Below are 55,578 nucleotides of genomic sequence, written 5' to 3' on the forward strand. Positions count from 1 at the left end.
TCTTAACATTGAAAGCCCCGCGAACGGAGCTTTCAATGATCTCTTAAAATCTTATTTCGGTTAAAGATTTAGATGAATTAATTTTTTAGTGGTGCAGATACCTCAACCACATCACCTACTTGATAGTGGTTTAATAAGATATTTGCCACAGAATATTCAGTTGCTTCATCTACCGCTTTTACTGTGATTTGATACTGGTCAGCTTGTGCAGCATCAAAGCTAAATTGTTGTGGTTGGCGAATCTCTTGCCCCGGTACTTGGACTCGCACCGAAATATATTCACCTGCTTCAGCCGTCGCAATGGTGTGACCGTCTTTGGCAGCTAAAGTTAAGGTTTTGGTATTAGCTTCAGCTTCAATCGCTGTAATTTTAAATTCACGCCAGCCAGCCCAACCGCCATTTTGTGCAGTCAAAGCTTCATATTTTGATTTTTCGACACCGATTAAAATGTCTGCCAATTGCATATACGCGTCTTTCCAAGCAGCAATCAGATCAGAGTCCATTGGCACATCTAATACTTCGCTGATTGAATGCAGAAGGTTTTCACCCACAATCGAGTATTGATCTGCTTGAATGTCTAAACTTACGTGTTTAGTGGTAATTCGCTCAATCGCTTTCGCCAAAACTGTAGGATTTTCAATATTTTCAGCATATGCCAAAACAGCAGCAGCTAAAGCACGTGGCTGACGACCAATACTTTGATGATCCATGTTAAATGTATTTTTTAACTCGGGGTTGTTGTTCAGCATGCGATTATAGAAATAGGTTGTAAGGGCAACACCATTCTCACGCAGGACGGGAACAGTCGCTTTTACAAGTTCAATATGTTGTGGCGTCATGAGCTTCAACTTTAGTTTTATTAAAAGATATATTTAAAATACATCTTTTAGGGTCGAGCTGCAATATGACTTGCATAGAAAACCTTAAAATAATTATGGGATATTAAAATATCCCATAATGAAGTTAAAAATGATGGGTAAAGGGAGGGCTATTTTTTTCCAAATAATGAGCCCAGTAGACCGCGTACGATTTTTTGCCCAGTGCTTCCGCCGAGGCTTCGTGCAGCACTTTTAGCAAACGTACCGACAATATCTTGGGTGAGTTTTTCGCGTTGTTTGGCTGCACGTTCTGCTTCTTTTTGTTGTTCACGGGCAAGGCGTTCTTGTTCTTTGGCTTGCTGTTTTGCGAACGCTTCTTGCTCTTTAGCAATTTGCTTCGCGTAGGCCTCTTGTTCCTTAGCTTGTTGTTTTGCTAATGCTTCTTGTTCGGCTTGTTGTTGACGCTGAACTACTTTGTTTTGCAGCATTTCAAAAGCACTTTCTCGATCAAGTACTTGCTCATAAACACCTGCAACCACACTGTTTGTCATGAGCGTCTTACGCTCTTCAAGTGTGATAGGTGTAAAAGATGAATATGGGGGCATAACCCAACCGCGTTCAACCATTTGTGGCGTGCCTTTCTCATCTAGACAGCTAATTAGGGCTTCACCAACTGCCAACTCCGTAATGGTGCCCTGTACTTTGAATGCAGGATTGGGTCTAAAAGCATCAGCTGCAGTTTTTACTGCTTTTTGATCTTTTGGTGTGAAGGCACGAAGTGCATGCTGAACACGGTTACCTAGTTGTCCTAAAACACTTTCAGGTAAATCCAGCGGATTTTGGGTGACGAAATAAATACCTACTCCCTTAGAGCGGATTAAGCGTACCACTTGTTCGATTTTTTCTTGTAAAGCAGGGCTGGCATTGTCAAACAGTAAATGTGCTTCATCGAAGAAAAATACCAATTTCGGTTTATTCATATCACCGACTTCAGGTAATTGTTCAAACAGTTCGGAAAGCATCCATAGTAAGAAAGTCGCATACAACTTTGGGGTATTCATTAATTTATCGGCAGCGAGCAAATTAATATTACCGTGACCTCGTGCATCGGTTTGGATAAAATCCATGAGGTCTAATGCAGGCTCACCAAAAAATTGATCACCGCCTTGATCGGACAGTGCTAGCAAATTACGTTGGATTGCACCCAAGCTGGCAGGAGAAAGATTGCCGTATTCTGCTTTAAAGTCAGCTGCATGCTCAGTCACATAAGTGATCATCGCCTTGAGGTCTTTAAAGTCGAGCAGTAAAAAACCTTGATCATCCGCGATGCGGAAAATCGCAGAAAGCACACCTTCTTGGGTGTCATTCAAATTCAGCATTCGGGCTAAAAGCAATGGACCAATTTCTGATACTGTAGTCCGAATCGGATGACCTTGTTCGCCAAATAAATCCCAAAAAACCACAGGTGATGCGCTAAATGGGATTGATTCAATATTGAGGCTTTTGATGCGTTCATCAAACTTTGAATTGCTTTCACCTGCTTTGGCAAGGCTAGAGACATCACCTTTTGCATCGGCTAAAAATACCGGCACACCAATACGAGAAAAGCTCTCTGCCAAGACCTTTAAAGTGACTGTTTTTCCTGTTCCTGTTGCGCCGGCAATCAAGCCGTGTCGATTTGCCAGTTGCGAATGTAAAACAATCTCTTGGGATGTATCTGAGGTTTTTTTTGCGATGACAATTGGTGTGCCCATAATTATTCCTTTTTATTCGATCTTTTGTTGTTGCATTATTTTGAGTGCTTGTTGAATATCTTTCATCAAATCTTGCGGATATTCCAGTCCTATACAAAAACGAACCAATATTCCTTCTTGTAAATGTGGATGTGCAAGCTCACGCATTTGATCAAGTTGATAGAGCATTACTAAACTCACTGGACCACCCCAGCTAAAACCTAATTTAAACAGGTTAAGCGCATCACAAAAATTGCGTATATCTTGAAGATTATATTTTTTATCAAAAATTACACTGATCAAACCTGCGCTTAATTCTGATCGGCAAACTTCCTTCCAAAAAGTATGACCTGCAGATTTTGGATTGGCAGGGTGCAATACTTGTGCAAACTCATTTTGCTGTAGAAGCCAGCTTAATAAAGTTAGCGCTGATTTAGATTGGTGCGTATAACGGAGTTCCATTGAAGATAGGCTGCGCTGAATCTGTGCGGTGTCATCGCCTGATATAGAAATCCCTTGAATTGCATGCATGCGAAATAGCTTGTGGTATAAATCCTTGTTTTTTGTTACGACACTCCCCATGAGAATGTCACCACCACCGCTTGGATATTTGGTGAGTGCATGGACGGTAATATCGACTGCTAAGTGTTCTGTACCAAAATCAAAAGCATTAAAAGCTAGACCTGCTCCCCAAGTATTATCAAGTGCGGTAAGGATCTTATGCGTTTGAGCTTTTTTCACCAGATTCGTTAAATCTGGAAATTCGAGTGTTACAGATCCTGCAGCCTCTAACCAAATTAACTTAGCTTTATCACTGGGTTTAAAGCTCTCAACATCAATTGGGTTATAGACCTTAACGGCAATACCATAACGTGATTCTAGGTTTCGCAAATGCTCCATATTTGGACCGTAAATATTGTCCGCGACCCAAACTTCATCACCATGTGCTAAAAAACAAGAATTCACCAAGTTGATTGCAGAGAGTCCGCTTGGTGCAAGTAGACAGTATTCTCCGCCTTCTAATTGTGCAATATTGTCGCCTAGCGTAAACGTAGTGGGGGTGCCATGCGTTCCGTAACTATAGTCATAAGCATCGGTCCAATGGCGATTGAAAAGAGCATCGGTATTTTCAAAAATGATCGTTGATGCACGATAAATAGGGGGTTGAATACTATTTAAAAGTTGAGGTGCTTTTCTAGGGCTATGTATGAGTTGAGTTTGCGTATTTATTTTCACAATTTACCTGTATAAACCGTCATTTTATAACTAACAAAACATACTACTAAAAAACTGCATAGCTGTGCTTTGTTTAAAATTATTTAACAACCTATAGGTTGGCTTCATTTTTGCAACTGCTAGTGCAATATAAGAAAAGTTCGGGTTGGAAAATGAAGCCATTAAAAGTGCATTACTTTCAGCATATTGCTGGTGAAGGGTTCGGAAGTTGTTATGAATATTTAAAATCAATTGGAGCACAAATTAGTGCTACGGAGTTTTTTGCATTACCTGTTGAGATGGCATTAGAAATCGAGGCGTTACCAGCAATTGAAGATATTGATTTACTAATCATCATGGGCGGAGCAATGAGTGTAAATGATGAGGCAAATTATCCATGGCTAAAAATAGAAAAAAGATGGATCCGTCGATATTTATCACTAGGCAAGCCTGCAATTGGTTTGTGTCTCGGAGGTCAGCTTATAGCCAATGCTTTGGGAGCAAGTGTACGTTTAAATGAACAACAAGAGTTAGGTTGGACTAAAGTCTTCAGAACTCAACATGGTTTATCAGATTACTTTGAAATACCTAAAGAATTGGAAATAATGCAATGGCACAGTGAGACTTTTGAGATTCCTAAAGGAGGCGTCAGACTGGCTGAAAATAATGTGTGTGCAAACCAAATGTACCAAATTGGAAAGAATGTGCTGGGTTTTCAGTTTCATCCAGAAATAACGCCGAAAGTTTTACAAATGTATATTGAGAATGAAGAGCATGAGAAGGTATTTTCTGGCGCTTATGTACAATCTTTAGATACCTTAAAACAAACAAAAAAAACGAGGTTCCAAAAAGGGAATGAATTGCTGATCGATGCAATTAATTACGTATTGGGGTTCGGGCAGGGTGTGCAAAAGAAAGCCGCCAACGCTTAACCGTAAATTGAGAAAAAATGATAAATAGGTTTGCTTAACAGTTAAACAATCGTTATAATGGGCGACCCTTTGATATTAAGGGCTAAACAACGTTGATTGTTGTTTAGATCGTTACAGTCGTGGCATCGATCACGACCTTAGTGATTTTCACTGCCTCTGACACTTGCCTTGTTTTCGGACAGGGGGAGATGCGTCATGGGTGATTCTTTATATATTTGGCTTGGAGTTTACTGGTATGTCTAACCAGAGAATCCGTATCCGTTTGAAGTCTTTTGATCACCGTTTAATTGATCAATCTTCTCAAGAGATCGTAGAAACAGCAAAACGTACTGGCGCACAAGTTTGTGGTCCAATCCCGATGCCAACTCGCATCGAGCGTTTTAACGTTCTAACTTCACCGCACGTTAACAAAGACGCGCGTGATCAGTATGAAATCCGCACTTACAAGCGTTTGATCGACATCGTTCAACCTACAGACAAAACTGTAGATGCATTGATGAAATTAGATCTTGCAGCTGGTGTAGACGTTCAGATCGCATTGGGTTAAGGCTTTCGGTTAATTAACACTCTAAGTTAATTAAGCCGCTTTTTTAGAGGTTTATGCACATGGCTATTGGTTTAGTCGGTCGCAAGTGCGGTATGACACGTATCTTTACAGATGCTGGTGTTTCTGTACCTGTTACAGTGATTGAGGTTGATCCTAACCGCATCACTCAAATCAAAACGCTTGAAACTGATGGTTATCAAGCGATTCAAATCACTACTGGTGAACGTCGCGAATCTCGCGTTACTAATGCTCAGAAAGGTCACTTCGCTAAAGCGGGTGTTGCTGCTGGTCGTTTAGTTCAAGAGTTCCGTGTTACAGAAGCTGATCTTGAAGGTCGTGAAGTTGGCGGAACTATCGGTGTAGATTTGTTCACAGTGGGTCAAATCGTTGACGTAACTGGTCAGTCTAAAGGTAAAGGTTTCCAAGGTGGTGTTAAGCGTTGGAACTTCCGTACTCAAGACGCTACTCACGGTAACTCTGTTTCTCACCGTGTTCTAGGTTCTACAGGTCAAAACCAGACTCCTGGTCGCGTATTCAAAGGCAAAAAAATGGCTGGCCATTTAGGTGCTGAACGCGTAACTACACAGGGTCTTGAAATCGTTGCTATCGATACAGAGCGTTCAGTTCTTGTAGTTAAAGGCGCGGTTCCTGGTGCTACCGGTGGTGACGTAACTGTTCGTCCTACTATCAAGGCTTGAGGGGAAATAACGTGAATTTAAATACTGTTTCCGGCTCTGCTGTTGAATTATCAGAAGTTGCGTTCGGTCGTGAATTCAATGAAGCTCTTGTACACCAAGTTGTTACAGCTTATTTAGCTGGTGGTCGTCAAGGTTCAAAAGCTCAGAAATCACGTGCAGACGTTTCTGGCGGTGGTAAAAAACCATTCCGTCAAAAAGGTACTGGTCGCGCTCGTGCTGGTTCTATTCGTAGCCCAATCTGGGTTGGCGGTGGTAAAACTTTTGCTGCTCGTCCACAAGACTGGTCTCAAAAAGTAAACCGTAAAATGTATCGCGGTGCTATGCAATGCATCCTGGCTGAACTTGTTCGTCAAGATCGCTTAGTTTTAGTTGAAGAGTTTGCTGTAGCTGCTCCAAAAACTAAAGAATTGCTTGCAAAACTTAACGACTTGAATGCTACTCGTGCATTAATCGTTACTGATGCTGTTGATGAGAACTTGTATCTAGCTGCTCGTAACCTTCCACACGTTGATGTGGTTGATGCTGCTGCTATCGATCCTGTTAGCTTGATCGCGTTCGATAAAGTTGTTATGTCTGTAGCTGCTGCTAAGAAAATTGAGGTAGAACTCGGATGAACAACGAACGTATCTATCAAGTCCTAAAAGGACCTGTATTCTCAGAAAAAGCACAAGTTTTAGGTGAAACTGCTGGTGTTCAAGTGTTTAAAGTTGCTATCGATGCAAACAAACTTGAAATCAAAAAAGCAGTTGAACAATTATTTGGTGTAGAAGTTGTTAAAGTTAACACGACTATCACTAAAGGTAAGACTAAACGCTTTGGTAAAACTATCGGACGTCGTTCTGATGTTAAAAAAGCATACGTCACCCTGAAAGCTGGCCAAGATGTAGAAATGGCTGACTTGGGCGATACCGCTGAAAGCACAGCGGAATAAGGACGAGAATTATGCCTATTCAAAAATGTAAGCCAACGTCTCCAGGACGTCGCTTTGTAGAGAAAGTCGTTCACGACCATCTTCACAAAGGTGCGCCTTATGCTCCGTTGGTAGAAGCTAAAAAACGTACTGGTGGTCGTAATAACAACGGTCACATTACTACACGTCACGTTGGTGGTGGTCACAAGCAACATTACCGTATTGTTGACTTTAAACGTAACAAAGATGGCATTCCTGCGACTGTAGAGCGTATCGAATACGATCCTAACCGTACTGCACACATTGCATTAGTTTTGTATGCTGACGGTGAGCGTCGTTATATCATTGCGCCTAAAGGTCTACGTGCTGGTGATAAAGTTCAATCTGGTAACGATGCTCCAATTCGTCCAGGTAACTGCTTACCACTTCGTAACATGCCTATCGGTTCTACTCTTCACAATATCGAGCTTAAAATTGGTAAAGGCGCTCAATTAGTGCGTTCTGCTGGTGCTTCTGCTCAGTTATTGGGTCGTGACGGTTCTTACGCAATTATTCGTCTACGTTCTGGCGAAATGCGTAAAGTACACGTTGAATGTCGCGCAGTTCTTGGTGAAGTTTCTAACCAAGAAAGCAACTTACGTTCACTAGGTAAAGCTGGTGCTTCACGCTGGCGTGGTGTTCGTCCTACCGTTCGTGGTATGGCGATGAACCCGGTAGATCACCCGCATGGTGGTGGTGAAGGGCGTAACAAAGGTATTCAACCTGTAAGCCCATGGGGTCAAAAAGCTAAAGGGTACAAGACACGTACCAATAAGCGTACGACTAAGATGATCATTCGCGACCGTCGCGTTAAGTAACAAGTAAAGGAATCTGACAATGCCTCGTTCTCTGAAAAAAGGCCCATTCGTCGATGCGCACTTGTTCGCTAAGGTTGAAGCGGCTATCGCGGCTAATAACCGTAAGCCGATCAAAACTTGGTCGCGTCGTTCGATGATCCTCCCGGATTTTGTTGGTTTAACAATTTCTGTACACAATGGTCGTAACCATGTTCCGGTAATCGTATCTGAGCATATGGTTGGTCACAAGCTTGGTGAATTTGCACCGACTCGTACTTACCGTGGTCACGGTGTTGACAAGAAATCTAAACGTTAATAGGTGCTATGATGGAAGTAACTGCTAAATTACGCGGTGCCGCTATCTCGGCACAAAAAGCTCGTTTGGTTGCAGACTTGATTCGCGGCAAATCTGTTGCGCACGCTCTTAACATCCTAAACTTCAGCAACAAAAAAGCTGCAGTTTTAGTTAAGAAAGCGTTGGAATCTGCGATTGCAAACGCTGAACATAATAACAGTTTAGATGTAGACGATCTTAAAGTTTCTACGATCTACGTTGATGAAGGCATGAGCCTTAAACGTATTTTGCCACGTGCTAAAGGCCGTGCAGATCGTATTACTAAGCGTACTTGTCACATCACCGTTAAGGTAGGGGTTTGATATGGGTCAGAAGGTTCATCCAATCGGTATCCGCCTAGGTGTTGTGAAACGTCATAACGCTAACTGGTATGCGAATCCGAAACAATACGCTGAATACTTGCTTAAAGATCTTCAAGTTCGTGAGTTTTTGAATAAAAAACTCAAGAATGCGATGGTAAGCAATATTCTTATCGAACGTCCAACAGGTGCTGCTAAAGTAACAATTAGCACTGCTCGTCCTGGTATCGTAATCGGTAAGAAAGGCGAAGACATTGAAAAATTACAGCGCGAACTTACCAATATTATGGGTGTTCCAGCGCAAGTAAGCATCAACGAAATTGATCGTCCAGATTTAGACGCTCGTCTAGTTGGTGAAGCAATTGCTTCTCAATTAGAAAAACGTGTAATGTTCCGTCGTGCTATGAAGCGTGCGGTTCAAAACACTATGCGTGCTGGTGCGAAAGGTATCAAAGTTGAAGTTTCTGGTCGTTTAGGCGGTGCAGAGATTGCACGTACTGAATGGTATCGTGAAGGTCGTGTACCTCTACATACTCTTCGTGCTGACATCGACTATTCAGCGGTTCGCGCAGAAACTACTTACGGTACGATCGGCGTTAAAGTTTGGATCTTCCGTGGTGAGATCTTGGGCGGCATGAAACAAGTCATGAACCCAGCTCCAGCTGAAGAACGTCCAGCTAAACGTGGTCGCGGTCGTGGTGAAGGTCAAGAGCGTCGTGGTCGTCGCAATGATCGTTCTGCTGAAAAAGGAGAATAATCCATGTTGCAACCTAAACGTACTAAATTCCGTAAAGTGCAAAAAGGCCGTAACACTGGTCTAGCACATCGCGGTAGCACAGTATCTTTTGGTACTATCGCACTTAAATCAGTTGAACGTGGTCGCATGACTGCGCGTCAAATTGAAGCAGCGCGTCGTACAATCAGCCGTCGTGTAAAACGTGGTGGTAAGATCTTTATCCGTGTATTCCCGGACAAACCAATTACTGAAAAACCATTAGAAGTTCGTATGGGTAAAGGTAAAGGTTCTGTGGAATATTGGGTTTGTGAAATCAAACCAGGTAAGATCCTGTACGAAATGGAAGGTGTGAACGAAGAATTAGCGCGTGAAGCATTTACGCTTGCTGCTGCTAAACTTCCGTTTAAAACCACTATCGTGACTCGGACGGTAATGTAATGAAAACTAAAGATCTACGTGAAAAGTCGGTAGAAGAATTGACAGCTTTGCTTGATGAGCAACAGTTGAACCAATTCCGTCTTCGCATGGCTAAAGCAACTGGTCAATTGGGTAAATCGCACGAAGTGCAATTAACTCGTAAAACTATTGCTCGCATCAAGACCCTCCTTACCGAAAAACAGGGGAACGCACAATGAGTGAGCAAACAGTTCGCACGTTAACAGGCAAAGTCGTAAGCGACAAGATGGACAAGTCTATCGTTGTTCTTATCGAACGCCGCGTTCAACACCCGTTGTATGGCAAATCAATCCGCCGTTCAACAAAATTACACGCTCATGATGAGAACAACACTGCTAAAACTGGCGATGTTGTAACTATCAAAGAAAGCCGCCCAATTTCTAAAACTAAGTCTTGGACTTTAGTTGAAGTTGTTGAAGCAGCTGCTGAGTAAATAACGTTCTTGTTGCATCATCGGTCAATTTCGAGTACTCTTTGAGCCTTTCGAAATTGTGACCGGTGATGCTCGGTTTTGGAGTAGGGCAATGATTCAGACCGAAACTATGCTCGACGTAGCAGACAACAGTGGTGCTCGCCGCGTACAATGTATTAAAGTACTTGGTGGTTCACATCGTCGTTATGCTTCAGTTGGCGACATTATTAAAGTTACTGTAAAAGAAGCAATTCCACGTGGCCGTGTTAAAAAAGGCGACGTAATGAATGCAGTAGTTGTACGTACAAAATTCGGTATCCGTCGTCCAGATGGTTCTGTTATTCGTTTCGATGATAACGCTGCTGTTATTTTGAACAACAACAAAGCTCCGATTGCTACTCGTATTTTCGGACCAGTGACTCGTGAACTTCGTACTGAACAGTTCATGAAAATCATTTCATTGGCTCCTGAAGTTCTATAATAGAGGCAATCATGGCTAAGATTAAAAAAGGCGATCAAGTAATCGTGATCGCAGGTAAAGAAAAAGGCAAACAAGGTACTGTTTTGTCTGTTTCTAATGACCGAGTTAAGGTTGAAGGTCTTAACTTAGTTAAGAAGCATCAAAAGCCTAACCGTGCAACAGGTGCTGAAGGCGCTATCGTTACACAAGAAGCTTTGCTTCATATCTCTAACGTGGCAATTTTTAATGCTACAACCCAAAAGGCTGACCGTGTTGGTTACCAAGTGATTGATGGCGTGAAAACTCGCGTTTACAAATCAAATGGTGAATCAGTGGCGGTAGCGAAGTAATAGGTTGAAATAGGCAATGGCCAGACTTAAAGCGCGTTACAACGACGAACTTAAAGCTCAATTACAAGAACAATTGGGCGTTAAGAATGTGATGGAGATCCCTCGCATCACTAAAATCACGATCAATATGGGTGTTGGTGCAGCTGCTGCTGACAAAAAACTCCTTGATGGTGCTCTTTCTGATATGCAAGCTATCGCTGGTCAAAAACCAGTTCTTACGTTAGCTCGTAAATCTATCGCTGGTTTCAAAATCCGTGATGGTTGGCCGATTGGTTGTAAAGTTACTTTACGCGGCGAACGCATGTACGAATTCTTAGACCGTTTGATCTCTATCGCGATCCCTCGTATCCGTGACTTCCGTGGTTTCTCTGCGAAATCATTTGACGGTCGTGGTAACTACTCTATGGGTCTTAAAGAACAGATCATGTTCCCTGAGATCGATTTTGATAAGATTGACCGTATTCGTGGTATGGATATTACCATCACTACGACTGCTCGCACCGATGACGAAGGCCGTGCGCTTATGCGTGCATTCGGCTTCCCGTTCAAATAAGAGGTCGATATGGCTAAGAAAGGTATGATTAATCGCGAATTGAAACGCGAAGCTACTGTTGCTAAATACGCTGCAAAACGTGCTGAATTAAAAGCTGTTATTGCAAACGTAAATGCAAGCGACGAAGAGCGTTTCGAAGCGATGATGAAGTTACAAGCATTACCACGTAATGCATCTCCAGTACGTCTTCGTAACCGTTGTGGTTTAACTGGTCGTCCTCATGGTTACTTCCGTAAGTTCGGTTTAAGCCGTAACAAATTACGTGACACAGTAATGCAAGGTGATGTACCGGGCGTTGTTAAGGCAAGCTGGTAAGGAGCACTATAAATGAGTATGCAAGATACCGTTGCCGACATGTTAACACGTGTTCGTAACGCACAAATGGCGAAGAAACAAACTGTTTCTATGCCAAACTCAAAGTTAAAAGTTGCGATTGCTAACGTTCTTCAACAAGAAGGTTATATCGCTGACGTAGCTGTTGCGGATGCTGAAGGCAAACCAACACTTACTTTGACTTTAAAATATTTCGAAGGCAAACCAGTTATTGAAACTGTGAAGCGCGTTAGCCGTCCAGGTTTACGTCAATATCGCGGTAAAGATAACCTTCCAAGCGTTAAGCAAGGTTTAGGTATTGCAATTGTTTCTACAAGCAAAGGCATCATGACTGATCGCGCTGCACGTGCTGCAGGTATCGGTGGTGAAGTTATTGCTTTTGTTTCTTAATAGGTGATTCCTCATGTCTCGTGTGGCTAAAGCCCCAGTAACTGTACCTAACGGTGTAACAGTTACTCAGAACGGCCGGCAGGTCGAAGTGAAAGGCAGCAAAGGTACTTTGTCTTTCAACCTGCATGCGCTGGTCGAGCTAAAACAGGAAGACGGTATTCTAGCTGTTGCTCCTAAAGCTGAATCTAAAGATGCTTGGATGCAAGCTGGTACTGCTCGCGCTGTGCTTAACAACCTTGTTAAAGGTGTTAGCGAAGGTTTCGAACGTAAGTTACAACTTATCGGTGTTGGTTATAAAGCTGCGGTTAAAGGGAACACAGTTCACCTTAACCTAGGTTTCTCTCACCCGATCGATTACAACCTTCCTGAAGGTGTAACTGCTGAAACTCCTACAGCTACTGAAATCGTGCTTAAATCTGCTGATAAAGCAGCTTTAGGTCAAGTTGCTGCAGATATCCGTGGTTACCGTCCGCCAGAGCCATATAAAGGTAAAGGTGTTCGTTATTCTGATGAAGTTGTACTTCGTAAAGAAGCTAAGAAGAAATAAGGCGCGAGGTTCTTATGAACGAAAAGAAACAAACCCGTTTGCGTCGTGCGAAAAGCACACGCTTGCACATCCGTGCATTGGGTGCGACTCGTTTGTGTGTAAACCGCACTCCGCGTCACATCTATGCTCAAGTAATCTCAGCAGATGGTGGCAAAGTATTAGCGCAAGCTTCTACTTTAGATGCTACGTTACGTAGTGGTACTACAGGTAACGTTGAAGCAGCTACTAAAGTTGGTGCTTTAATCGCTGAACGTGCTAAAGCAGCTGGCGTAACTAAAGTTGCATTTGACCGTTCTGGTTTCAAATATCATGGTCGTATCAAAGCCTTGGCTGATGCTGCTCGTGAAAACGGCTTGGAGTTCTAATCATGGCTAAAGTTGAACAAAACGAAGGTCTTGTTGAAAAGCTGGTTGCCGTTGATCGTGTAGCCAAAGTTGTTAAGGGTGGTCGTATCTTCTCTTTCACAGCATTAACTGTTGTGGGTGATGGTAATGGTCGCGTAGGTTTTGGTCGTGGTAAAGCTCGTGAAGTTCCAGCTGCTATTTCTAAAGCACTTGAAGCTGCTCGTCGCAACATGATTACTGTTGAACTTGTTGATGGTACTGTTCAGCACCCTATCAACGCTCGTCACGGTGCTAGCCGTGTTTACATGCAACCTGCTTCTGAAGGTACTGGTGTAATTGCTGGTGGCGCTATGCGTGCTGTTTTAGAAGCTGTTGGTGTACGTAACGTATTAACTAAATGTTATGGTTCTACTAACGCTGCGAACGTAGTAAACGCGACTTTCAATGGTCTGCGTGATATGACTTCTCCTGAGAAAGTTGCTGCGAAACGTGGTCTTTCAGTAGCACAAATTCAAGGGTAATCAATCATGAAAACGATTAAAGTTACCCAGACTAAATCTGCATCGCATCGCTTGAAAAATCACAAGCTTAGCCTTAAAGGTTTAGGTCTGCGTCGTATTGGTCACACTGTAGAAGTTCAAGATACTCCTTCTAACCGTGGTATGATCAATCAAGTTTACTATATGGTTAGTGTAGAGGAATAAGCCATGACTCTGCGTTTAAATACAATTGCACCTGCAGAAGGTGCTAAACGTGATAACCTTCGTTTAGGCCGTGGTATTGGTTCTGGCGTTGGTAAGACTGGTGGCCGTGGTGTCAAAGGTCAAAACTCACGTAAGAGCGGTGGTACTCGTCCAGGTTTTGAGGGTGGTCAAACTGCATTATATCGTCGTCTACCTAAGTTCGGTTTCACTAGCCAATTGGCTTTGAAAACTGCTGAAGTACGTTTGTCAGAACTTAACAAAGTTGAAGGCGATATCGTGTCTCTTGAAACTTTAAAAGCAGCGAACGTTGTACGTAAAGATATGATTCGTGCTCGTATCGTTCTTTCTGGTGAAATCACTCGTGCATTCACTGTTCAAGGTGTTGCATTGACTAAAGGCGCTAAAGCTGCTGTTGAAGCTGCTGGCGGTAAAGTCGAGGAGTAATCGCGAGTGTCTATGTCTCCTAGTTCTACAGGTCATGTTCACATGATGAAAGGTCAACCATTTCACGTTAAATATCGTGAAATTATACGCCGATTAATGTTTTTAATTGGTGCTTTGGTGGTCTTTCGACTAGGAGCGCATATTCCGCTGCCAGGTATTGATAATGTCGCTTTAGAACGTTTCTTTAATGCAAACCAGGGTACTTTCCTTGGTTTGTTTAATATGTTCTCAGGCGGGGCATTGGAACGAATGTCCATTCTTGCGTTGGGGATCATGCCGTATATTTCTGCATCGATTATCGTGCAGTTAATGTCAACGGTTGTTCCTTCGCTGGAAGCATTGAAAAAAGAAGGCGAGCAGGGCAAGCGTAAGATTAACCAATATACGCGTTACGGCACATTATTTCTTGCAATTGTACAAGGTATTGGTATGTGTGCGGGTCTGATCAGTCAAGGGATTACCTTTACTTCAGGTTTAGCATTCTATATTCCTGCATTAACGTCTTTAGTTGCAGGTACCATGTTCTTAATGTGGTTGGGAGAGCAAATTACCGAACGTGGTGTTGGTAATGGGATCTCTATGATCATCTTTGCAGGTATTGTTGCTGGTTTACCAAGTATGGTTGTGCAATCATTTACCCTTGTGGAAAATGGTCAATCAAGTTTAATTGGTATTGCTATATTTGGCTTATTGTCTTTAGCTGTTTTAGCTGCGATTGTGTTTATTGAGAAAGCACAACGTCGTATACCTGTTAACTATGCTCAAAAGCAGCAAGGTCGCCGAGTATTTACTGCACAGCAGACTCACTTACCATTAAAAATAAATATGGCGGGTGTAATTCCAGCAATTTTCGCAAGTTCGTTATTGCTGTTTCCTGCAAGTTTAGGTCAATGGTTAGGTAGTTCTGATCCTAATGCAGGGATCGTTAAGCGTACACTACAAGATTTGGCATTAGTTTTATCGCCTGGACAACCATTATATTTGGTGCTATTCGGTGCGCTTATTATTTTCTTCTGTTATTTCTATACGGCACTAGTTTTTAGTCCTAAAGAAGTTTCTGAAAACTTAAAGCGTAGTGGAGCTTATGTACCTGGTATTCGCCCAGGTGAGCAAACTGCTCGTTATTTAGATCATATTCTTAGTCGTTTAACATTTATCGGTTCGATTTATATCACTGTTGTATGTTTAATGCCGATGGTGCTTCAAAGTTCTTTTGGTATTCCATTCCATTTGGGTGGTACATCGCTGTTGATCGTGGTTGTTGTAGTTATGGACTTTATGGCTCAGCTACAGGCACACCTCACATCGCGCCAATATGATAATCAAACACTAATGAGTAAAACGACTGCTCATCCTAAGGGATAAGCGCACTTAGAGGTTTCATCATGAAAGTTCAAGCTTCTGTAAAGAAAATTTGTGGTAGCTGTAAAGTTATCCGTCGTAATGGGGTAATCCGCGTGATTTGTAGCGCTGAACCTCGTCATAAGCAGCGTCAAGGTTAATCTGATCAAGACCTGTTGATTTCAGTAGGCTAATTAGGTTATTATCCGCCCCTCAAAGATTTTGTGGGGCGGTTGATTATCTCTACTGCCTTTTTGGAGAAAGTGAATGGCTCGTATTGCCGGTGTAAACATTCCGGATAACAAGCATGCTGTTATCTCTCTTACGTATATCTTTGGTATTGGTCGCCATACTGCTAAGCAAATCTTAGCTGCAACTGGTATTGCACCAACTACTAAGATCCGTGAATTAGATGACGCTCAGCTTGATGCGATTCGTGCAGAAGTTGCTAAGGTTCCGACCGAAGGTGACTTACGTCGCGAAATTTCCATGAACATTAAACGTTTAATGGATTTAGGCTGCTACCGCGGTCTTCGTCATCGTCGCAGCTTGCCTGTCCGCGGACAACGCACCAAAACTAACGCACGTACCCGTAAAGGTCCGCGCAAACCTATTAAGAAATAAGATTTCTGGAAGCTAAAAGATGGCTAAAGATACTCGCACACGCAAGAAGGTCACTCGTACCGTCTCTGAAGGTGTTGCACACATTCACGCTTCTTTTAATAACACCATTGTGACTATTACCGATCGTCAAGGTAATGCACTGGCTTGGGCCACTTCAGGTGGACAAGGCTTCCGTGGATCACGTAAATCAACTCCGTTTGCTGCTCAGGTAGCTGCTGAAGTTGCTGGTAAAGCTGCTTTGGATTACGGTTTGAAAAACTTGGACGTCCTTGTTAAAGGTCCTGGTCCAGGTCGTGAATCTGCGGTTCGTGCTTTAGGTGCAGTGGGTTATAAAATTAATAGCATTACCGATGTGACTCCAATTCCTCACAACGGTTGCCGTCCACCTAAAAAACGTCGCGTGTAAGGAGAAACATTCATGGCTCGTTATATTGGTCCAAAATGCAAACTCTCTCGCCGCGAAGGGACAGACCTGCAACTTAAATCAGGCGTTAAACCGTTTGATGTTAAGACAAAAAAACATGCTAAAGCTCCTGGCCAACATGGTGGAGCTCGTGGTGGTAAACAATCAGAGTACTCACTACAATTACGTGAAAAACAAAAAGTACGTCGTATGTACGGTGTTTTAGAACGTCAATTTAGTAACTACTATAAAGAAGCTGCTCGTGTTAAAGGCGCAACAGGTGAAAACTTGTTGAAATTGCTTGAAAGCCGTTTAGATAACGTTGTTTATCGTATGGGCTTTGGTTCTACACGTGCAGAAGCTCGTCAGCTTGTATCTCACCGTTCAATCACTTTAAATGGTCGTCGTGTTAACATCGCGTCAATCCAAGTTAAAGCTGGTGACGTGATTGCAGTACACGAAGGCGCTAAACAACAATTACGTATTAAAAACGCAATTGAATTGGCTGCTCAACGTGGAACTCCTTCTTGGATGGAAGTTGACCATTCTAAATTAGAAGGTACATTCAAATCTGCACCTGATCGTTCTGATTTACCTGCTGAAATCAACGAAAGCTTGATTGTTGAATTGTATTCTAAATAATCCTTGAGGTAGCAATAATGACGCGTACTGCAAACGAGTTTCTAACTCCGCAAGCGATCAAGGTCGAAGCGGCAAGCGGGACCTCGGCAAAAGTGATTCTAGAACCTTTAGAGCGTGGCTTTGGTCATACTCTAGGTAATGCTTTACGTCGCATTCTTTTATCATCTTTACCTGGCGCTGCTGTGGTTGAAGTTGAGATTGAAGGCGTCGAGCACGAGTACAGTACTTTAGAAGGCTTGCAGCAGGACATCGTCGAGCTCTTGCTGAACCTTAAAGGATTGTCTATTAAGCTGTTCGATCAAAATGAAGCATATTTGACATTAGAGAAACAAGGACCTGGCGATGTAACTGCCGCTGATCTTCGTTTACCTCACAATGTTGAAGTGGTTAACCCTGAACATTTGATCGGCACGTTAAGTGCTTCAGGCTCATTGAAAATGCGCTTGAAAGTTGTTCAAGGTCGTGGTTATGAGACTTCTGATTCTCGCTTCCCAGAAGGTGAAACTCGCCCAGTGGGACGTTTACAATTAGATGCGTCTTATAGCCCGATTAAACGTGTTTCTTACACAGTTGAAAATGCTCGTGTAGAACAACGTACAGACCTTGACAAGTTGGTCATTGATCTTGAAACAAACGGTACTGTTGATCCTGAAGAAGCGATCCGTAAAGCGGCAACAATCTTGCAACAACAAATTGCAATCTTTGTTGATCTTCAGAAAGATCAAGCTCCAGTTGCTCAAGAACCTCGTGAAGAAGTTGACCCAATCTTGCTTCGTCCAGTAGATGATCTAGAGCTTACTGTTCGTTCTGCTAACTGTTTGAAAGCAGAAAATATTTACTACATTGGTGATCTTGTTCAACGTACTGAAGTTGAGTTGTTAAAAACTCCTAACTTAGGTAAAAAATCGTTGACTGAGATCAAAGATGTTCTGGCTTCAAAAGGCTTACAACTCGGCATGCGTTTAGAAAACTGGCCACCAGCTAGTTTACGTATGGACGATCGTTTTGCCTATCGTAGTCGTTAATTAAGTAGGACTATCACCATGCGTCATCGTAATAGTGGTGTGAAATTAGGCCGTACAAGCAGTCATCGTAAAGCGATGTTCCAAAACATGGCTAATTCTTTGTTTGAACACGAGTTGATCAAAACAACTGTGCCTAAAGCAAAAGAGTTACGTCGTGTAGCTGAGCCTTTAATCACTTTAGCTAAAGTCGATACAGTAGCAAACCGTCGTTTAGCGTTTGCTCGTACTCGTTCAGCAGCAACTGTTGGTAAATTATTTACCGTTCTTGGCCCTCGTTACAAAGAACGTAACGGCGGTTATCTACGTGTTCTTAAAGCGGGCTTCCGTGCAGGTGATGCTGCACCGATGGCTTACGTTGAGCTAGTAGATCGCGAAGTTAAATAATTTCGTGTAGAACATAGCAAGTTGTTCAAAAAGGTCGGTTGAATAAACCGGCCTTTTTTTGTCTAACAATTGGCATTACTTGACCTGAATTGATATGTTTTTTGCAACTTTTAGTCAAACTTGACATTGTGTATTGTCAAAAATATGTTTTAATAAAAATGTTCTTATAAAAAGGTTAATAAAAGAAATGGATAAGCAAGTCGATATTCTTATTGTTGGTGCTGGTATCTCTGGAATTGGAATTGCCGCACATTTAATTAAAAATAATCCGAACCGTAAATTTGAAATACTCGAACGTCGTAAAAGTTTCGGTGGAACGTGGGATTTGTTTAAATACCCAGGTATTCGCTCCGACTCAGATATGTCTACTTTTGGCTACAATTTTAAGCCATGGCGCAAAGCGAATGTGCTTGCAGATGGCGCTTCGATTAAAGGTTACTTGGGTGAAGTTGTTAGTGAGTACAATATTAAAGAAAAAATTCATTTTGAACATCGTGTACTTTCAGCGAATTACGATACTTCAATCAAAAAATGGATTGTAGAAATCGAAGATCAAAATGAAAAGAAACAAACTTGGCAAGCTAATTTTGTTTTAGGCTGCACAGGCTATTATAACTATGATCAAGGTTTCCAACCTGATTTTCCAAATCAAGATAAATTTAAAGGTCGATTGATTCATCCACAATTTTGGCCTGAAAATTTAGATTATACCGGCAAGAAAGTAGTTATCATTGGTAGTGGAGCAACTGCAATCACTTTAGTACCAGCAATGGCAAAAGGTGGGGCTGGGCATGTAACAATGTTACAACGTTCACCAACGTATATTGCTTCAATTCCTTCGATTGATTTTGTTTACGACAAAACACGTAAATTTATGACAGAGGACATGGCATATAAGTTCACGCGTGCTCGTAATATCGGAATGCAACGTGCGATTTTTGCATTGTCAAAAAAACAACCTCAACTGGTACGTAAGTTACTTCTTAAATCTATTGAAATGCAGTTGAAAGGTAAAGTGGATATGAAGCACTTTACCCCAAGTTACAATCCTTGGGATCAACGTTTATGTGTAGTACCAGACGGTGATTTATTCAAAATTTTACGTAGTGGTAAAGCAAGTGTTGAAACAGATCATATTGAATCATTCACTGAAAATGGTATTCAATTGAAATCTGGTAAACACTTAGATGCAGATATCATTGTTTCTGCAACTGGTCTAGAAATTCAAATTATGGGCGGTATCAAAGCGACTGTTGATGGTCAGCCGATCAAGACTAGCGAGCATATGCTTTATAATGGTGTGATGGTAAGTGATGTACCAAATATGGCGATGGTCATTGGTTATGTGAACGCGTCATGGACTTTAAAAGTAGATGTAGTCGCTGATTATATTTGCCGTCTATTCAAATTTATGGATCAGAACGGTTATGATGAAGTTGTCGCACCAACTGACCATTCTGCAATGCTCGATGAAACAGTTATGGGTGAAATGTCATCAGGTTATATCGCGCGAGCGGCTGATCAACTCCCGAAACAAGGTACCAAGGCACCTTGGATGGCAACGCATAACTATTTAGCTGATCGTAAAGATCTGAAAAATGCGACTTTTAACGATGGTATTTTAAAATTTGCGAAGGCTCCTGCACAGTCTGTAAAAAAGCCTAAATTAGTGTCTTAATGAATAGCTATTAAAATAAAAAAGGAAGCGAAAGCTTCCTTTTTTTATTTACAAAGAACGTGATATGAGTTCTTTCATGATTTCATTGGTGCCGGCATATATACGATTTGCACGGTTGTCGATATATGCGCGTGCAATAGGGTATTCGAGCATGAAGCCATAACCACCGTGTAACTGTAAGCATTCATCGACGACTTTAGAGAACATATCAGAAATTTTATATTTTGCAGCTGCGGCCGCATCTACACCTAAAGTACCCTCAAGTTGTAATTCCATACAACGATCTAAATAAGAACGACAGAAGTCTATTTCAGTTCGAAGTTCTGCTAGCTTAAAACGTGTATTTTGAAATGCGCCAATAGGCTTGCCAAATGCTTTACGATCTTTTGTATATTGTACTGTGTGTGCAAAGGCAGCTTCTGCACCTGCTTGGCAGATAATCGCAACAAGCATACGTTCCCAAGCGAGTTCTTTCATAAGCATAATGAAGCCCATGCCTTCCATACCAATCAAATTTTCCTTTGGTACACGAACATTATCAAAGAACAATTCACAAGTATCTTGTCCTTTCATACCAATTTTATTGAGTGGTTTACCTTTAGTGAATCCAGCTCGATCAGCTTCGACAATAATGAGAGATAAGTTGGCTGAACCTTTATCACTATTACCTGTTTTGCACACAACAATTGCCATGTCACATAGATAACCATTGGTAATAAAAATTTTAGAACCATTGATGACATATTCATCGCCATCTAAAACTGCAGAAGTTCGTACAGCTTGTAAGTCCGAACCTGTACCAGGCTCCGTCATCGCAATGGCAGTGACAACTTCGCCAGAAGCCATTTTAGGGAGCCATTTTTTCTTCTGCTCTTCGTTGGCAAAATTATTCAGGTAGTTCGCAACAATATCCGAATGCAATGAAAAACCAGTTGATGAATCCATTGCATAAGCTTGTTCTTCAATGAGGATCATACTGTAGAGTCGATCTACACCATATCCACCATATTCTTCAGGCATTGTGGTGCACAATAGACCCATTTCACCCGCTTTATTCCATAAGTCACGATCTACATGTTGTTGTTCTTCATATTTAGCAATATTTGGAACGACTTCTTTTTCATAGAATTTTCGGACAGTATCACGAAAGGCTTCATGTTCTGCATTGAATAATTTTCGAGGCAACATATTAGGAATTGGTCGAATTGCGCCTGATTGCATATTTATATTTCCATAAGTGTTATTAGAATAGCCACAACATAAGAGAGCCTGAACATTGGTGCAATGTGTTGAATGCTCAAAACACAAGAATTGCTGATGAATTTGGTCAATTGATATTTTTAAAACACAAAGCCCATGGCTTCAGTTAAAATGGAATGAACACAGATTAGGGGATAAAAATGTACGATGAATTAACGCTTGAAGAGCGTAAAGTTATCTATCGCGCACGTCGTGGTTTAAAAGAAATTGACGTGTATTTTGATCCTTATGTAAAGCAATACTATTTGCAAGCTGAACCTGAAGAGAAAGCAATGTTTGCTGAATTGGTTGAGCAAGAAGATCCTGATTTATTGGATTGGTTTATGGAGGTTTCTGAACCACCTCGACCTGAATTGCGCCATTTTATTCAAAAATTAAAAGATTATGTCCATAATCCATGAGCGCTATTCACTGAAACACAGCTTTTATTCGGCTGTGTTTCATGTTTTCTTTATGCTCATCATAAGTATTACTTTATTAATCTGTATTGAGCTCATTTATACTTTGGGTAGTATTATATTTATACTGATTATCTGGTGGAATTTTAGAAAAAAACCACAATTAAAAGAATTACAAAAAATAGATAAAGATTTATGGTCGATTCAAATGACTTCAAATCCAAAAATATACCAAGCAAAACTGAATCGAGTGTTTCATTTTCATTACTTCGTAGTACTCAGTTTTAACGAAAATAAATTCGACTCTTTGGTGATTTGGAGAGATCAAATAGATGAAAAACAATGGAAAAGCTTGATTACTCATGCAAATTTTGGCTAATTGTTAGACAATAAGTCTTTTATTTTTAAATTTAAAACATGATAAAAAACAATTATTTAAAAAAATATAATATGAATAAAAAATGAATTGTTTGACGAAAATGAAAGAAAATCAAATTGTTAGACAAAAACACATTGAAATCTTAATTTCTAAAGTACATTAAATATACCAACAGCTAATGAGGAATTTCAAAATGAGCGAAATTCATATGTGGTTGTTTCTAGTGGTTGCTGCTGTTATGGCAATTATAATTGGAAGACTAGGAACTGTGCTGAAGGAACGAATTGAACACCACAACAACGAACAAAATAAACTCTCTTGAGTTTACCGTTTAATAAGTAGCATGTGCCGAACCGTCGCAATGCTACTTTTTTTTGCCCAAAATTTTAACAATTCAAAAAATAAGTCAATTATTTCAATTCAGATCAATGACAGACTAATTGTTAATGAAGTGCATTGCTGCACTTTTATTCAGCGATTGCATCTGATATTTTAAATCGCAAGGATGACAAAATTATAAAATTGAGGACAGGAAGTATGTCTAAATTAAAGACTCAAGGTCTTTTCACGGCAATTGCGGTTGTAGCAGCTACAACTTTATCTGGATGTTCATACGTAATCAAAACCGGTGCGAATGCATCACTTGCGTTTAGTGAAAAACACATCTTACCGCCAGTACTCTCAATGGGTGATGTGGATATGGTGTGTAATCAGGGCACAGCTTTGACTCCTGTGATTATGGCGACTAAAGATATGGGTGCTGATCCGACCCGTATGGCAGTTCTTTTATATTCAGCTTCAGGGATGTGTGCAGAAAATCGCGCGCTAGATGCAGAATTGAGATACCTAAGAGCATCAAAAGCAGGTCAAGTGACAGAAGCGCAAGATGCACGTATCGAACAAAAGCGCTGGGCTGCTGTTGCTGCCGAACGTCAATATACGGGTTATCAATTGTTTGCGGAGCGTTGGCAGTCTAAATATAAATATAATTTAGGTGACTCATGTCCAACTATGCGTCGTAATCTTGACCAAACAGTATATCTGTTAGGGATGTTAAGTGGCTTACAAGCGATGACCAATGATATTGCTTCTGGTGGTCAAGTGCATGTTCCTAAAGATATCGCAGCAATTGTTGAACGTGGCATGGTCTGCCTTGATAACAACAAGTTTTGGGGTGTACCGAATGCTACTCGAGCAGTGATTTGGACATTATTACCTGGAGCTGATGCAGGCAAACCAGATCCATACCAAACGCTTAAACAATCTATGCAAATTGGTGAGCAAAAAGGAGTACGCTTATCGCATGCCTTGTATGCTGTTGCAGCACAAGCCAGTGGTGACGATGCAAAAATACGTGATGCATTACGTTCTTATGCTGCTTCACGTGCAGAAGAAGTTCCTGTAAATCCAGAGTTTAAGTTATTGGATAATATGGCAGGACAAATGATTCAAGCGATCTCAGACCGTTATTGGACGGAGAATACAGGTGTTCGAACTGAAGCAGATGGAATGTCGAGCTTCTGGGATGATCAAGCGACCAATGAAGCTGATGATCTTTTCGAGAACACATTAGGTGAATAAGATTTTTTAATTTTGTTCAAAATTAAAAATGGAGTTATTCAAGAAAAAGAGCTTAAAGCTCTTTTTCTTTTAGGAATACGAAAGATGAAAGATACTATCCTGATTCGAAAAATACTGTTTATTGCATGCTGTATCAGTATTGCTGCTAGTTTGCAGATTTTTCAGGAGTATTTTTTCTATTGGCGTCCTGTATTGGATGAGGAAATTTGGCGAGTATGGACAGCCCACTATGTACATGTGGGCTGGATACACTATGCATTGAATATGGTGGGTTTAGCCTGTCTGCCATTCATCTTCCCATATGTCAAAATTAGGTACATGTTGTACTTGTTGATCGCACTCCCGCCATTAATTAGTTTAAGTTTTTTTTATGTTTATCCTCACGTTGAAGCTTATGCAGGTCTATCAGGGGTACTACATGGTATGTATATGGCTTTGGCAGTTTATTTTTTTAAATTTGAAAAAGAACGTAAATTCTCGCTGCTTGTATTAGCTTTAATCACGGGCAAAATTTTGTGGGAAAATATCTTTGGTTCTCTCGATACTGCGCAAATGATTGGCAGCCCCGTATTGGTTGAAGCACATTTAACTGGTGCAATATGGGGGGCATTACTCAGCATGCTCTTTTTAATCTATCAGCACATTTCCATGAAGGACACACACACCTCTTAACTACTTTGATGTTTAATCATTACTTATTTTAATGTGTGATCAGATCCAAATCTTTTGCATTTATTTTTTTAAGGTCATATTTGTTTAAAAAAAAAATACAGTATGGTATAGCCTACTGATTTAGTTGGTTTTTATCTCGCTCTTAAGAGGTGAATTGATGAAAATTGGCATAAATTTAAAAAAAATGGAAAAGTCAGTCATTCTTTTTAAAAAAAAAATCAGTCAGATTCATGTGATAAAAGTGGTAAGGAAATTAGGTAAAGGATTTTGCCTAAGCCCGAATTAGAAAAGATGAGCTGTACAGGCAATGTATAGCAGTATTAAATAATGGAATAACAATGCAAGAGCCTTCTAAAAAGAGATCTGGGTTAGGTCTACTTAGTTATATATGGACTGAGTGGATATCTGCGTTTACGATTTTGCTTCTACTGTTACTGACGCTCATCATCGGGACAGGAGAAATGATTCACGGGCAGATGTTACGTATAGGTGAAAGTCTATATGGTGACGAAAAAATTGGTATGCAGTATTCATTCTTGCGTGCCGAACCTGAAAAGCCAGTCTGTGATCGAAATCCTAATATTGACCTTCTGGTTCAAAACCAAATGCAAGCCAATGCAAAAGATGAATTTGCAGATATTTTTGGCACAACATCTGAAGAAGATGTTCGTGCCTCTGTGTTGGCTGGTCAACAGTTATGTGAAGAAAAATATGCCTTCTACGATAAGTCAATTCAGTATTTAGAAGATAATCCTTCAATACGAACTTACCGAACCATGGAAACAACTTTCTTTGGTATTTTCCAATTTGGTACGGAAAATAAGGCAGTTCTATTGATTATCATGGTGGTACTTGCAGCGATCACTGCAACACTTAAAATCCACCACATTGGTCTACGCGGTCCAAGTTCTGTTTTAGATTATCGGGTTTACGCTGTCGCAATGATACTTGCGAACAGTTTCTTAACCAGTTCAGCGATCAGTCAGTATAGATCTGTATTGAACTCTGGTGTTCCGCCAACCAGTGAGATGACAATCATCTATTGGTTATGGATAATCTTGTTCAGTACACTGACATTAATTAGTTTGTACCAATTGTTCCGTGTACCAGAAAATGCGAAGCCAGGTGGTACGATTGGCATGGCATTATTGTCAGTCCCACTTTATGCCTATATGGCGATCACAACAGGATTTAACTTTACCTTTGTGATGGACTATCCAATGGGTCAAGGGATTTATTTAGGGCAGCTGGTTGAGTTCTCTACCATTTTCCTTAATTTATCACTGTTCATTTGGGCAGGTATGCTGTTAAAGCAGACATTAATTGTTGATAAATTCCTAAACATTTTACGCCCATGGAATCTAGCACCTGAAACGCTTACCTGGTTAATCTTACTTGCTGCTGCATTACCTACAGCTTATACAGGTGCATCAGGTATTTTTGTAATCGCTGCAGGTGCGATCATTTATAAAGAAGTTTGGAATGCGGGCGGACGCCGTCAATTCGCTTTGGCTACGGCTGCGATGTCAGGTTCGCTTGGTGTAGTACTCCGTCCATGTCTATTGATTGTTGTTGTTGCATCGCTGAACAAAGAAGTGACAACTGACTTGTTATATCAATATGGTATTGGTGTTTTCCTCATCACTTCGACACTGTTTTTACTGATTTCACTGTTCTTCGCTGAGCAAAAATTCCGTATTGCAGCGCCATCAGTTGCATTCCCGAATTCAGCTAAGGCATTAGTGGCAGTGGTTCCTTATGTGATCGTATTCCTGATTGTGTGGGCATTCTACAAGTATGCGTTAAATACCAACTTGAATGAGTTTACTGCGCCAGTCATGATGCCAATCATCTTACTTGTCATGGTGCTTTATGAAAAATTACGTCATGAACCAGCACCGCTAGCTCCAGTTGGACATTGGGATACGACATTAAGCCATACTTCGGTTGAACAAGAAGCAGCTAAGGCACGAGTGTCAGCATCTGAAATTGCAGCACAGGATAGTCCAGACAACCCAGCGCGTAAAGTGAGTTTCTGGAAGTCAATCCATGTATCTGCAAGTGAAACAGTCGGGCATATCGGGGCGCTTGTGATCTTGATGGCATTGTCTGTCAGTGTTGGTGGATACTTAGAGCGTATCGAGTTGATGGAACACTTCCCAACGGATATTGAAAATATCTATATCGTGATTACCTTGATCGTATGTCTCATGGTATTCGTCGGGATGATTATGGATCCGTTTGGTGCTGTTATCCTAATTTCAGCAACAGTTGCGCCTGTCGCCTACGCTTATGGTATTGATCCTGTTCACTTCTGGATGATTGCTTTAATTGGTTTCGAATTGGGCTATGTATCACCTCCAGTTGCACTCAATCATTTACTGGCAAGGCAGTCGATTGGTGATGAAGAGGTGGCTGCGGCCGATGCAGAAGTGAAAGATAAAACGTTCTACTACAAATACGAACGTTGGATTCTACCTCTGATTGTGATGATTCCAGCAATGTTGATTATCGCCTATGTGCCTTATATCTTTAAGTTATTCGGTTGGTATCAATAATTAAATAAAATAAGCACCTTCGAGTGCTTATTTTTTGATAAATTAACAACAAAGCCAGCTCTATAGAGCTGGCTTTGTTGATTTTAAAACATCTTAATTTCTTGGACGAGGTTTAAATTGAATAACACCAATTTCGTCTGCAACCTCAGGCATTTGAGGTTCATCTATATGTGTCGGACGATTTTCAGAATAGTTACATTCAATACATTCGATCCATTCTGAATCACCTGAAGTGAGCATGACAATACGATCCATAGCTTCACATTTCGGACATTTTGCACCTGCAATGAAACGACGTTTGATCGACATAATGACACTCACCTTCAAAAAATTAGTAGGGTAGTTTAAGCAGTTTTAGTGTCATTCGTCCAACCTTGATGGCGTAATAATGCATCAATTTTAGGCTCACGACCTCTAAATTTAACAAAGGCGTCAAGCGCTGTATCTTTACCGCCTACAGCAAGCACTGCTTTGCGGAAAGCAAGTCCAGTCTCTTGGTTGAAGATGCCTTCTTGTTCAAAGCGATCGAATGCATCACTTGCCAAAACTTCAGCCCATTTGTAAGAGTAGTAGCCTGCGGCATACCCCCCTGCGAAAATATGGCTAAAACTATTTTGGAATCGGTTGTAAGGTGCTGTAGGGAGAACAGCATATTGTTCACGAATTTCGTTTAGAGTGTGTTGAATACCTATTGCATCTAAAGCAGGAGATTGTTTATGTATATTCAAATCAAACATGGCAAACTCAAGTTGACGAAGGGTTTGCATGCCTGATTGGAAAAATCTCGCATCCAAAAGCGACTTAAGGAGTTCTTCAGGTAACGGTGTTTTGGTCTCAATGTGTTGGCTGAATAAAGCCAAGCTTTCATTATCCCAAGTCCAGAATTCCATAAACTGACTCGGCAGCTCGACGGCATCCCAAGCGACACCATGTGTGCCTGCTACAGAGATATGATCTACTTCTGTGAGCATATGATGCAGACCATGTCCAAACTCATGGAAAAGTGTTACGACTTCATCATGTGTCAAAAGCGCAGGTTGTTGACCAATCGGTGGTGTAAAATTACCGACCATGTAACAAATCGGTTTCTGCATGCCATTGTTAGTTTGCATACGTGAGCGGAATCCGCTCATCCATGCTCCACCACGTTTCCCACTTCTAGCGTATAAGTCAAAATAGAATCCACCTACGACACTGCCTTGATCTTCAAGCTCATAATATCGTGCATCTGGATGCCATACAGGTGCTTCACGTTCAATGACTTGAATACCATATAAACGCTCCACAATTTTAAATAAACCTTGAACGACGACAGGGGTAGGGAAGTATGGCTTAAGTGCTTCCTGAGAAAGGTTAAACTGTTGAACTTTGAGTTTTTCCGAGAAATACGTCGTGTCCCAAGGTTGTAGTTCATCTACACCATGAGATTGAGCAATTGCTTTTAGTGCCTCAATTTCTTGTAGGGCAGGTTTACGAGCATGTTCTGCCAACTCAATCAGGAATTGATCTACAGCTTCAACACTTGGAGCCATCTTACTTGCCAGTGAATATGCTGCATAATGATCAAAACCTAAAAGTTGAGCCATTTCTTGGCGCAATTTGAGAATTTCTTCCATCACCGCAGTATTGTCATATTCAGGGTGATCTGACTGATCCGACGCACGCGTCGTATAAGCTTTATATAAGGCTTCGCGAAGCTCTCGATTATCTGCGTAAGTCATGATCGCAAGATAAGAAGGGAAATCCAATGTCGCCACGGCTTGATCGAGTTCACGTTGTTGACCGTATTGCTTTAGCAGTTCGATACTGTTCGCAGGTAAACCAGCAAGTTCATCTTCAGTTAATGGTTTGAAATATGATTGTGTGGCATCAAGAACGTGGTTAGAAAAATCTGAAGAAAGCTGCGATAAACGAGCTGATATTTCTGCGTAGCGTTTTTTTGCATCGCCTTCTAGAGCCACGCCTGAGAGTTTAAAGTCTCTAAGTGCAAGTTTAATCGCACTCTGTTGAGCTTCTGGTAAATCCGAAAAAATAGGTGCATCATGCACATGTTGGTAGGTTTGATAGAGCGCAGTATGTTGTCCTAATTGTGTGTAGTATTCACTTAAGCTAGGTAAAAGAGACTGATAAATCTCGCGGGTTTCAGGATTGTTCATCACAGCATTTAAGTGAGACAAAATACCCCAAGATTCGCTCATTTGGTTTTCTAATTCATCGATTTGATCGAGCACATTTAATTGTAATTGTACCGTGTCTGGGACTTTATCGAGTTGGTTTGTAAAGTGTTGACCATTTTGAATCGCTTGTTCAATCTGTGATTTAAGCTGATCAAGCGTAATTTGAGAAAAATCGGGTACAGGCAAAGTTGCCTTTTCTAAAGTCATAATGTCATGCCAATTAATATTTTGAGTTAAGTATAGATGTAAGGGGCTCGGATAGAGAAATCAAGTTTATTTAGGTCTTTTTAAGAATTCTTTATTAAACTTTTCTAATTCTTTGTGAATTTTCTCTAGTTGATTGTTTAAATCACCAGTAGATGCTGGTAGTTCTTCTAGCTCTCTAATATTGATTGATGAAATATCTTTTATTCTTGATTTCCAAAGAGACAAAGGAAACCTAAATTGATAACTGATTTCAAAAATTAGTACTTGGTCATTTAATGCTTCTATTAGTCCACCATATTGTCCCCAATCATAAAAATAATCCTGATTGGGATGCATTATTTTGATTCCATGTTTAAAAATTCCTGTCTCAAAATATTCGACAGGATCATTCAAGTGAGTAATACCAAATGCACGTCGAGGTATTGGATGAGAACTAGTAATTTTTATATTTTCTGCGATACCATTTCCTATATTTTTTATATGTAATTGAATGAAACTCTGTTTTCCATAATGGGGAGTTGCATAAGCTATAATTTGAGGCGCTTGATTAGTTTTAAAAACTAAATATGTCACTAATAAGGCTGTTAAAGAAATAATAAGTGTGAGGATTTCGGTGACGTTCATAACAATATCTTTTTGTTAATATAATATTGATTATAAATAAAAAAGAGCGCCTTAGCGCTCTTTAAAGATTTAGTCTAATTTAGCTTTCGCATTCGACTTTTTCTTTTTCACTTTAGCTTTCTTTTTCGCTTTATCTTTTACTTTTCCATCAGATTTTTTGTCTGATTTTTTAGAATAAGAGCTTGGTTTTGCCTTAGACTTTTTCTTACGAACAGGGCGCTCACCGCTTTCATCTTTATCTTTTAGGAGTTCGACAGGCTCATTCAATATGCGATTTAACGCTTCTTGCTTGGTGACCGGTTTTTCCTTTACGACACGCGGTGCTCGACTACGAATAGCGCGACCTGCATGGCTGAGTTGTTGAATCAATTCAAAATCAATCTTACGTTCTTCTAAATTGACACCTGCAACCTTGATGCGTACTTCATCACCCAAACCGAAGGCCTGACCACGATTTTGCCCAACTAAACTTTGACTCGCTTGATCGAAGACAAAGAAGTCATCGCCAAGCTGGCTTACATGGACCATACCATCGACATATAAATCTTTTAAAGTGACAAATAGACCAAACTCAGCTGTAGCACTAATGACGCCAACAAACTCTTCACCAAGATGCTGTTGCATATAATGGCATTTTAACCAAGTGGTGACTGAGCGAGAAGCTTCATCAGCACGACGTTCTGTTGCCGAGAAATGATTACCGGCTTCTTCTAGTGCGCCACCTGAGACTGGTGCAGGTTTATTTTTCAGGTGTGCTTTGATAGCACGATGTAATAATAAATCTGGATAACGACGAATTGGAGAGGTGAAATGAGTGTATGCCTCATACGCCAAACCATAGTGACCAGCGTTATTTGGCCCATAATAAGCTTGCATCATGGAGCGAAGAAGCACAGCATGGATACTTGGCGCATCAATACGGTCTTTAGTGGCTTCAATGACCGCTTGATAGTCTGCTTGTGTAGGTTGATCAGGGAATTTCAAACCTAATAACTTAACAAAGTCGCGAACTTTTTGAATGCGTGAGAATTCAGGTGGCTCATGCACACGATACAACATTGGAATTTCGTGTTTTAAAGCAAATTCAGCAGCAGCGACATTGGCTAACAACATACATTCTTCAATGAGTTTATGAGCATCGTTGCGTGATCTTGGTAGAATTTCTTTAATTCCACCAAGTTCATCAAAGGTCATGTACGTTTCAACGGTTTCAAATTCCATTGCATGGCGTTCTGCACGTAAACCTTTTAATACTTGGTAAAGTTGGAATAACGTATTCAGTGATTTACGTACTGTACGATCTTCAGGTACAGCTTGACTATCACCTTCAAAATATTTTGCAACTTGGTCATAGGTGAGTCGTGCTTTAGAATGCATCACCGAAGGATAGAATTCAAATTTTGTGACTTTACCTGCGCGACTTAAATTCAAATCACAGACCATACATAGACGATCTACATTTGGATTGAGTGAGCATAAGCCATTTGAAAGTGCTTCAGGCAACATCGGTAAGACAAAGTGAGGGAAGTACACAGACGTACCGCGTTCTTGTGCTTCATCATCTAAAGGTTTACCAATACGAACATAATGACTGACATCTGCAATCGCGACCACGACACGATAGCCGCCACCAGGACGTTTTTCTGCATAGACAGCATCGTCGAAGTCACGTGCATCTTCACCGTCAATTGTGACTAAGGCTAAATCTCTTAAATCAATGCGTCCTTGACGATCTCGTGCTGTCGGTTCTTTAAAACTTTCAGCTTCTTGAACTACTTCTTCTGGAAATTCGTAAGGTAAACCATATTCTAAAATGGTTTGAGGAATAATAATTTCAGTATCAGATTTGTCGGCCATAGATTGAATAATATGACCTGTAGCAAACTCTTCACGATTTGGAAAATCATCAATTTCAACTCGAAGAGAATCACCAACTTTAGCTTTCGCATGCGCAATGAGTTCTTTTTCTAAGGTAATCGGTTGATGCGCATTTGGATTTGCTGGTTGAATGAAGTATTCACCTTCATATTCTGCGAGTTTCCCAATGATTTGTTTGACGCGTCGTTGGGTAATTTCAGTAATGAAACCCCATGGTTTACCTTTACGGTCAACAGAGGTCTGTTGAACTTTAACTCGGTCACCATGGAAGACTTGACGTAATTCACGCTCAGGTAACAAATATTCTTCTTTCTTACCATCTATACTCGCAACCCCTAAACCTTTGCTATTGATATAGATGGTCGCATCATGAACAGGTTGATCTGCCATAAGCTGGAACTTATAACCTTCTTTCGTCAATTGACCATCACGAACCATCGCACTTAAACGGTGACTAAGTGCTTCAATACTTTTTTGATCCGCAATTTCGAAGTGTTCCACAAGGTCTGCATGAGACAATGCTTTTTTCTTATTCTCAATCGTTTCTAGAATCAGAACACGGCTTGGAATAGGATTATCGTAACGTTCAGCTTCCGCTTTGGCTTCAGGGTCGACCCAGTTTTTCATAATGTCTTTGGCTTCATATCAGAAGATATGTTTAGCATAAGACATGATGAGAAATACTGCACGTAAATGATTGCAATAAAGTGTTTTTAGTTCATAAATTATAAAAGAGATGCAGAATAGACAGCATTAAAGTGAAATTAATGCAGATTAAAGGTAAAAAACCTGAAAATTGTTTAAAAAATATATGATTGAACAAAAAACATAGAATTTTTTAAATTCTCACTTGAAGAGTAGGGACGAAGTTTGTATTATGGCGTCTCGTTACGGTGAGGTGGATGAGTGGCTGAAATCACTTCCCTGCTAAGGAAGCATACCTATTACTGGTATCGAGGGTTCGAATCCCTCTCTCACCGCCAACGATAAACTTGAAATGCGCTCATAGCTCAGCTGGATAGAGCACTTGGCTACGAACTAAGGGGTCGGGAGTTCGAATCTCTCTGAGCGCACCAATCAAGTTAATCGATGTAACGAAGTCGTAAGACACTCAAGTACGCGCTCATAGCTCAGCTGGATAGAGCACTTGGCTACGAACTAAGGGGTCGGGAGTTCGAATCTCTCTGAGCGCACCAACTTGAACATCTCTAAGATGTAAAAAAAGAGAAGAAACCGCTTAATTGCGGTTTTTTTGTGTCTAGAATAAAGTGATGCTATAAATCATGATATTTTTATTAGCTACTTAAGAAAGAAATAAATTTTAGAATTTCTGCACATATTATTTTTTAATTAATAGATATTAGCTCTTATAAAAACATCCTCAATCCAACTCACGATTGTTTGGAATTTGGATTGATCTTGTTGACCATCTCTTAAATTGTTGATTATCTAGGCATAATTTAAATTTACGTATAAATACTGTTCGCTTGATTTAAATTTTATTAAAAAGTACTTAACAAATAATAATATTCATATATAATGCACTCCATCAAGACGTCGCGCTCATAGCTCAGCTGGATAGAGCACTTGGCTACGAACTAAGGGGTCGGGAGTTCGAATCTCTCTGAGCGCACCAACTTGATCATCTCTAAGATGTAAAAAAAGATAAAAAACCGCTTAATTGCGGTTTTTTTGTGTCTATTTTTTTCTTATTGCTTCTGCTCTTCGTTTTTGACTTTCAATGCAAAGACGACATTCGCCCCAACTGTAGGGAGCACATCATGATAAGGCAAGCTCCGTGCTGCACGAATCAGGAAAGGTGCTTTTTCATCTATTTTTCCTGCATTCGTCATTTTCAATAAAGTACCTTGTTGAAACTTATCAAATTGCATTTTTCCTTTAATGTATTTCAGATCACCGCCTTGAGCATAAAAATTATTCTGATTCGACTGAGGAAAGCTAAAATTCAGTTTAAATCGGAATGGAATTTGAATAACTCCCAACCCGAGTTCAACTTTAAAATCTGCCAATTGTGTTTGGTCTTTTAGGGATTCGATACCAATAGATTTGAGTTGGCGAGGAAACAGCTTTTTATAATGTACAGGCTGTGTCCATTTTTGTAATTGTTGCACTGGTTGTGAATAATACTGATACGTCGTTACAAAACGCATTGATTCTGCACCGTGTTGATAAGGCACAGTTGTCGGTGTATGGACAAAACTTACAGGGTGTTCGGTGATACGACTGATTTGTGCGATTTTGGCCAATTGATTTGTCGTTAATTGGTCGGATGGAAATTGCCCTGGTTTGAGCGTACTCGAAGAAGGTGCTGTTAATTTTTTTCGAATTGATTCGAGTAAAAATGTATGTGTACCACTTGGAATTCCCATTTTTGCTTCAGGCACTGCATTCAAAACTTTGCTAAATAGAAAACCTTTAGGTTGGTTCAAATCTCCCCATTGCGTTAGGGTCAGAAGAGTATGATTTTGATCCAATTTGAACCATTCAAATTTGCCTAGACCATAAGGAACAGGTGCATCCACAATCAAGCTCGAAATACTATTACCTTCAATATGATGCTGAAACACTATGGTCTCATTAAAGTTGAGCACTGGTATTGGTGTTGGAATGGAAATTTTATATTGAACCTGAGTGATATTTTTTTCTTGATCTAATATTTTAGCTGATTTCAATGTCGGGAATAATCCAACAAAATTTTCAAACTGTGAAAGCGTTTTGGCGACCTTTTCTTCATTAACAGGCAATACGATGGCAGATGATGTGAACTTCACATTTGGATTGGGGTGTTTTTTGCGTGTCGGAATAGATGTTTGGGTATTCGGGTGTGCATAGATGAGAATCTGATCTTTGGTGATGCTGGCGAGTTCGGTACTATTATTTTGGAATGGTTTTAACGCACTGGGTATATTTTCTTTCCATTCAATAATCGCGCTGTACGACAAGCTAGGTATAAAAATAAGGCTTAAGCACAATGCTCGATAGTTAAAGTATTTCATTTTCATCCTGAACTATGAATTTAGACTTTTTATTTTGTGTCATTGTAAATCGTGTGATGCTTCTATCAATAGTGCGATGATGTAATCAACAGTATTCATTAAAACGACAATTTGATTTCACGTAAAGTGGTGTAATATCTTTGCTTAAGAAAATCGATTGTTGAATCCCCTATGTCTGATACTCAACCAGTTTTATCTGTCCGTTACTTCTTAAATTTACAAGAGTCTCAGGATGGTTTTGCATTAGCTACTTTTGGCAAAAAACAATTTACGCGTTTTTTAACGCCACTTGTCAGTATTGCGATCGTCATTTGGGGGCTTTATCTTGGATTAGAGGGTGTAGGACGCTATTACGTGGCTTTAGGCACGTTCTTTATCTTTTTACAAATCGTTATGCGTTACTGGTTCTTACCTATGATGTTCAAGCGTCAGTTTGAAAAATATCAATTTGGTAAGACTGAACAAGGTATCGATTTGTTTCAAAACTCTGCTGAACTTTTTTCAAGTGGTCGTCCTAAACAAGCATTTGCCTACGGTGAAGTACAAAAATTTGTAGTGGGTAAATTGACCTATATGCTTGAACTCAAAAATCATACAGTTGTCATTATTCCAAAACGTGCATTTGAGTCTGATGTAGACAGAACACTGTTTGAAAATACATTCCAAAAACGTTAAGTTTTGATGAGTTCATTACTCAAACTATAAATAAGAGAGATTTTCATGAGTGCAGTTCCATCAAAAATTGTATGTGTCGGTCGCAGTTATGCTGCGCATGCTCAAGAATTAGGTAATGCGATTCCTGATCAACCTGTCTTATTTATCAAGCCGCCGAGTAGCTTGGTGTCCTTAGCAGAAGGGATTGATTGGAATCGTGCATTGGGACAGTGTCATCATGAATGTGAACTTTCATTACGAATAGATCGACCGCTCAAAAACGTTACGGATCCTAAAGAGGCATTAGCAGCAGTAGGTGCAGTCACCCTTGGTTTGGATTTGACTTTAAGAGATCAACAAGATCTTCTTAAAAAGAAAGGACAACCTTGGGAACGTGCGAAAGCATTTGATGGATCTTGTATTTTGGCAGATTGGATTTCGCTTGATCAGGTCCCAGCATTAGATCAAGTCCAGTTTAAGCTCGAAATTAATGATCAACTTAGGCAACATGGTGATACGGGGTTACTGATTTTTAAATTAGGAGCGCTTTTGGCAGAAATCAGTCAAAACTTTAGCTTAATACCTGGTGATGTTGTCATGACGGGTACGCCTGCAGGTGTGGGACCATTAGAATCGGGTGATCAGCTCAAAATGACTTTGACTGGCTTAAAGCAAGATTTTGTGTGGACTACGCAAGTGCATTAATGATGCATCAAGCTCAATTAAAAAGGATGATGGTTCATCCTTTTTTTATGGCTAGAGATTGTCTGAATTGATGTTTTTACGAAACTGTTGGGGCGTGATGTGCATCCAGCGTTTAAACATATTGATAAAGGCTGAGGCGTTGGCATAGCCCAAATCTAGGGCAATATGTTCAACAGTTTTATTTTCAGACAATAAGCTTAATGCTCGTGTAATTTTAAAGCGTTGACGCCATTCATTGAGCGACATCGAAATTTCAGCTTCACATAGGCGCGATAAAGTGCGCTCACTCATATTCACCATTTGAGCATAATCTCTCAGTGGACGCTGATCACTGAGATGCTCATGGATGTAGGTAAATATTGTTTGTAATGCAGGATGATCAGAATGGGGCAAGTAGCTTTTGAGCAGTGGTGAACTTTTTAATTGATCCAGCAAAACCATTAAGAGTCGTTGATATTCGGGTTGATCATGTTTGAAATATGTTTTTCTGAGTTCATTGAGTAGCGCCGTTACTAAGGGGGAGCTCAGTAAAATACCTGCTTGTTTAGGCAGTGCATCACACAGGCTTTCATGCACGTATAAGGTAGCATGAGAAACAGCTGTGAGATTAATACTGCTGTGATGCAGATGCGGCGGTAGCCAAATTCCGTAGGGCGGTGGTGTTAAATATTGATTTTGATCAATATGAACTTCCATTACACCATCAAATGCATAGATAAATTCGCCCCATGCATGACCATGTTTAGGATATTCCGAATGGGCTGGATCATTGCGGAATGTTAGCCAAAGATTCTCTTGGATATGATCATAATTATCTAACTGAACGAATGGTTCATGTGGATGGCGTTTTGGCATATTAAATTGCCTGAATAAATGTATTTTTTGTCAGTTTTGAATTATATATTCTAATTCAGTCAGCAGTATAGTGACGACTTGTTTGTGTGAAGAGTGCCACTCATGGGTGAGCGAAGAGGTCTTGACCTTCAGGCGTCAAGCTTAATGATCGTATTGTGTTTAGTCTGGGGTTTACAGCAAATTGTCTTGAAACTTGCAGCAACTGATATTAGTCCTCTGATGCAAATCGCATTGCGCTGTGGTTTGGCAACCTTGCTTGTCGTTCCATTATTGTATCGACAGCGAGTGCAACAACTGTTCCATTACCGTTATGTTGTTCCTGGAATTTGGTTGGCCTTTTTATTTTCTGCAGAATTTTATTTGGTTGCTGAGGCACTCAGGTATACCAGTGCTGCGCACACTGTTGTTCTGCTCTATACCGCGCCTATTTTTGTCGCTTTAGGCTTGCATTGGAAAGTCAAAGCCGAAAAATTGAATAATCTGCAGTGGTTTGGTATTTGTTTCGCATTTCTTGGTATCGCCTATACTTTTTTAGTGCGTGATCAAGCTCAGAGCCAACTCAGCCATATTTTATGGGGAGATTTTCTTGCTCTAATGGCGGGGATGATGTGGGCATTGACTACGATTTCTTTAAAGTTTTCAACGCTTTCAGAGGCGCCGCCTACTCAAACATTATTTTATCAATTGCTTGGGGGCTTTATTTTTTTATTAGCCTTAGCTTTTTGGACTGGACAAGCAGATGTGCGCTGGTCACAACTGACGTTTCTGAGCTTAACATTTCATGCAGTTGTCATGTCTTTTTTAAGTTTACTATTATGGTTTTGGTTGTTACGAACTTATTTAGCAAATGGCTTAGGTGTGTTTTCGTTTTTGACCCCCATGTTCGGCATGTTGTTTGGTGTATGGCTGTTAGATGAGGAGATCGAAACGAGTTTCTTGGTCGGTTCTTGTATGGTTCTTGCAGGGATTATGATTGTATCTTTGCACCGCTATTTGAGAATTTATCTTGATCGAATCAGCGCAAGAATTGGAGCATTCCATTGAATCAGTATACATGGCTGGGATTAAGCTCGATTTTGATTTGGGCCTCGTTGGTTGCGGTGGTGAAACTTGTAACTGAATCATTAAGCCCAGTACAGGCGGTGGCACTGATCTATAGTTTTAGTGCATTGTTCATGTTATGGAAAAATGGTTTTCCCAAGCTTTCACTCATGCCTAAAATATACCTAATGGGCTGTGGTGCTCTTTTTGTTGGCTATGAGATCCTGTTTTTAATTTCGATTGCACTTTCAACGCATCGAGAACAGGTATTAATCATTACAATGATTAATTATCTTTGGCCTCCTTTGCTGATTGTATTTTCGATTCTTGCACGGCAATTGAGCGCGAATATTTGGGTGATTGCTGGCTTTACATGTGCCATTCTTGGGTTAATGATGGTTGTTAATCCTGATATTCTCGAGCCGAAACGGATATTTGTGGCTGTGCTTGAAAATCCATTAGCATATTCATTTGCTTTCATCGGCGCCGTACTATGGCCTTTGTACAGTATATTTACCAAGAAATATGCAGAAGGTCATAATGCTGTCCCATTTCTTTTTCTAATGACTGCAGTTGGATTGTGGGCTGTACATTTTGTGATGCGAGAACCGTTTGTTGAGCTGAATTTGATGACATGGCTGATGGTTGTAGTCATTGGCAGCTTAATTGGCTTGGCTTACAGCAATTGGAACCAAAGCATGCAATATGGACATCTCAAAATTTTAATTTTGGCAACGTATTTTATGCCCATTTTTTCAAGTCTGATGTCGATGCTGATTCTAGATGTGCAACCTCTAATGAGCTTTTGGATCGGTTGTGTCTTAGTGACCTTAGGCGCACTTATTTGTTGGCAATCTACACGTCCATATAATCCGTCTACGAAATAAGAAAAGACCTATAGAGGTCTTTTCTTATTGCAAGAGCTTATTTTTCTTCAAGTATGGTCGATAGCGGAACGGAGAGCTTCGCAGCAAGATAATCATCAGCTTCAATTAGTGCAGGGCCAATACGGTTCATCCATACATCATCTTCATGGATTTGTCCGATATCATTTTTATCAGGCAGCGTATAAGGTAATGATTTATAAAATGACCAAAAATCAAGATGATCTAAATTTCTAACCAAGACATATTCATTATTATCTGTACGTTTAATAATATTTTGCTGTTCCAATAAATTGACATATTTAGGCCAGCGGCCAATTTCACCGCGTCCTAGAATATCAAGGGCCTCCAGATCGGTTACGGTTTTACCTTGTTTTTGTTTTTTATAGAATAATTCAAGCATATCTAAAAGCATGAGAATTGGATGACGCGTTTCAGTTTTACCTGTATGAAATGCTGTGAGGGCATAACTTATCTCAACACCAAGCAGTACGATGTTCCAAGAGAGATAAATCCACAACAGGAAAATTGGAATCGCTGCAAAAGCACCGTAAATCAACTGATAACTGGTAAAGTTAGTCATCACGAAGCCGAATAAATTTTTCAGTAACTCGAAGGTAACAGCACTAAAAATCGCAGCAATCATGGCTGCTTTTATTGGAACAGAGCGGTTTGGAATCGTCCAATACAAGGCAAAAAAACCAAATGCGGTGAGTGCAAATGAGATGACCCATAAAATAAACGTGCCATTCAATTCATAACCTGCAAAATTATTGCTTAGGATGTTCATAGACGCTAAAGTCGATGAAATCACAAAAGCCGAACCCAGTAGGATTGGTCCCAGTGAAATGATGGTCCAATAGCGCATAAAACCAATAATGCCATTACGCGTTTCTGTCACACGCCAAATACGATTGAATGCTGTCTCAATGCTGGTGAGCATCATTACTGTGGTAAAGAATAAAAATAGCACACCAATAATGGTCAAATTACTCGAATTGTCAGTAAATGCATTCAATGCTTTGTCGAATGCGATACTGGTTTTAGGCAGAAAATTACTGTAGATCAATTGTTGTAATTGTTGCCGAGCAGGTTCTAATGCTTTAATCGATGAAATGATAACCAAGAATACGGTCAACATCGGCACGACAGCGAAAAGTGTGGTGTAAGTTAAAGAGCCTGCTTGCTCACGACAATTGTTAGCTTCAAAGCGTCGTAGTACAAACAAAATAAACTGAAACCATGTTTTATTGTAGAAAGGTAACTTTTTTAAGATTTCCGCCATAAATAATGAGTCTCGAGTATTTTTTAGTTAAAATTCTGTGCGTTCGTTGCACAGCTTAACCAAATTTTAAAAAAAATACCGTATAGTTTTCTTTTTTCATTGGATGATCTTTTTATGCAAGCATATGTTCTAGTTTTGTATTACAGCAAATATGGTTCAACCAAGGAAATGGCACATTTAATTGCTCAAGGAGTTGAATCTACTGGAATGCTTGCGAAAATTAGAACAGTTCCACAGTTGGCAACAGTGGTGACCGAAGCAGCACCGAGTATTCCAGAGGAGGGCGATATTTATGCGACTTTGGATGATCTTCAACATTGTTCTGGACTTGCATTAGGATCACCAACTCGATTTGGCAATATGGCATCAGAAATGAAATATTTTTGGGATCAAACAACGAGCTTATGGCTCAATGGTGCATTGCATAATAAACCTGCTTGTGTGTTTGGTTCATCGGGGTCTATGCACGGCGGACAGGAAAGTACATTACTGACTATGTTGCCACCTTTGTTTCATCATGGAATGTTGATTTTGGGTTTAACCAATGCCAACCCAGCTTTATCGAATACAAAATCAGGTGGGACACCCTACGGTGCTACGCATGTCAGTGGTCCTAGACACGATCAATCTCTAAGCCAAGATGAAAAATCACTGTGTATCGAGCAAGGGAAACGATTAGGTGAAGTGGCGTTGCAAATGTTAAAGAAATAATTTTAAAGATTATTTTATCAGGCATAAAAAAGTGAGCTTCTCGCTCACTTTTATTTTGAAATATGCTTTTGTTCAAACCGGTGTTTGCACTTTTTACATTGGTAATCGAGGAAAACATTTTTGTCGACGATTTCTCCCGCTTTTTTTCCAAAACGATGACCTAAAAAGCCACCAGTCACACCCACACTGATTGCACCAACAAAAGTGCCAATTGTGCCACCCATGATTACACCTAAAGGGCCTGCAACAGCGCCAATGGAAGCGCCAATAGAAGCACCTGATGCAGCACCACCTACAGTACCCGCAGTCGTACCCGCTGCGGAAAGAAGAACACCACCTGTTTTTTGCAGTAATTGTTCATGGTTGCGTTTTTCAATATCAGTTGAACCGCATTTTGGGCAGTGTATTTCTAAGTTTTCAGTCATTTAGGATTGCTCTAATCTATACATCCATTTATTTAAAAGATTCTAGCATTGCGCTTAAAGTTGCAACATGGCTGAATGTAGAAAAACTGTAATGCCAGATAAAATAAAAAATTGATTTCAAAATAGATTAATTTAATTTTTAAGGATAAAACCGTAGTTTATGAGCAGGATGGCTTAGATCTTGAACTGAATAACTAAGCGCAAATAGTGATTTAATTTTTTTCGAAGTTTGGCTTATTTTTTTATTCCAATCAAAAAAATTACCAAGACAATGAAAAAATTATTTGTACTAAGTACTATTGTGACATTGAGTTTTAGCCTCATTGCATGCTCAAAAGAAAAGCCTACTGATCTTAAGGGGCAAGATGAACCAAATGAAAAATTAACAACATTGAATATTGGCTATCAAAAAGCGGCGCTTAAATTCATCGTTGCAAAACAAAATAAAACTTTTGAGCAGGCATTTCCTGGTGTGAAAATTCAATGGAAAGAATTCCCGGCAGGTCCTCAAACACTAGAAGCATTAAATGTCGGTGCTATAGATGTGGGGTATACAGGAGATACACCTGTAATTTTCGCACTTTCTGCAGGTAAACCAATTCAATATTTAGCGTATGAAAATGGATCTAAAAATGCACACAGCTTGCTGTTACCCAAAGACAGCACGATTCAAAGCTTAAAGGATCTAAAAGGTAAGCGTATTGGTGTTACACAAGGTTCAAGTGCTCATTACTTTCTCTCACAAATATTAGATCAAGCTCAATTAAGTTGGTCTGATATTCAACCCGTCTGGTTAACGCCTGCAGATGCACGAGCTGCTATTGATAAAAAATCACTCGATGCTTGGGCGATTTGGGATCCTTATGCAAGTGCTGCTTCGCTTAAAGGTGATACACGTGTTCTTATTGATTCAAAAGCTTTGCCATTGGCGTATAGCTTCTATTTGTCTTCTCCTAAATTTTTAAAACAACACCGGGTTGAAGCCCAAAGATTTGTGCAAACATTAAATCAAGTAGATGATTGGATCAATCAACACCCAGATCAAGCCGCAAAAATTTTGGCGCAAAGTACAAGCTTGGACGAAAATATTACCAAACTGGTTTTAGAAAAAAGAAATATTCCTGCTTATGCCAAACTGGTCGATACAGATACAGTTAATGCGCAACAAAAAATTGCAGATTTATTTTATCAGCTCAAACTCATTCCGAATGCCGTGTCTTTAAAAGATCATGTGTGGACTGGGCAAGACTAAGTGATTGAATGCGAATCATATTTTTATAGTCGAATAAGTATTCAATTTAAATGATTTCAAAAGCATTCATCTTTCAGTCATTAATACAATGAAGTATTAGAAAGATGAGTGCATCATGAATCAACCATTACAACAAAGCTTAACCGCACTTCCTATTCTGAATTTAAGTCAATTTGATCAATCATCAACGCAAGCAGATTTTCTGCAACGACTTGCACATATCGCCAAGGATATTGGTTTTTTTTATTTGATAGGTCATGGCATTTCAGCTGAAAAAATTTCAGAGATTCAGCGTATTACTCGGCAGTTTTTTTCGCTGCCACAAGAACAAAAAGATGAAATCGCTATGATTCATTCCCCGCATTTTCGAGGGTATAGTCGAGTAAATGCCGAAGTTACACGTCTGCAACCTGATTTTAGAGAACAAATAGACATTGGTTTTGAACTTGCAGCATTAGAACCTGAAACTGGACCGACATGGAGATGTTTGCAGGGACCAAATCAGTGGCCTTCGAATTGGCCTGAGTTTCAACGCGTAGTCACTCCATGGCAACGAGATCTCAGACAAGTTGCAATTAAATTATTAAAAGCCTTGTTGCTTTCATTGGGGCAGCAGGACACAGCACTTGATCAATTGATTACAGGCAGTCCACATGAACTACTCAAGCTGATTCATTATCCTCCAATTGATCAAATGAATCATCAGGGGGTAGGCCCTCATAAAGACTCCAATATTTTAACTTTACTTTTACAAGACCAAGTCGGAGGGCTTCAGGTCTTAAGTCAAGGTAAATGGATTGAAGTACCATTTGTTGAACACGCATTTGTCGTCAATATCGGTGAGGTTTTAGAGCTTGCTACGAATGGTTATTTGATTGCAAATCAACATCGAGTCATATCTCCAACGAATGCAGATCGGTATTCGGTTGCTTATTTTCTTTCTCCCAATTTATTTGCTGGTGAAATTCCGCTTTTAAATCTTGCAGATAATTTACAAGCGCTTGCACAAGGACCAGAGACAGATCCACTGAATCCTTTACTGAGAAATGTGGGAGAAAACTGTATCAAAGGTCGACTTAGATCTCATTTAGACGTTACAGAAAAATATTATCCAGAGCAATTTAAACAACTCAAACAATCAACAACAATATCGAGTAAATCATGAAGTCAAAATACGCCCAATTTTTATTTATTATTTTTACAATTCTCATTATCAGTGCATGTAGTGCTCAACCTGAACCTCAAAAAACAAAGCAAACACAACAAACAATCGTGATCGGATCACATGGATCTGATGTTGATATTTGGAGATATATCGCGGATTCTGATCAGGCCAAAACAGCAAATGTTGACATTGATGTGAAAGAAATTAATGACGGTGTGGCTTTGAATCAAGCTTTGCTCGATGGTGAAATTGATGTAAATGCATTTCAATCTTGGGCGTATTTCAAAGAATTTAATGACTTGAATCATCATAAGCTTGCTGTCTTGGCGACCACTTATTTAGAGCCTATGGGTTTATATTCTCAAAATTACACGTCACTAACTGCTTTGCCTGATCGGGCCTTAATTGCAATTCCAAATGATGTGGCGAATACAGCACGTGCATTAAGGTTATTAGAACGTGCTCAGCTAATTACACTTAAGCCTGATTTTAATACGATTTCTGGAACTCTTGAAAGTATCCAGTCAAATCCGAAATCACTTCAATTTAAATTGGTCAAAGGTGCACAACTACCACGTGTATTGTCTGAGGTGGATTTAGCCGCAATTGGAAATACTATTGCTCTAGAAAGTGGACTAAATGTAATAACAAATGCGATATTTAAAGAAGAGGTTACTGATAAAGCTTTAGAAAATGTCAATATACTTGCAGTGCGTAAAGATCGATTGAATGATCCACAATTTCAAAAACTTTCAAATCTTTACCATCAGCCTTACGTTGAAGATTATATTCAAAAGCATTTTGGTGGTACAAAATTAGGTATTCAACTTGATCCTGCCACATTAAAATAAAAAAGCGCCGTTAGGCGCTTTTTTAATGTTCAAAATTATTCTTGAACAAAAGTCACTGTCCCATTTGCAAGTGATTCAACACGAGCAAGTGATTCAACTCGGTAACCTTTTTCAAGTAAAAGATCACGGCCAGGTTGGAACGACTTTTCAATCACGATACCAATCCCGACAACCTCAGCTTCAGCTTGGTGAATCAAATCAGCTAAACCTAAAGCTGCTTGTCCATTTGCAAGAAAGTCATCGATCACAAGAACCTTATCTGTTGCTGCAATGTGCTTCTTAGAAATAGCAATTGTGCTTTCTACTTGCTTTGTAAATGAGAATACTTTTGAACGATATAAATCATCTTTTAAAGTTAAAGATTGATACTTACGTGCAAAAATTACCGGTACACCAAGTTCCAAGCCAGCCATCACAGCAGGTGCGATACCTGAAGCTTCAATTGTGATGATTTTGGTGATGCCTGCATCTTTGAATAGACGAGCAAATTCTTGACCAATTTTTTGCATCATCACTGGGTCGATTTGGTGGTTTAGAAAAGAATCAACTTTTAAAACCTGATCAGATAGAACGATACCTTCGTTTAAGATTTTCTGTTCTAGTGCGTACACGGGAGAATCCTCTAGGGCAGGTGCCTTTTTAAGCAAAGACGTATTTTAAAAAGCATCTGCAAAAAAGCAAGTAAAAAATGCCTTAATTTTGTGGACCGTTATACCCTGTCAGTAAGAGCCCGTATGAAGATTTCTTATCTTGGTGTGTGACTTTGACTGGTAGATAGTCCAATTTCGGAGACAGCCAAAAAATCGTTTCACGACCTGGTTTATCATGTTTCATCACTACTTTGATGGTATCAAACGTACCGTACTTGGTTTCTACTTTTTCAGCGCCTTGTTTGATGAAACGACGTGATTCAACTTCTTTAGCATCTGCAATCCAGTATTGCGATTTTAAACCATTATTTTTTAAGTCTTCACGAATTTGCAATTCTGCATTTAACTCATCCAGTACACCAGATTTCCAAGCAAATGAACGTTGCTCTTTATCTTTGGTGGTGTTAATGGTTTTGGCACTTGGATTAAATTTAATGCTCATTGTATTGTTATGAACCAAAATTTTACTGGTGCGACTGAAATTGGATGATTGAATCTGATTATTGTTGAATGTGAAGTTACTGGTTTCAGTCGCTGAAGCAATACCACCTGCTTTAGCTGCAAAAACGTAATTCCAGGTGTTACCTGATTTTTTCAAGGTTCGTGTTGCTGACCCCAAGTTTTTACCATTGTATGCAAACTGATAAGAGGCTTGGAAGGGTGTCATGGCAAGCGCTTGACTTGAATAGCCTGTGAAAAGCACGGCTGTACCTACACTTGCAATCACACTCAAAGTTTTAAACGATTTAAATGCCATAAATATTTTCCTTTACCTTCGTATCGAAGGATCACTTGAAGTTTTATTATCTCTGATAAATAAGGAGAAATAATCAATAATCACAGTGAAAATGTATTTTTCTGTAGCTTAAGCTTTATGACGAGATTAGAACTTTGCGCTCTAGTCGTCCTTTTGTTTAATTGGTGTAATGTGATCACTTTCCACTTCATCAGACTTAGATTTGAATCGATCAGTATTCATTTTGCTAAATAAAGCCATCAAATTTACATTACCAATCACCACCAATTCTGTTTCACGAAGTTCTGCATGGTTGACGTGTACTTTGCCCAATGTTTCGATGATCGAGCGATTTTTTCCGAGCCACTGATTTAAATCGAGATGTAAGAGATCATCTTTGACTTTAATGACATTAAAACGCTCTAAAATCATGCCAAGTGGATCTTTACGAAGAATTTTTTGATAGAAAAATAGTGCAGAGCGGAATGCAATTTTCATCCAAAAGGTTTGAAATTTTGCTTCAATGACTTCGGTTTCACTAATTTGTTCAAATACAATCAGTTGTACGTCTTTATTCAATTCCATTTGAATGAGCTTTAAATCTACAGAGAGAATGGTATAAAGCCCTTTCACATTCAAAGTGGCATAGAGTCGAAGCCAATCGTCATGTAAATCAGCATGTAAATCTTCAAGTATGCTGACATTGTCGGTCACAAAGCGCTTGAAAGTCGCATTTAAAAAAACTTGAGAGACAGGAAATTCACGTTCTTCTTCAATAAACCCTTCAGCCTTTTGATAGACTTTACGAAATTTGTTCGCGATATTTGAAATAATCGTTGGCATAAGTGAAGTTCCATTACCTCTAAATATTGTGAGATGTCAGCTAGTGTATATCTTGTAGGTGATTACTGCCGAAGGATAACAGCTTATCCAATTGCGATGTAATGTTTACAAAGACGTTTATTATGGTTTTGAGGGTCAGGCGTTATTTAAGTTTAATCTATTGGTTTCGCATGACTTTATCTTATTTTATCTGAAGAACTTGCTCAATATTTAACTCATTTGTCTAAAATATGTCATCAATATAAAGAACAACTCGATTTATTCAGATTGATAAGCGCGCTGAATTTGACAGACCTTAATCGAATACGTGCCATACCATGATAGGCGACCTTTTTGTTGGGCATAAAGATGTTGGGTATCTTGGCGCCAAGCTTGAATATCCTCTAACCGATTCCAATAAGAAAGACTGACTTCATTATCCTTCTCTTGATAGCTTTCAAACTTTGTACAATGGTAATCATGCATCGCTTTATGCCGCATTTGGCTAGCCAATATTACATATTCATCATCAATTTTTTTTATTTTAGCTTTGAAGATGACAACGAAGTTCATTTTTGAATACTCATTTATTATTTTAATGTGCTTCCCGAATAACGGGAAGCAAAGACTGACGTCATTGAGGAGTGTTATTCGTCATCCAAAAGCAAGTAAGGATTTTCAAAACCTAGTTTTTGTAAAATCTCAATCTCAATTGCTTCCATTTCCTCAGCATCTTGTTCAGAAGTTTCATGATCATAGCCCATCAGATGTAAAGTACCGTGAACCAACATATGAGTGAAATGTGTTAATGGTGCTTTAGATTGTTCTTCTGCTTCACGAAGCACAACGGGAATACAAATCACCAGATCTCCGATCGGGAAACTGTCTAGAATTTCAGCCATTTCATCTGGTAAGTCGCTTGGAAAAGATAAAACATTGGTTGGCTTATCTTTACCACGATATTCAAGGTTAAGTTTGTGACTTTCTTCGACATCTACGCAAGCTATACCAATTTCACAATCGCTTTGTGTATCAATATGACGAAGTGTGGTTTCAATAATTTTTTTAACATACGCACGTTTGAGCACCAAGCTTGATGCTTCAAACGATTGTTGTAATGAGAGACTGAGTTTCAAAATCTTGCCTTGAGCGTGATTAGATTTAAATTACTCTGCATCTTGATGCTGAGCATCAGCAGCAGAATCATTTTCTGATATGAGTGCTTCTTGACGCGCTTTACGTTCCGCACGTGCTTCAGCAGTTAAACGATGTTGTTCACTGTCCCAACCTTCGTATGCTTCTACAATTTTTTGTACAAGCTGATGTCTTACAACATCACGTGAGTGAAAACGTGTGATATGGATTTCTTTAATCTTTTCAAGCACGCGTAATGAATGTGCCAAACCAGACTGTTGCCCACGTGGTAAATCCACTTGGGTAATGTCACCGGTAATGACTGCACGCGAACCAAAACCAAGACGAGTTAAGAACATTTTCATCTGTTCTGGCGTTGTATTTTGGGCTTCATCTAAAATGACAAAGGAGTGATTGAGTGTACGACCACGCATATATGCAAGTGGCGCTACTTCAATAATTTGACGCTCAATTAATTTTGCCACTTTTTCAAAGCCAAGCATTTCATACAGGGCATCATAGAGTGGGCGTAAATAAGGATCAATTTTTTGTGATAAGTCACCTGGCAAGAAGCCAAGTTTTTCACCCGCTTCCACAGCAGGGCGAACTAAAAGAATACGTTGAATTTCATTGCGTTCAAGCATATCAACGGCAGCAGCTACAGCCAAATAGGTCTTACCTGTACCCGCTGGACCAATCCCGAAAGAAATATCACTTTGAAGAATGCGTTGTACATAGCGTTTTTGGTTGGTCCCCCGCGGATTAATGCGGCCCTTACGGGTTTGGAGCCAGACTTCGTCAAGTCCAGTGTGTTCTTGATTAGGATCCAATTGTAATTCATGATCAGTCTGGCTGCCTTGAATCATTAAATGAATCAAATCAGAGCTGATTTGTTGAGAAACTTCAGCTTCGGCGTATAAGCGCTGAAGTAAGCTTTCAACTCTCTCGACTTCATCAATTCCACCGTCAATAAAAAAACTATCGCCACGCTGACTGATTTTTACATCTAAACGTTGTTCAATTTGTTTCATATGACCGTTGTACGCGCCAAGCATGGTTTGTAAACGGTCCATTGAAACACCGGGAAAAGCCACTGTACGTCGAATCGCTGCAGTCAAGAGATTTCCTTTAGAGTCTGTTAATCTATACCTCTACATTACGCCACGTCAGGTTCAAGATTCAAGAGTTCACCGTAAACTAAATTTAAGGTTTTAATCTCTGTAATCTCAATCTCTGCAAAGCGTCCGAGCCAAGAAGCATCACCAATAAATGTTACTAAACGTGTATTGTCTGCGGTTCCTACCAATAAGTTTGGATCATGTTTTGAAACGCTCTCAATGAGCACACGTTGGACAGTACCAAGCATAGCATCAGTTTTTTGGATACTTGATTGCTTGATCCATTGTTGAACTTTAGCCAAGCGCTCTTTTTTAACATCTTCAGGTGTTAAATCTTCCAGCTCTGATGCTGGTGTACCAGGACGTTTCGAGTAGATGAAGCTATAAGAATGATCAAAATCTAAGTCTTGAATAAATTGATATGTCTCTTCAAAGTTAGCATCAGTTTCACCAGGGAAGCCAATAATAAAGTCTGAAGACAAATGCATATCAGGGCGTACCTGGCGTAATTTAGCAATCTTATCGATATAAACGTCAATTGTGTGGTTACGCTTCATTGCTTTCAATACATCATTTGAACCACTTTGAACTGGTAAATGAAGGTGAGAAACCATCTGTGGTAAATCACGATAGCATTGGATAAGGTCATCATTGAATTCTAATGGATGAGATGTCGTATAACGAATACGACCAATGCCTGGAATTTCCGCCACTAGACGAAGAAGATCAGCAAACGTACAGATTTCACCTTCGAATGTTTCTCCGCGGTAACCATTTACGTTTTGACCGAGTAAAGAAACCTCTCGTACGCCTTTTTCCGCAAGACCAGCAATTTCAGCAAGTACATCATCTAGGGGACGTGAGACTTCCTCACCACGAGTGTATGGCACCACGCAGAATGAACAGTATTTTGAACAGCCTTCCATAATCGATACGAACGCTTTATAACCTTCAACGCGAGGTTCAGGTAAGAAGTCGAACTTTTCGATATCTGGAAATGAGATGTCTACCAGTTTGATTTTCTCTTTTTTCGGCTTTTCAATTTGATCCGTATGCTGATCAAGCATTTGTGGCAAACGGTGAAGTGTTTGTGGACCAAATACCATGTCGACATAAGGTGCACGTTTTTGGATATTGTCACCTTCTTGAGATGCAACACATCCACCTACACCAATCACCAAATCAGGATTTTTTTCTTTCAGCTTGCGCCAGCGACCTAATTCTGAAAATACTTTTTCTTGCGCTTTTTCACGAATTGAACAGGTATTCATTAAAAGAATATCTGCATCAGCAGGGTCTGTCGTTAATACATAACCGTGTGAATCACCTAGCAAGTCGGCCATACGATGACTGTCATACTCATTCATCTGACACCCTTGCGTTTCGATATACAGTTTTTTGACTGCACCATCGATGGCTGGGGTGTGCTGTGGCTGGGTAACAGTGTTTTCTGAGGCAGCTGGGGCACTATTCGGAATGAAGGTTTGAACCGTCATGAAGGCTCCTATCCTATAAAAAGGGATAAATATGTTCCGGTGAAGTATGGGGGAATCCCACACTCAATAAAAGCGAGCTATTTTACAGTATTTGGACTACGGGTTGAACAAATATATAAATCAGATCAAGTTTATGGATTTACAGTAAAAATACTTTAAAATAATAGTGGTTAATCAGCGCTTTACATAACAGAACAGTACTTGATCATTAGAGTATTTAAAATACATTTTAAAATTGCCAAGCGCTGCAAAAGAGTTGATCATGCAAAAAAGCATGTCCAAATGTAGCGACGAGTTAAAGTTGAGAAGAGAAGCGTGTTAAAAAAAGCAGTGAAGCAAAAACAGTTAAAACAATATTTAATGGGGCTGATAACACTAGGTTGTTTGCCCGTTGCTCATGCGGCTGAAGAGCAATTTAATGAGGCGATTAAATTTGCGAACTCGGGTAATACAGCTCAGCTCGAATATTATCGTTCTGCAATGCAAAATGATGCGCTTGGATATTATCCAGAATATTGGATGTTGAATAATAATTTAGGCTTCCAACCCGCAACGAATATTATCAGCTTTGCACAGCGCTATCCTCAATCTGCAATGGCTGAAAAATTAGCTGCAGATTATGTCGAAGAAAAGGTAAAACAAGCGGATTTTAAGACAGCTCAACCTGTTTTACCTTATGTCACCAATCCTGACCAAGCTGAAAGCTGTGCAGTTGCGCAAGTGCGAGCAAAAAATGGCGATACACTGGTATACGCTGAATATAAAGATGTATGGCTTAAAACAGAATCACAGCCGGAATCGTGTAATGGTTTAGGTCGCTTAATGTTAAGTAGTCCTTTACTCACGACTACGGATCGTCAACAGCGCCTATATGCGCAACTCAGAGCGGGACAGTCTGGTCCAGCAATCGCAACAGCACAAACTCTGGGTTTAAGCTTGTCGTTAGCACAATTAAATCAAATTCAGGCAGATCCGTTGAATTATTTATGGTCTGCGACCAAAGGAACAACAGCAGATTATGCTTATTTGGTATTTGCTTTAGGTCGTGCTGCGGATGCGGACTTGAACACGGCGCTTCAAAATCTTCCTCGTGTTGTGCAAGGTGTTCCTGCAGATGTTCAAAAATATATGTACCGCACGGTGGCGTATATTGGAGGTACGACAGTGATGAAAAATAATTTTAATCCTGAAGTGCTGAAGAACTTTGATTACAGTTATGGCGTGCCTTTTACACCAGAAGAGGCTGAAATTTACGCACGTCAAGCGATTCGTTTTGGTGAGTGGGAAAGTGTGTTGCGTGCCATAGACAGTATGAGCGTTACGCAAAAACAAGAAGATCGCTGGCAATATTGGATGGCGAGAGCGTATGAAAATCGCAAAGATCAAGCTTCCAAGCAAGCTGCGAAAAGTATTTATCAACGATTAGCTGCCGCTGGCGATGATTATCATAATCTGTTGGCAAAAGACCATTTAGGCATTCGTTATAATGAAGCAGATGATCGTGCTCAACCAAGCGCACAGGATATTCAACGTTTAGATCAAGATATTCACTTTAGACGTGCTTTTGCATTACGCAACATCAATGCTTCAGCAACTTATACAAATCGCGAATGGAATTGGGCTGTCCGCCAAGCTTATCTTAAGCAAGATGATGGCCTATTACTGGCTGCTGCAAAACGTGCCACGGAAATGGGGTGGTATGACCGTGCCATTTATGCGGCGGAAAGAACAGTTAACCGTCATAACTATGCATATCGTTACGCGACACCACATCAAAATCTGGTGGTGACGCATAGTAAAAATGCAGGGATTGATCCTTCATGGGCTTATGGTTTAATGCGTCAAGAAAGTCGCTTTGTGACCACGGCTCGTTCCCATGTCGGTGCTGGTGGGTTGATGCAAATTATGCCTGCAACAGCAAAAGATGTGGCACGAAAAATGGGTGAAACGTATAATCCTGCTGCATTATCAGATCCGAATACCAATATTCGTTATGGGACATATTACCTGTCAATGATTCAAGGTATGCTGAGTAACAGTCCCGTTCTGGCTACAGCTGGCTATAATGCAGGGCTGACTAGAGCACGCCGTTGGCAACCAGAGTTCAAAAGCATTGCTGCGGATCAATACACAGAGTCAATACCACTTCATGAAACACGAGACTATGTGAAGAAAGTCATGACCAATGCTGCTCATTATGGTGTTTTGCTTGGGCAAGGGCCGCAAGCGATCGAAAGTCGTATGCCACCTATTCCAGTTAGAAATACTCAATAGCTTTTCAACTACTTTTGTGAGCTTGAATGAATCACACAAAACTGCTGTTTAATCGTCAACACACTTACCTCCTCAGTAGTTTGAGCGTAGGGGTTTTGTTGTGTTCAGCAGATGTGATGGCGTCAGGGAAAGGTTTGCAAGGTTATGTGCTTCAAGTACAAATGACACCTGCCATTTGTGCATTAGATCGAACAAAAGCGAAACAACGTAAATGTCTGGAAGGATATTCACTGACGATAAAGGGTCTCATTCCAGAAACCAGTCGTCATGATTGTGAAACGACTTCGTCTGCCGCCTTAGCACCTCTACAAAAGAGGGTTGTTGCTAGGGTGATGCCTGATGAGCAGGCAAGGGTTCAGTTATGGGCAAACTATGGTGGTTGCGTTCCAATGAATGCCAGTCAGTATTTTCGTACAATTATTAACCATGCAGACCAATTAAAAGTTCCTGACTACTTAACAGGAGTGGATCGCCGAACAGTCTCTATGGCGACATTGCGATCTCAATTCATCAAACTCAATCCAAAATTACCCAGCCAAGGTATTGAATTTCACTGCCAAAGCTTAAATGGTCGCCCAGTGTTAACAGGGGTTGAAATCTGTTATCGCACGAATGGTCAATTCAAGTCATGTGCATCTGATATTGTCTCAACATGCCCAAAAACATTTGACATAGAGGGCGCATACTAATTTATTTCCGTGAAGTTAATTTATATTTCCTATCAGACTTTTGTTGAAATTCATTCTCTTTTCAATGCATCTGTCAAAGTATTGGAGTACAATCTTCGCCGTTTATGATTATTAAGATTAGATAGAACAGCTATTTAATCGCATTGACTATCCTCTCAACTGGAGATAATTACATGAAGCAACCTGTTCGCGTTGCCGTTACTGGCGCTGCTGGTCAAATTGGTTACAGCCTTTTATTCCGTATCGCTAGCGGTGAAATGTTGGGTAAAGACCAACCAGTTATTCTTCAATTATTAGAAATTCCTGTTGAGAAAGCTCAACAAGCGCTTAAAGGCGTGATGATGGAACTTGACGATTGTGCTTTCCCATTGTTGGCTGGCATGATCGGTACTGATGATCCTAAAGTAGCATTCAAAGATGCTGACTACGCGCTTCTTGTTGGTTCACGTCCACGTGGTCCTGGTATGGAACGTGCTGACCTTCTTAAAGTCAACGGTGAAATCTTCATCGGTCAAGGTCAAGCGCTTAATGAAGTTGCTAGCCGTGACGTTAAAGTTCTTGTTGTAGGTAACCCTGCTAACACGAATGCTTATATCGCAATGAAATCTGCGCCAGATCTTCCAGCGAAAAACTTCACAGCAATGTTACGTCTTGACCACAACCGTGCGTTAACTCAACTTGCTCAAAAAGCTGGTGTTGCAGTGTCTGACATCAAAAACATGACAGTTTGGGGTAACCACTCTCCAACAATGTATGCTGACTACCGTTTTGCTAACGTAAACGGCGAAAGCTTAAAAGACAAAATCAACGATGCTGCATGGAATAAAGACGTATTCCTTCCAACTGTTGGTAAGCGTGGTGCTGCGATCATCGAAGCGCGTGGTCTTTCTTCTGCTGCTTCTGCTGCAAACGCTGCAATCGACCATATGCGCGATTGGGCTCTTGGCACAAACGGCGAATGGGTAACTATGGGTATTCCTTCTGATGGTTCTTACGGTATCCCTGAAGGCGTAATGTTCGGTTTCCCTGTAACTTGTGAAAATGGCGAGTACAAAATCGTTCAAGGTCTTGAAATTGACGAATTCAGCCGTGAGCGTATCAACTTCACGCTTAATGAGTTAGAAGAAGAACGTGCAGCGATTGCTGACATGGTTAAATAATTTAGTTTTCAACTAAATTAAAAAAGCACTCCGAATGGAGTGCTTTTTTAATGCACAAAACTTAACAATGCTTAAGAAATCCTTCTACATTGAACTTTTTATTGACATGTTATCTTGAACAAAATCATGAAAATTCAAGGAGCAATCCATGTTAGATATGGAAGTAAATCAAGAATTACTTTTTGAGCAACTGGGCTTAGATAGCTCACCTGAAGGCATTGATCAATTTATACAAACACATCGGCTTGATCCCAATACGCCGATGCATGAAGCTGATTTTTGGAACCCATCGCAACGCGATTTTATTATTAGTCATTGGAAAAAAGATAATGAATGGGCCATTGTCATTGATCAACTGAGTGAGCAACTCACAAACGACACAAAGTGATGAAAATATAATCACAAATTGAAACAATAAACCCAGACCAAAAGCTGGGTTTTTTCTTGGATTTCTTATAAGTTATTTAAATAATAATTTTATTAAAATCTGATAAGGAGAGTCACTTGATGGAACATAAACCTTCCTTAGCGTTATTGTTTTCTCAATTGGGGTTAGCAAATAGTCCAGCCGCAATTGAACTCTATATCCGTACACATCAGCTTTCCGCTCAACAAAATTTACATGATGCGCCATTCTGGAATAAAGGTCAGCGCGACTTCTTAATTAGTCATTTAGTACAAGATGATGATTGGGCAATATGGATAGATGAACTTAATCAACAATTACATATGGATGCATATAAATTAAAAA

Annotated in this window: 66 protein-coding genes and 4 tRNA genes (1 of these 70 cut by a window edge); 51 read left to right on the forward strand and 19 right to left on the reverse strand. The window is 40.1% G+C overall.

Features of this window, described 5'->3' with window-relative positions; genetic code table 11:
• Positions 1-77 precede the first annotated feature (77 nt).
• The 3 genes from FTV17_RS10040 to FTV17_RS10050 form a co-directional block, all read right to left on the reverse strand.
• Entirely contained in the window at positions 78-839 is a 762-nt protein-coding gene (locus FTV17_RS10040) for a globin domain-containing protein (RefSeq protein ID WP_179999262.1), read from the reverse strand.
• A gap of 149 nt (positions 840-988) precedes the next feature.
• Positions 989-2,572 carry a helicase HerA-like domain-containing protein gene (locus FTV17_RS10045; RefSeq protein ID WP_179999264.1) on the reverse strand — a complete coding sequence of 528 codons (1,584 nt, stop codon included), beginning with the start codon at positions 2,570-2,572 and terminating at the stop codon, positions 989-991.
• A 12-nt stretch (positions 2,573-2,584) separates the two neighbouring features.
• Entirely contained in the window at positions 2,585-3,787 is a 1,203-nt protein-coding gene (locus tag FTV17_RS10050) for a PLP-dependent transferase (protein ID WP_179999266.1), read from the reverse strand.
• Between the two features lie 152 nt (positions 3,788-3,939).
• Between FTV17_RS10050 and FTV17_RS10055 the strand changes: the two genes are divergently transcribed.
• The 30 genes from FTV17_RS10055 to FTV17_RS10200 all read left to right on the forward strand — a co-directional run bounded on the left by FTV17_RS10055 (position 3,940) and on the right by FTV17_RS10200 (position 20,169).
• A complete protein-coding gene (locus tag FTV17_RS10055; protein ID WP_179999267.1) occupies positions 3,940-4,698 on the forward strand; it encodes a type 1 glutamine amidotransferase in 759 nt (252 codons plus the stop codon).
• 235 nt (positions 4,699-4,933) lie between these two features.
• The gene (gene rpsJ / locus FTV17_RS10060; protein WP_004725677.1) at positions 4,934-5,245 is read left to right on the forward strand and encodes a 30S ribosomal protein S10; all 312 of its coding nucleotides are present in this window, start codon (positions 4,934-4,936) and stop codon (positions 5,243-5,245) included.
• 59 nt (positions 5,246-5,304) lie between these two features.
• Positions 5,305-5,943, forward strand: coding sequence for a 50S ribosomal protein L3 (gene rplC / locus FTV17_RS10065; RefSeq protein WP_035265091.1), 639 nt, complete (start codon positions 5,305-5,307; stop codon positions 5,941-5,943).
• A gap of 11 nt (positions 5,944-5,954) precedes the next feature.
• A complete protein-coding gene (gene rplD / locus FTV17_RS10070; protein ID WP_035265093.1) occupies positions 5,955-6,557 on the forward strand; it encodes a 50S ribosomal protein L4 in 603 nt (200 codons plus the stop codon).
• On the forward strand, positions 6,554-6,874 hold the full coding sequence (gene rplW / locus FTV17_RS10075; protein WP_035265097.1) for a 50S ribosomal protein L23: 321 nt from the start codon (positions 6,554-6,556) through the stop codon (positions 6,872-6,874). Before rplD ends, rplW begins: the two co-directional genes overlap by 4 nt.
• Positions 6,875-6,885: 11 nt before the next feature.
• Positions 6,886-7,710, forward strand: a complete 825-nt coding sequence (rplB, locus tag FTV17_RS10080; protein WP_035265099.1) for a 50S ribosomal protein L2 — start codon at positions 6,886-6,888, stop codon at positions 7,708-7,710.
• Between the two features lie 19 nt (positions 7,711-7,729).
• Positions 7,730-8,005, forward strand: a complete 276-nt coding sequence (gene rpsS / locus FTV17_RS10085) for a 30S ribosomal protein S19 (RefSeq protein WP_004281508.1) — start codon at positions 7,730-7,732, stop codon at positions 8,003-8,005.
• A gap of 11 nt (positions 8,006-8,016) precedes the next feature.
• A complete protein-coding gene (rplV, locus tag FTV17_RS10090) occupies positions 8,017-8,346 on the forward strand; it encodes a 50S ribosomal protein L22 (RefSeq protein WP_035265103.1) in 330 nt (109 codons plus the stop codon).
• A gap of 1 nt (position 8,347) precedes the next feature.
• On the forward strand, positions 8,348-9,100 hold the full coding sequence (gene rpsC, locus FTV17_RS10095; protein WP_035265107.1) for a 30S ribosomal protein S3: 753 nt from the start codon (positions 8,348-8,350) through the stop codon (positions 9,098-9,100).
• Positions 9,101-9,103: 3 nt separating this feature from the next.
• Positions 9,104-9,517 (forward strand): 50S ribosomal protein L16, encoded by a 414-nt coding sequence (gene rplP / locus FTV17_RS10100; protein ID WP_035265110.1) that lies wholly within the window; start codon positions 9,104-9,106, stop codon positions 9,515-9,517.
• Positions 9,517-9,714 carry a 50S ribosomal protein L29 gene (gene rpmC, locus FTV17_RS10105; protein WP_035265113.1) on the forward strand — a complete coding sequence of 66 codons (198 nt, stop codon included), beginning with the start codon at positions 9,517-9,519 and terminating at the stop codon, positions 9,712-9,714. The genes rplP and rpmC overlap by 1 nt, the downstream gene beginning before the upstream one ends.
• The gene (rpsQ, locus tag FTV17_RS10110) at positions 9,711-9,968 is read left to right on the forward strand and encodes a 30S ribosomal protein S17 (RefSeq protein ID WP_004691314.1); all 258 of its coding nucleotides are present in this window, start codon (positions 9,711-9,713) and stop codon (positions 9,966-9,968) included. The genes rpmC and rpsQ overlap by 4 nt, the downstream gene beginning before the upstream one ends.
• Before the next feature lie 91 nt (positions 9,969-10,059).
• Positions 10,060-10,428: a 50S ribosomal protein L14 gene (gene rplN, locus FTV17_RS10115; protein ID WP_035265119.1), complete on the forward strand. Its 369-nt coding sequence runs from the start codon at positions 10,060-10,062 to the stop codon at positions 10,426-10,428.
• An 11-nt stretch (positions 10,429-10,439) separates the two neighbouring features.
• Complete coding sequence (rplX, locus tag FTV17_RS10120; RefSeq protein ID WP_035265122.1) at positions 10,440-10,757, forward strand: 50S ribosomal protein L24; 318 nt, start codon at positions 10,440-10,442, stop codon at positions 10,755-10,757.
• Positions 10,758-10,773: 16 nt separating this feature from the next.
• Positions 10,774-11,310 (forward strand): 50S ribosomal protein L5, encoded by a 537-nt coding sequence (gene rplE, locus FTV17_RS10125; protein ID WP_004809796.1) that lies wholly within the window; start codon positions 10,774-10,776, stop codon positions 11,308-11,310.
• 9 nt (positions 11,311-11,319) lie between these two features.
• Positions 11,320-11,625 carry a 30S ribosomal protein S14 gene (rpsN, locus tag FTV17_RS10130; protein WP_067731180.1) on the forward strand — a complete coding sequence of 102 codons (306 nt, stop codon included), beginning with the start codon at positions 11,320-11,322 and terminating at the stop codon, positions 11,623-11,625.
• A 12-nt stretch (positions 11,626-11,637) separates the two neighbouring features.
• Positions 11,638-12,033 (forward strand): 30S ribosomal protein S8, encoded by a 396-nt coding sequence (gene rpsH, locus FTV17_RS10135; protein ID WP_035265132.1) that lies wholly within the window; start codon positions 11,638-11,640, stop codon positions 12,031-12,033.
• Between the two features lie 13 nt (positions 12,034-12,046).
• Complete coding sequence (rplF, locus tag FTV17_RS10140; protein WP_035265135.1) at positions 12,047-12,580, forward strand: 50S ribosomal protein L6; 534 nt, start codon at positions 12,047-12,049, stop codon at positions 12,578-12,580.
• A 14-nt stretch (positions 12,581-12,594) separates the two neighbouring features.
• Positions 12,595-12,945, forward strand: a complete 351-nt coding sequence (rplR, locus tag FTV17_RS10145) for a 50S ribosomal protein L18 (protein WP_035265138.1) — start codon at positions 12,595-12,597, stop codon at positions 12,943-12,945.
• Between the two features lie 2 nt (positions 12,946-12,947).
• Positions 12,948-13,445, forward strand: a complete 498-nt coding sequence (gene rpsE / locus FTV17_RS10150; RefSeq protein WP_035265141.1) for a 30S ribosomal protein S5 — start codon at positions 12,948-12,950, stop codon at positions 13,443-13,445.
• 6 nt (positions 13,446-13,451) lie between these two features.
• Positions 13,452-13,628, forward strand: a complete 177-nt coding sequence (gene rpmD / locus FTV17_RS10155; protein ID WP_004786899.1) for a 50S ribosomal protein L30 — start codon at positions 13,452-13,454, stop codon at positions 13,626-13,628.
• 3 nt (positions 13,629-13,631) lie between these two features.
• A complete protein-coding gene (rplO, locus tag FTV17_RS10160) occupies positions 13,632-14,072 on the forward strand; it encodes a 50S ribosomal protein L15 (protein WP_179999269.1) in 441 nt (146 codons plus the stop codon).
• A 45-nt stretch (positions 14,073-14,117) separates the two neighbouring features.
• Positions 14,118-15,437: a preprotein translocase subunit SecY gene (gene secY, locus FTV17_RS10165; protein WP_171076742.1), complete on the forward strand. Its 1,320-nt coding sequence runs from the start codon at positions 14,118-14,120 to the stop codon at positions 15,435-15,437.
• A 20-nt stretch (positions 15,438-15,457) separates the two neighbouring features.
• The gene (gene rpmJ / locus FTV17_RS10170) at positions 15,458-15,574 is read left to right on the forward strand and encodes a 50S ribosomal protein L36 (protein ID WP_000867907.1); all 117 of its coding nucleotides are present in this window, start codon (positions 15,458-15,460) and stop codon (positions 15,572-15,574) included.
• Positions 15,575-15,680: 106 nt separating this feature from the next.
• A complete protein-coding gene (rpsM, locus tag FTV17_RS10175) occupies positions 15,681-16,037 on the forward strand; it encodes a 30S ribosomal protein S13 (protein WP_035265156.1) in 357 nt (118 codons plus the stop codon).
• Positions 16,038-16,056: 19 nt separating this feature from the next.
• Positions 16,057-16,443 (forward strand): 30S ribosomal protein S11, encoded by a 387-nt coding sequence (gene rpsK, locus FTV17_RS10180; protein WP_001040166.1) that lies wholly within the window; start codon positions 16,057-16,059, stop codon positions 16,441-16,443.
• 12 nt (positions 16,444-16,455) lie between these two features.
• Positions 16,456-17,082 (forward strand): 30S ribosomal protein S4, encoded by a 627-nt coding sequence (gene rpsD / locus FTV17_RS10185; protein ID WP_035265160.1) that lies wholly within the window; start codon positions 16,456-16,458, stop codon positions 17,080-17,082.
• A gap of 17 nt (positions 17,083-17,099) precedes the next feature.
• Positions 17,100-18,107, forward strand: coding sequence for a DNA-directed RNA polymerase subunit alpha (locus FTV17_RS10190; protein WP_035265161.1), 1,008 nt, complete (start codon positions 17,100-17,102; stop codon positions 18,105-18,107).
• An 18-nt stretch (positions 18,108-18,125) separates the two neighbouring features.
• Entirely contained in the window at positions 18,126-18,491 is a 366-nt protein-coding gene (rplQ, locus tag FTV17_RS10195; protein WP_034587447.1) for a 50S ribosomal protein L17, read from the forward strand.
• A gap of 187 nt (positions 18,492-18,678) precedes the next feature.
• Positions 18,679-20,169, forward strand: coding sequence for an NAD(P)/FAD-dependent oxidoreductase (locus FTV17_RS10200; protein WP_179999271.1), 1,491 nt, complete (start codon positions 18,679-18,681; stop codon positions 20,167-20,169).
• A 48-nt stretch (positions 20,170-20,217) separates the two neighbouring features.
• On the opposite strand, the gene FTV17_RS10205 is transcribed toward FTV17_RS10200, so the two are convergent.
• On the reverse strand, positions 20,218-21,390 hold the full coding sequence (locus FTV17_RS10205; RefSeq protein ID WP_035265167.1) for an acyl-CoA dehydrogenase family protein: 1,173 nt from the start codon (positions 21,388-21,390) through the stop codon (positions 20,218-20,220).
• A gap of 179 nt (positions 21,391-21,569) precedes the next feature.
• On the opposite strand from FTV17_RS10205, the gene FTV17_RS10210 reads away from it, so the two are divergent.
• From FTV17_RS10210 to FTV17_RS15640, 4 genes are all read left to right on the forward strand, one after another.
• Positions 21,570-21,830, forward strand: coding sequence for a succinate dehydrogenase assembly factor 2 (locus tag FTV17_RS10210; protein ID WP_179999273.1), 261 nt, complete (start codon positions 21,570-21,572; stop codon positions 21,828-21,830).
• A gap of 913 nt (positions 21,831-22,743) precedes the next feature.
• Positions 22,744-23,787 (forward strand): hypothetical protein, encoded by a 1,044-nt coding sequence (locus tag FTV17_RS10215; RefSeq protein WP_035265182.1) that lies wholly within the window; start codon positions 22,744-22,746, stop codon positions 23,785-23,787.
• Between the two features lie 84 nt (positions 23,788-23,871).
• Positions 23,872-24,459 (forward strand): rhombosortase, encoded by a 588-nt coding sequence (gene rrtA, locus FTV17_RS10220; RefSeq protein WP_179999275.1) that lies wholly within the window; start codon positions 23,872-23,874, stop codon positions 24,457-24,459.
• A gap of 1,172 nt (positions 24,460-25,631) precedes the next feature.
• Positions 25,632-27,017, forward strand: a complete 1,386-nt coding sequence (locus FTV17_RS15640; RefSeq protein WP_373687203.1) for a TRAP transporter large permease subunit — start codon at positions 25,632-25,634, stop codon at positions 27,015-27,017.
• A 93-nt stretch (positions 27,018-27,110) separates the two neighbouring features.
• Here FTV17_RS15640 and FTV17_RS10230 read toward each other — a convergent pair whose 3' ends face one another.
• The 4 genes from FTV17_RS10230 to rnr all read right to left on the reverse strand — a co-directional run bounded on the left by FTV17_RS10230 (position 27,111) and on the right by rnr (position 32,533).
• The gene (locus FTV17_RS10230) at positions 27,111-27,320 is read right to left on the reverse strand and encodes a YheV family putative zinc ribbon protein (RefSeq protein WP_171076743.1); all 210 of its coding nucleotides are present in this window, start codon (positions 27,318-27,320) and stop codon (positions 27,111-27,113) included.
• Positions 27,321-27,361: 41 nt separating this feature from the next.
• Positions 27,362-29,401, reverse strand: coding sequence for a M3 family metallopeptidase (locus tag FTV17_RS10235; RefSeq protein ID WP_179999279.1), 2,040 nt, complete (start codon positions 29,399-29,401; stop codon positions 27,362-27,364).
• 66 nt (positions 29,402-29,467) lie between these two features.
• Positions 29,468-30,025, reverse strand: a complete 558-nt coding sequence (locus FTV17_RS10240) for a hypothetical protein (protein ID WP_179999281.1) — start codon at positions 30,023-30,025, stop codon at positions 29,468-29,470.
• Positions 30,026-30,094: 69 nt separating this feature from the next.
• Positions 30,095-32,533 (reverse strand): ribonuclease R, encoded by a 2,439-nt coding sequence (rnr, locus tag FTV17_RS10245; RefSeq protein ID WP_179999337.1) that lies wholly within the window; start codon positions 32,531-32,533, stop codon positions 30,095-30,097.
• A gap of 262 nt (positions 32,534-32,795) precedes the next feature.
• Between rnr and FTV17_RS10250 the strand changes: the two genes are divergently transcribed.
• From FTV17_RS10250 to FTV17_RS10265, 4 genes are all read left to right on the forward strand, one after another.
• Positions 32,796-32,886: transfer RNA gene (locus FTV17_RS10250), tRNA-Ser, on the forward strand.
• A 16-nt stretch (positions 32,887-32,902) separates the two neighbouring features.
• Positions 32,903-32,979 (forward strand) — tRNA-Arg (locus tag FTV17_RS10255).
• 43 nt (positions 32,980-33,022) lie between these two features.
• Positions 33,023-33,099 (forward strand) — tRNA-Arg (locus FTV17_RS10260).
• A gap of 363 nt (positions 33,100-33,462) precedes the next feature.
• Positions 33,463-33,539, forward strand: a tRNA-Arg gene (locus FTV17_RS10265).
• 73 nt (positions 33,540-33,612) lie between these two features.
• Here FTV17_RS10265 and FTV17_RS10270 read toward each other — a convergent pair.
• The gene (locus FTV17_RS10270) at positions 33,613-34,920 is read right to left on the reverse strand and encodes an SRPBCC family protein (protein ID WP_179999283.1); all 1,308 of its coding nucleotides are present in this window, start codon (positions 34,918-34,920) and stop codon (positions 33,613-33,615) included.
• A 171-nt stretch (positions 34,921-35,091) separates the two neighbouring features.
• Between FTV17_RS10270 and FTV17_RS10275 the strand changes: the two genes are divergently transcribed.
• A complete protein-coding gene (locus tag FTV17_RS10275) occupies positions 35,092-35,595 on the forward strand; it encodes a YcxB family protein (RefSeq protein WP_179999285.1) in 504 nt (167 codons plus the stop codon).
• 45 nt (positions 35,596-35,640) lie between these two features.
• A complete protein-coding gene (locus FTV17_RS10280) occupies positions 35,641-36,279 on the forward strand; it encodes a fumarylacetoacetate hydrolase family protein (protein ID WP_179999287.1) in 639 nt (212 codons plus the stop codon).
• Positions 36,280-36,330: 51 nt separating this feature from the next.
• On the opposite strand, the gene FTV17_RS10285 is transcribed toward FTV17_RS10280, so the two are convergent.
• On the reverse strand, positions 36,331-37,134 hold the full coding sequence (locus FTV17_RS10285; RefSeq protein WP_179999289.1) for a helix-turn-helix domain-containing protein: 804 nt from the start codon (positions 37,132-37,134) through the stop codon (positions 36,331-36,333).
• Positions 37,135-37,236: 102 nt separating this feature from the next.
• On the opposite strand from FTV17_RS10285, the gene FTV17_RS10290 reads away from it, so the two are divergent.
• Both FTV17_RS10290 and yddG read left to right on the forward strand, forming a co-directional pair.
• Complete coding sequence (locus tag FTV17_RS10290) at positions 37,237-38,178, forward strand: DMT family transporter (protein WP_179999291.1); 942 nt, start codon at positions 37,237-37,239, stop codon at positions 38,176-38,178.
• Positions 38,175-39,062 (forward strand): aromatic amino acid DMT transporter YddG, encoded by an 888-nt coding sequence (gene yddG / locus FTV17_RS10295; RefSeq protein ID WP_218945334.1) that lies wholly within the window; start codon positions 38,175-38,177, stop codon positions 39,060-39,062. The genes FTV17_RS10290 and yddG overlap by 4 nt, the downstream gene beginning before the upstream one ends.
• A 37-nt stretch (positions 39,063-39,099) precedes the next feature.
• Here the strand turns inward: yddG and FTV17_RS10300 are convergent, their stop codons facing one another.
• Positions 39,100-40,344: a YihY family inner membrane protein gene (locus FTV17_RS10300; RefSeq protein ID WP_179999293.1), complete on the reverse strand. Its 1,245-nt coding sequence runs from the start codon at positions 40,342-40,344 to the stop codon at positions 39,100-39,102.
• 114 nt (positions 40,345-40,458) lie between these two features.
• Between FTV17_RS10300 and wrbA the strand changes: the two genes are divergently transcribed.
• On the forward strand, positions 40,459-41,055 hold the full coding sequence (wrbA, locus tag FTV17_RS10305) for an NAD(P)H:quinone oxidoreductase (RefSeq protein ID WP_179999295.1): 597 nt from the start codon (positions 40,459-40,461) through the stop codon (positions 41,053-41,055).
• Between the two features lie 50 nt (positions 41,056-41,105).
• Here the strand turns inward: wrbA and FTV17_RS10310 are convergent, their stop codons facing one another.
• The gene (locus tag FTV17_RS10310; RefSeq protein ID WP_035265212.1) at positions 41,106-41,480 is read right to left on the reverse strand and encodes a hypothetical protein; all 375 of its coding nucleotides are present in this window, start codon (positions 41,478-41,480) and stop codon (positions 41,106-41,108) included.
• Positions 41,481-41,751: 271 nt separating this feature from the next.
• Between FTV17_RS10310 and FTV17_RS10315 the strand changes: the two genes are divergently transcribed.
• The 3 genes from FTV17_RS10315 to FTV17_RS10325 all read left to right on the forward strand — a co-directional run bounded on the left by FTV17_RS10315 (position 41,752) and on the right by FTV17_RS10325 (position 44,748).
• On the forward strand, positions 41,752-42,732 hold the full coding sequence (locus FTV17_RS10315) for an aliphatic sulfonate ABC transporter substrate-binding protein (RefSeq protein ID WP_179999298.1): 981 nt from the start codon (positions 41,752-41,754) through the stop codon (positions 42,730-42,732).
• Positions 42,733-42,847: 115 nt separating this feature from the next.
• Positions 42,848-43,897 carry an isopenicillin N synthase family oxygenase gene (locus FTV17_RS10320; protein WP_179999300.1) on the forward strand — a complete coding sequence of 350 codons (1,050 nt, stop codon included), beginning with the start codon at positions 42,848-42,850 and terminating at the stop codon, positions 43,895-43,897.
• Positions 43,894-44,748: a MetQ/NlpA family ABC transporter substrate-binding protein gene (locus FTV17_RS10325; RefSeq protein ID WP_179999302.1), complete on the forward strand. Its 855-nt coding sequence runs from the start codon at positions 43,894-43,896 to the stop codon at positions 44,746-44,748. Before FTV17_RS10320 ends, FTV17_RS10325 begins: the two co-directional genes overlap by 4 nt.
• 35 nt (positions 44,749-44,783) lie before the next feature.
• On the opposite strand, the gene FTV17_RS10330 is transcribed toward FTV17_RS10325, so the two are convergent.
• The 7 genes from FTV17_RS10330 to miaB all read right to left on the reverse strand — a co-directional run bounded on the left by FTV17_RS10330 (position 44,784) and on the right by miaB (position 50,704).
• Positions 44,784-45,359 carry a xanthine phosphoribosyltransferase gene (locus tag FTV17_RS10330; RefSeq protein WP_179999304.1) on the reverse strand — a complete coding sequence of 192 codons (576 nt, stop codon included), beginning with the start codon at positions 45,357-45,359 and terminating at the stop codon, positions 44,784-44,786.
• 82 nt (positions 45,360-45,441) lie between these two features.
• Positions 45,442-46,155: a DUF3108 domain-containing protein gene (locus FTV17_RS10335; protein WP_179999306.1), complete on the reverse strand. Its 714-nt coding sequence runs from the start codon at positions 46,153-46,155 to the stop codon at positions 45,442-45,444.
• A 141-nt stretch (positions 46,156-46,296) separates the two neighbouring features.
• Positions 46,297-46,977 (reverse strand): hypothetical protein, encoded by a 681-nt coding sequence (locus tag FTV17_RS10340; protein ID WP_179999309.1) that lies wholly within the window; start codon positions 46,975-46,977, stop codon positions 46,297-46,299.
• 258 nt (positions 46,978-47,235) lie between these two features.
• Positions 47,236-47,529, reverse strand: a complete 294-nt coding sequence (locus FTV17_RS10345) for an antibiotic biosynthesis monooxygenase (RefSeq protein WP_179999311.1) — start codon at positions 47,527-47,529, stop codon at positions 47,236-47,238.
• Between the two features lie 74 nt (positions 47,530-47,603).
• Positions 47,604-48,092, reverse strand: a complete 489-nt coding sequence (gene ybeY, locus FTV17_RS10350) for an rRNA maturation RNase YbeY (RefSeq protein WP_179999313.1) — start codon at positions 48,090-48,092, stop codon at positions 47,604-47,606.
• Positions 48,093-48,122: 30 nt separating this feature from the next.
• A complete protein-coding gene (locus FTV17_RS10355) occupies positions 48,123-49,208 on the reverse strand; it encodes a PhoH family protein (protein WP_179999315.1) in 1,086 nt (361 codons plus the stop codon).
• A 38-nt stretch (positions 49,209-49,246) separates the two neighbouring features.
• The gene (gene miaB / locus FTV17_RS10360; protein ID WP_179999317.1) at positions 49,247-50,704 is read right to left on the reverse strand and encodes a tRNA (N6-isopentenyl adenosine(37)-C2)-methylthiotransferase MiaB; all 1,458 of its coding nucleotides are present in this window, start codon (positions 50,702-50,704) and stop codon (positions 49,247-49,249) included.
• 360 nt (positions 50,705-51,064) lie between these two features.
• Here miaB and FTV17_RS10365 point away from each other — a divergent pair, with 360 nt between their 5' ends.
• The 5 genes from FTV17_RS10365 to FTV17_RS10385 form a co-directional block, all read left to right on the forward strand.
• On the forward strand, positions 51,065-52,978 hold the full coding sequence (locus tag FTV17_RS10365; protein ID WP_218945338.1) for a lytic transglycosylase domain-containing protein: 1,914 nt from the start codon (positions 51,065-51,067) through the stop codon (positions 52,976-52,978).
• 26 nt (positions 52,979-53,004) lie between these two features.
• Positions 53,005-53,667, forward strand: a complete 663-nt coding sequence (locus FTV17_RS10370; protein WP_179999319.1) for a ribonuclease I — start codon at positions 53,005-53,007, stop codon at positions 53,665-53,667.
• Between the two features lie 173 nt (positions 53,668-53,840).
• A complete protein-coding gene (locus tag FTV17_RS10375; protein ID WP_035269892.1) occupies positions 53,841-54,827 on the forward strand; it encodes a malate dehydrogenase in 987 nt (328 codons plus the stop codon).
• A gap of 148 nt (positions 54,828-54,975) precedes the next feature.
• On the forward strand, positions 54,976-55,215 hold the full coding sequence (locus FTV17_RS10380; protein WP_179999322.1) for a DUF2789 family protein: 240 nt from the start codon (positions 54,976-54,978) through the stop codon (positions 55,213-55,215).
• A gap of 119 nt (positions 55,216-55,334) precedes the next feature.
• A protein-coding gene (locus FTV17_RS10385) for a DUF2789 family protein (protein WP_035269894.1) crosses the window boundary here: on the forward strand, positions 55,335-55,578 show its 5' portion. Its footprint extends 8 nt past the window's final position; only the first 244 of its 252 coding nucleotides appear in the window; its start codon is at positions 55,335-55,337; its stop codon lies off the right edge, out of view.

The organism is Acinetobacter sp. YH12239, assembly GCF_013417635.1.
In the GTDB taxonomy this organism is placed as follows: Bacteria; Pseudomonadota; Gammaproteobacteria; order Pseudomonadales; family Moraxellaceae; genus Acinetobacter.

Excerpts from the sequence above, each read along its gene's own strand:
- FTV17_RS10040 (WP_179999262.1), bottom strand. The coding sequence starts at position 839 with ATGACGCCACAACATATTGAACTTGTAAAAGCGACTGTTCCCGTCCTG.
- FTV17_RS10045 (WP_179999264.1), bottom strand. The coding sequence starts at position 2,572 with ATGGGCACACCAATTGTCATCGCAAAAAAAACCTCAGATACATCCCAA.
- FTV17_RS10055 (WP_179999267.1), top strand. The coding sequence starts at position 3,940 with ATGAAGCCATTAAAAGTGCATTACTTTCAGCATATTGCTGGTGAAGGG.
- rpsJ (WP_004725677.1), top strand. The coding sequence starts at position 4,934 with ATGTCTAACCAGAGAATCCGTATCCGTTTGAAGTCTTTTGATCACCGT.
- rplC (WP_035265091.1), top strand. The coding sequence starts at position 5,305 with ATGGCTATTGGTTTAGTCGGTCGCAAGTGCGGTATGACACGTATCTTT.
- rplW (WP_035265097.1), top strand. The coding sequence starts at position 6,554 with ATGAACAACGAACGTATCTATCAAGTCCTAAAAGGACCTGTATTCTCA.
- rplB (WP_035265099.1), top strand. The coding sequence starts at position 6,886 with ATGCCTATTCAAAAATGTAAGCCAACGTCTCCAGGACGTCGCTTTGTA.
- rpsS (WP_004281508.1), top strand. The coding sequence starts at position 7,730 with ATGCCTCGTTCTCTGAAAAAAGGCCCATTCGTCGATGCGCACTTGTTC.
- rplV (WP_035265103.1), top strand. The coding sequence starts at position 8,017 with ATGGAAGTAACTGCTAAATTACGCGGTGCCGCTATCTCGGCACAAAAA.
- rpsC (WP_035265107.1), top strand. The coding sequence starts at position 8,348 with ATGGGTCAGAAGGTTCATCCAATCGGTATCCGCCTAGGTGTTGTGAAA.
- rplP (WP_035265110.1), top strand. The coding sequence starts at position 9,104 with ATGTTGCAACCTAAACGTACTAAATTCCGTAAAGTGCAAAAAGGCCGT.
- rpmC (WP_035265113.1), top strand. The coding sequence starts at position 9,517 with ATGAAAACTAAAGATCTACGTGAAAAGTCGGTAGAAGAATTGACAGCT.
- rpsQ (WP_004691314.1), top strand. The coding sequence starts at position 9,711 with ATGAGTGAGCAAACAGTTCGCACGTTAACAGGCAAAGTCGTAAGCGAC.
- rplN (WP_035265119.1), top strand. The coding sequence starts at position 10,060 with ATGATTCAGACCGAAACTATGCTCGACGTAGCAGACAACAGTGGTGCT.
- rplX (WP_035265122.1), top strand. The coding sequence starts at position 10,440 with ATGGCTAAGATTAAAAAAGGCGATCAAGTAATCGTGATCGCAGGTAAA.
- rplE (WP_004809796.1), top strand. The coding sequence starts at position 10,774 with ATGGCCAGACTTAAAGCGCGTTACAACGACGAACTTAAAGCTCAATTA.
- rpsN (WP_067731180.1), top strand. The coding sequence starts at position 11,320 with ATGGCTAAGAAAGGTATGATTAATCGCGAATTGAAACGCGAAGCTACT.
- rpsH (WP_035265132.1), top strand. The coding sequence starts at position 11,638 with ATGAGTATGCAAGATACCGTTGCCGACATGTTAACACGTGTTCGTAAC.
- rplF (WP_035265135.1), top strand. The coding sequence starts at position 12,047 with ATGTCTCGTGTGGCTAAAGCCCCAGTAACTGTACCTAACGGTGTAACA.
- rplR (WP_035265138.1), top strand. The coding sequence starts at position 12,595 with ATGAACGAAAAGAAACAAACCCGTTTGCGTCGTGCGAAAAGCACACGC.
- rpsE (WP_035265141.1), top strand. The coding sequence starts at position 12,948 with ATGGCTAAAGTTGAACAAAACGAAGGTCTTGTTGAAAAGCTGGTTGCC.
- rpmD (WP_004786899.1), top strand. The coding sequence starts at position 13,452 with ATGAAAACGATTAAAGTTACCCAGACTAAATCTGCATCGCATCGCTTG.
- rplO (WP_179999269.1), top strand. The coding sequence starts at position 13,632 with ATGACTCTGCGTTTAAATACAATTGCACCTGCAGAAGGTGCTAAACGT.
- secY (WP_171076742.1), top strand. The coding sequence starts at position 14,118 with ATGAAAGGTCAACCATTTCACGTTAAATATCGTGAAATTATACGCCGA.
- rpmJ (WP_000867907.1), top strand. The coding sequence starts at position 15,458 with ATGAAAGTTCAAGCTTCTGTAAAGAAAATTTGTGGTAGCTGTAAAGTT.
- rpsM (WP_035265156.1), top strand. The coding sequence starts at position 15,681 with ATGGCTCGTATTGCCGGTGTAAACATTCCGGATAACAAGCATGCTGTT.
- rpsK (WP_001040166.1), top strand. The coding sequence starts at position 16,057 with ATGGCTAAAGATACTCGCACACGCAAGAAGGTCACTCGTACCGTCTCT.
- rpsD (WP_035265160.1), top strand. The coding sequence starts at position 16,456 with ATGGCTCGTTATATTGGTCCAAAATGCAAACTCTCTCGCCGCGAAGGG.
- FTV17_RS10190 (WP_035265161.1), top strand. The coding sequence starts at position 17,100 with ATGACGCGTACTGCAAACGAGTTTCTAACTCCGCAAGCGATCAAGGTC.
- rplQ (WP_034587447.1), top strand. The coding sequence starts at position 18,126 with ATGCGTCATCGTAATAGTGGTGTGAAATTAGGCCGTACAAGCAGTCAT.
- FTV17_RS10200 (WP_179999271.1), top strand. The coding sequence starts at position 18,679 with ATGGATAAGCAAGTCGATATTCTTATTGTTGGTGCTGGTATCTCTGGA.
- FTV17_RS10205 (WP_035265167.1), bottom strand. The coding sequence starts at position 21,390 with ATGCAATCAGGCGCAATTCGACCAATTCCTAATATGTTGCCTCGAAAA.
- FTV17_RS10210 (WP_179999273.1), top strand. The coding sequence starts at position 21,570 with ATGTACGATGAATTAACGCTTGAAGAGCGTAAAGTTATCTATCGCGCA.
- FTV17_RS10215 (WP_035265182.1), top strand. The coding sequence starts at position 22,744 with ATGTCTAAATTAAAGACTCAAGGTCTTTTCACGGCAATTGCGGTTGTA.
- rrtA (WP_179999275.1), top strand. The coding sequence starts at position 23,872 with ATGAAAGATACTATCCTGATTCGAAAAATACTGTTTATTGCATGCTGT.
- FTV17_RS15640 (WP_373687203.1), top strand. The coding sequence starts at position 25,632 with ATGGCGATCACAACAGGATTTAACTTTACCTTTGTGATGGACTATCCA.
- FTV17_RS10235 (WP_179999279.1), bottom strand. The coding sequence starts at position 29,401 with ATGACTTTAGAAAAGGCAACTTTGCCTGTACCCGATTTTTCTCAAATT.
- FTV17_RS10240 (WP_179999281.1), bottom strand. The coding sequence starts at position 30,025 with ATGAACGTCACCGAAATCCTCACACTTATTATTTCTTTAACAGCCTTA.
- FTV17_RS10270 (WP_179999283.1), bottom strand. The coding sequence starts at position 34,920 with ATGAAATACTTTAACTATCGAGCATTGTGCTTAAGCCTTATTTTTATA.
- FTV17_RS10275 (WP_179999285.1), top strand. The coding sequence starts at position 35,092 with ATGTCTGATACTCAACCAGTTTTATCTGTCCGTTACTTCTTAAATTTA.
- FTV17_RS10280 (WP_179999287.1), top strand. The coding sequence starts at position 35,641 with ATGAGTGCAGTTCCATCAAAAATTGTATGTGTCGGTCGCAGTTATGCT.
- FTV17_RS10285 (WP_179999289.1), bottom strand. The coding sequence starts at position 37,134 with ATGCCAAAACGCCATCCACATGAACCATTCGTTCAGTTAGATAATTAT.
- FTV17_RS10290 (WP_179999291.1), top strand. The coding sequence starts at position 37,237 with ATGGGTGAGCGAAGAGGTCTTGACCTTCAGGCGTCAAGCTTAATGATC.
- FTV17_RS10300 (WP_179999293.1), bottom strand. The coding sequence starts at position 40,344 with ATGGCGGAAATCTTAAAAAAGTTACCTTTCTACAATAAAACATGGTTT.
- wrbA (WP_179999295.1), top strand. The coding sequence starts at position 40,459 with ATGCAAGCATATGTTCTAGTTTTGTATTACAGCAAATATGGTTCAACC.
- FTV17_RS10310 (WP_035265212.1), bottom strand. The coding sequence starts at position 41,480 with ATGACTGAAAACTTAGAAATACACTGCCCAAAATGCGGTTCAACTGAT.
- FTV17_RS10315 (WP_179999298.1), top strand. The coding sequence starts at position 41,752 with ATGAAAAAATTATTTGTACTAAGTACTATTGTGACATTGAGTTTTAGC.
- FTV17_RS10320 (WP_179999300.1), top strand. The coding sequence starts at position 42,848 with ATGAATCAACCATTACAACAAAGCTTAACCGCACTTCCTATTCTGAAT.
- FTV17_RS10325 (WP_179999302.1), top strand. The coding sequence starts at position 43,894 with ATGAAGTCAAAATACGCCCAATTTTTATTTATTATTTTTACAATTCTC.
- FTV17_RS10335 (WP_179999306.1), bottom strand. The coding sequence starts at position 46,155 with ATGGCATTTAAATCGTTTAAAACTTTGAGTGTGATTGCAAGTGTAGGT.
- FTV17_RS10340 (WP_179999309.1), bottom strand. The coding sequence starts at position 46,977 with ATGCCAACGATTATTTCAAATATCGCGAACAAATTTCGTAAAGTCTAT.
- FTV17_RS10345 (WP_179999311.1), bottom strand. The coding sequence starts at position 47,529 with ATGAACTTCGTTGTCATCTTCAAAGCTAAAATAAAAAAAATTGATGAT.
- miaB (WP_179999317.1), bottom strand. The coding sequence starts at position 50,704 with ATGACGGTTCAAACCTTCATTCCGAATAGTGCCCCAGCTGCCTCAGAA.
- FTV17_RS10365 (WP_218945338.1), top strand. The coding sequence starts at position 51,065 with ATGGGGCTGATAACACTAGGTTGTTTGCCCGTTGCTCATGCGGCTGAA.
- FTV17_RS10370 (WP_179999319.1), top strand. The coding sequence starts at position 53,005 with ATGAATCACACAAAACTGCTGTTTAATCGTCAACACACTTACCTCCTC.
- FTV17_RS10375 (WP_035269892.1), top strand. The coding sequence starts at position 53,841 with ATGAAGCAACCTGTTCGCGTTGCCGTTACTGGCGCTGCTGGTCAAATT.
- FTV17_RS10380 (WP_179999322.1), top strand. The coding sequence starts at position 54,976 with ATGTTAGATATGGAAGTAAATCAAGAATTACTTTTTGAGCAACTGGGC.